General features: G+C 29.5%; 64 protein-coding genes (1 of these 64 only partly in view). 20 read left to right on the top strand and 44 right to left on the bottom strand.

Translation table 11 applies throughout. The features are described 5' to 3' along the window. From B3086_RS14550 to B3086_RS14530, 5 genes are all read left to right on the top strand, one after another. A protein-coding gene (locus tag B3086_RS14550) for a branched-chain amino acid aminotransferase (protein WP_346878407.1) crosses the window boundary here: on the top strand, window positions 1-324 show its end. It extends 699 nt beyond the left edge of the window; 324 of the gene's 1,023 nt are visible here — the last part of the coding sequence; the start codon falls outside the window, past its left edge; it ends in the stop codon at window positions 322-324. Window positions 325-482: 158 nt separating this feature from the next. Beyond that, window positions 483-722, top strand: coding sequence for a BhlA/UviB family holin-like peptide (locus B3086_RS14545; RefSeq protein ID WP_346884907.1), 240 nt, complete (start codon window positions 483-485; stop codon window positions 720-722). Between the two features lie 260 nt (window positions 723-982). Then, window positions 983-2,125, top strand: coding sequence for an ABC transporter substrate-binding protein (locus B3086_RS14540; protein ID WP_346893731.1), 1,143 nt, complete (start codon window positions 983-985; stop codon window positions 2,123-2,125). A 67-nt stretch (window positions 2,126-2,192) separates the two neighbouring features. Then, on the top strand, window positions 2,193-3,026 hold the full coding sequence (locus tag B3086_RS14535) for an ABC transporter permease (protein WP_346877665.1): 834 nt from the start codon (window positions 2,193-2,195) through the stop codon (window positions 3,024-3,026). A 10-nt stretch (window positions 3,027-3,036) separates the two neighbouring features. Further along, window positions 3,037-3,789: an ABC transporter ATP-binding protein gene (locus B3086_RS14530; protein ID WP_346880490.1), complete on the top strand. Its 753-nt coding sequence runs from the start codon at window positions 3,037-3,039 to the stop codon at window positions 3,787-3,789. Window positions 3,790-3,945: 156 nt separating this feature from the next. On the opposite strand, the gene B3086_RS14525 is transcribed toward B3086_RS14530, so the two are convergent. Further along, a complete protein-coding gene (locus B3086_RS14525) occupies window positions 3,946-4,077 on the bottom strand; it encodes a DUF4351 domain-containing protein (protein ID WP_346877735.1) in 132 nt (43 codons plus the stop codon). 150 nt (window positions 4,078-4,227) lie between these two features. Between B3086_RS14525 and B3086_RS14520 the strand changes: the two genes are divergently transcribed. Next, entirely contained in the window at window positions 4,228-4,497 is a 270-nt protein-coding gene (locus B3086_RS14520) for a hypothetical protein (protein WP_346893729.1), read from the top strand. Window positions 4,498-4,664: 167 nt separating this feature from the next. Here B3086_RS14520 and B3086_RS14515 read toward each other — a convergent pair whose 3' ends face one another. From B3086_RS14515 to B3086_RS14465, 11 genes are all read right to left on the bottom strand, one after another. Then, on the bottom strand, window positions 4,665-5,279 hold the full coding sequence (locus B3086_RS14515) for a hypothetical protein (RefSeq protein ID WP_346893727.1): 615 nt from the start codon (window positions 5,277-5,279) through the stop codon (window positions 4,665-4,667). A gap of 267 nt (window positions 5,280-5,546) precedes the next feature. Then, on the bottom strand, window positions 5,547-6,476 hold the full coding sequence (locus tag B3086_RS14510; RefSeq protein ID WP_346893725.1) for a hypothetical protein: 930 nt from the start codon (window positions 6,474-6,476) through the stop codon (window positions 5,547-5,549). A gap of 9 nt (window positions 6,477-6,485) precedes the next feature. Beyond that, window positions 6,486-7,013: a hypothetical protein gene (locus B3086_RS14505; protein WP_346893723.1), complete on the bottom strand. Its 528-nt coding sequence runs from the start codon at window positions 7,011-7,013 to the stop codon at window positions 6,486-6,488. Continuing rightward, entirely contained in the window at window positions 7,013-7,678 is a 666-nt protein-coding gene (locus B3086_RS14500; protein ID WP_346878102.1) for an ATP-binding cassette domain-containing protein, read from the bottom strand. The genes B3086_RS14505 and B3086_RS14500 overlap by 1 nt, the downstream gene beginning before the upstream one ends. 15 nt (window positions 7,679-7,693) lie before the next feature. Then, window positions 7,694-8,488 carry a hypothetical protein gene (locus B3086_RS14495; protein WP_346893721.1) on the bottom strand — a complete coding sequence of 265 codons (795 nt, stop codon included), beginning with the start codon at window positions 8,486-8,488 and terminating at the stop codon, window positions 7,694-7,696. A 4-nt stretch (window positions 8,489-8,492) separates the two neighbouring features. Continuing rightward, window positions 8,493-9,290, bottom strand: a complete 798-nt coding sequence (locus tag B3086_RS14490; protein WP_346893719.1) for a hypothetical protein — start codon at window positions 9,288-9,290, stop codon at window positions 8,493-8,495. After that, on the bottom strand, window positions 9,277-10,062 hold the full coding sequence (locus tag B3086_RS14485; RefSeq protein ID WP_346893717.1) for a hypothetical protein: 786 nt from the start codon (window positions 10,060-10,062) through the stop codon (window positions 9,277-9,279). The genes B3086_RS14490 and B3086_RS14485 overlap by 14 nt, the downstream gene beginning before the upstream one ends. Before the next feature lie 71 nt (window positions 10,063-10,133). Further along, window positions 10,134-10,574 carry a hypothetical protein gene (locus B3086_RS14480; protein ID WP_346893715.1) on the bottom strand — a complete coding sequence of 147 codons (441 nt, stop codon included), beginning with the start codon at window positions 10,572-10,574 and terminating at the stop codon, window positions 10,134-10,136. 266 nt (window positions 10,575-10,840) lie between these two features. Next, window positions 10,841-12,169 carry a replicative DNA helicase gene (gene dnaB / locus B3086_RS14475; protein WP_346893713.1) on the bottom strand — a complete coding sequence of 443 codons (1,329 nt, stop codon included), beginning with the start codon at window positions 12,167-12,169 and terminating at the stop codon, window positions 10,841-10,843. A gap of 1 nt (window position 12,170) precedes the next feature. Further along, window positions 12,171-12,986 carry a conserved phage C-terminal domain-containing protein gene (locus B3086_RS14470; RefSeq protein ID WP_346893711.1) on the bottom strand — a complete coding sequence of 272 codons (816 nt, stop codon included), beginning with the start codon at window positions 12,984-12,986 and terminating at the stop codon, window positions 12,171-12,173. A gap of 602 nt (window positions 12,987-13,588) precedes the next feature. Beyond that, complete coding sequence (locus B3086_RS14465; RefSeq protein ID WP_346847129.1) at window positions 13,589-13,801, bottom strand: hypothetical protein; 213 nt, start codon at window positions 13,799-13,801, stop codon at window positions 13,589-13,591. Window positions 13,802-14,103: 302 nt separating this feature from the next. Between B3086_RS14465 and B3086_RS14460 the strand changes: the two genes are divergently transcribed. From B3086_RS14460 to B3086_RS14450, 3 genes are all read left to right on the top strand, one after another. After that, entirely contained in the window at window positions 14,104-14,268 is a 165-nt protein-coding gene (locus B3086_RS14460; RefSeq protein ID WP_346893709.1) for a hypothetical protein, read from the top strand. 137 nt (window positions 14,269-14,405) lie between these two features. Next, window positions 14,406-14,531, top strand: a complete 126-nt coding sequence (locus B3086_RS14455; protein ID WP_346893707.1) for a hypothetical protein — start codon at window positions 14,406-14,408, stop codon at window positions 14,529-14,531. 63 nt (window positions 14,532-14,594) lie between these two features. Further along, a complete protein-coding gene (locus B3086_RS14450) occupies window positions 14,595-21,929 on the top strand; it encodes a hypothetical protein (protein WP_346893705.1) in 7,335 nt (2,444 codons plus the stop codon). A gap of 95 nt (window positions 21,930-22,024) precedes the next feature. Here the strand turns inward: B3086_RS14450 and B3086_RS14445 are convergent, their stop codons facing one another. Continuing rightward, window positions 22,025-22,423, bottom strand: a complete 399-nt coding sequence (locus B3086_RS14445) for a DUF4489 domain-containing protein (protein ID WP_346847126.1) — start codon at window positions 22,421-22,423, stop codon at window positions 22,025-22,027. 269 nt (window positions 22,424-22,692) lie between these two features. Here B3086_RS14445 and B3086_RS14440 point away from each other — a divergent pair, with 269 nt between their 5' ends. Together B3086_RS14440 and B3086_RS14435 are read left to right on the top strand one after the other, a co-directional pair. Continuing rightward, window positions 22,693-22,917 (top strand): DUF1659 domain-containing protein, encoded by a 225-nt coding sequence (locus B3086_RS14440; RefSeq protein WP_346847125.1) that lies wholly within the window; start codon window positions 22,693-22,695, stop codon window positions 22,915-22,917. 58 nt (window positions 22,918-22,975) lie between these two features. Continuing rightward, a complete protein-coding gene (locus B3086_RS14435) occupies window positions 22,976-23,194 on the top strand; it encodes a DUF2922 domain-containing protein (RefSeq protein WP_035131026.1) in 219 nt (72 codons plus the stop codon). Between the two features lie 68 nt (window positions 23,195-23,262). On the opposite strand, the gene B3086_RS14430 is transcribed toward B3086_RS14435, so the two are convergent. Together B3086_RS14430 and B3086_RS14425 are read right to left on the bottom strand one after the other, a co-directional pair. Beyond that, the gene (locus tag B3086_RS14430) at window positions 23,263-24,201 is read right to left on the bottom strand and encodes a hypothetical protein (RefSeq protein ID WP_346893703.1); all 939 of its coding nucleotides are present in this window, start codon (window positions 24,199-24,201) and stop codon (window positions 23,263-23,265) included. A 121-nt stretch (window positions 24,202-24,322) separates the two neighbouring features. After that, window positions 24,323-25,027, bottom strand: coding sequence for a TraX family protein (locus B3086_RS14425; RefSeq protein ID WP_346893701.1), 705 nt, complete (start codon window positions 25,025-25,027; stop codon window positions 24,323-24,325). A gap of 333 nt (window positions 25,028-25,360) precedes the next feature. Between B3086_RS14425 and B3086_RS14420 the strand changes: the two genes are divergently transcribed. Beyond that, window positions 25,361-25,918: a DUF4230 domain-containing protein gene (locus B3086_RS14420; protein WP_346873536.1), complete on the top strand. Its 558-nt coding sequence runs from the start codon at window positions 25,361-25,363 to the stop codon at window positions 25,916-25,918. 120 nt (window positions 25,919-26,038) lie between these two features. On the opposite strand, the gene B3086_RS14415 is transcribed toward B3086_RS14420, so the two are convergent. Together B3086_RS14415 and B3086_RS14410 are read right to left on the bottom strand one after the other, a co-directional pair. Continuing rightward, entirely contained in the window at window positions 26,039-27,271 is a 1,233-nt protein-coding gene (locus B3086_RS14415; RefSeq protein ID WP_346893699.1) for a DUF2812 domain-containing protein, read from the bottom strand. Beyond that, window positions 27,268-27,597 (bottom strand): PadR family transcriptional regulator, encoded by a 330-nt coding sequence (locus B3086_RS14410; RefSeq protein ID WP_346847121.1) that lies wholly within the window; start codon window positions 27,595-27,597, stop codon window positions 27,268-27,270. The genes B3086_RS14415 and B3086_RS14410 overlap by 4 nt, the downstream gene beginning before the upstream one ends. Before the next feature lie 102 nt (window positions 27,598-27,699). Between B3086_RS14410 and B3086_RS14405 the strand changes: the two genes are divergently transcribed. The 3 genes from B3086_RS14405 to B3086_RS14395 all read left to right on the top strand — a co-directional run bounded on the left by B3086_RS14405 (window position 27,700) and on the right by B3086_RS14395 (window position 29,405). Then, a complete protein-coding gene (locus B3086_RS14405) occupies window positions 27,700-28,023 on the top strand; it encodes a Nif3-like dinuclear metal center hexameric protein (RefSeq protein WP_346893697.1) in 324 nt (107 codons plus the stop codon). Window positions 28,024-28,256: 233 nt separating this feature from the next. After that, on the top strand, window positions 28,257-28,835 hold the full coding sequence (locus tag B3086_RS14400; RefSeq protein WP_150844570.1) for a transglycosylase SLT domain-containing protein: 579 nt from the start codon (window positions 28,257-28,259) through the stop codon (window positions 28,833-28,835). 126 nt (window positions 28,836-28,961) lie between these two features. Continuing rightward, entirely contained in the window at window positions 28,962-29,405 is a 444-nt protein-coding gene (locus B3086_RS14395) for a GNAT family N-acetyltransferase (RefSeq protein ID WP_346847119.1), read from the top strand. A 111-nt stretch (window positions 29,406-29,516) separates the two neighbouring features. Here the strand turns inward: B3086_RS14395 and B3086_RS14390 are convergent, their stop codons facing one another. The 6 genes from B3086_RS14390 to B3086_RS14365 form a co-directional block, all read right to left on the bottom strand. Then, the gene (locus B3086_RS14390) at window positions 29,517-29,981 is read right to left on the bottom strand and encodes a hypothetical protein (RefSeq protein ID WP_346847118.1); all 465 of its coding nucleotides are present in this window, start codon (window positions 29,979-29,981) and stop codon (window positions 29,517-29,519) included. Between the two features lie 13 nt (window positions 29,982-29,994). Further along, on the bottom strand, window positions 29,995-30,678 hold the full coding sequence (locus B3086_RS14385; RefSeq protein WP_346847117.1) for a DinB family protein: 684 nt from the start codon (window positions 30,676-30,678) through the stop codon (window positions 29,995-29,997). Between the two features lie 63 nt (window positions 30,679-30,741). Then, entirely contained in the window at window positions 30,742-30,942 is a 201-nt protein-coding gene (locus tag B3086_RS14380) for a hypothetical protein (RefSeq protein WP_346847116.1), read from the bottom strand. 285 nt (window positions 30,943-31,227) lie between these two features. Next, the gene (locus B3086_RS14375; protein WP_346847115.1) at window positions 31,228-32,142 is read right to left on the bottom strand and encodes a MerR family transcriptional regulator; all 915 of its coding nucleotides are present in this window, start codon (window positions 32,140-32,142) and stop codon (window positions 31,228-31,230) included. A gap of 120 nt (window positions 32,143-32,262) precedes the next feature. Next, window positions 32,263-33,132 (bottom strand): AraC family transcriptional regulator, encoded by an 870-nt coding sequence (locus B3086_RS14370; protein WP_346893694.1) that lies wholly within the window; start codon window positions 33,130-33,132, stop codon window positions 32,263-32,265. Between the two features lie 88 nt (window positions 33,133-33,220). Further along, a complete protein-coding gene (locus B3086_RS14365; protein WP_346877648.1) occupies window positions 33,221-33,973 on the bottom strand; it encodes a sugar phosphate isomerase/epimerase family protein in 753 nt (250 codons plus the stop codon). A gap of 152 nt (window positions 33,974-34,125) precedes the next feature. Here B3086_RS14365 and B3086_RS14360 point away from each other — a divergent pair, with 152 nt between their 5' ends. Continuing rightward, window positions 34,126-34,566: a nucleotide pyrophosphohydrolase gene (locus B3086_RS14360; RefSeq protein ID WP_346893692.1), complete on the top strand. Its 441-nt coding sequence runs from the start codon at window positions 34,126-34,128 to the stop codon at window positions 34,564-34,566. A gap of 434 nt (window positions 34,567-35,000) precedes the next feature. Here the strand turns inward: B3086_RS14360 and B3086_RS14355 are convergent, their stop codons facing one another. The 10 genes from B3086_RS14355 to B3086_RS14310 form a co-directional block, all read right to left on the bottom strand. Beyond that, window positions 35,001-35,429 (bottom strand): hypothetical protein, encoded by a 429-nt coding sequence (locus B3086_RS14355; protein WP_346893690.1) that lies wholly within the window; start codon window positions 35,427-35,429, stop codon window positions 35,001-35,003. A gap of 47 nt (window positions 35,430-35,476) precedes the next feature. After that, window positions 35,477-35,674 (bottom strand): hypothetical protein, encoded by a 198-nt coding sequence (locus B3086_RS14350; protein WP_346893688.1) that lies wholly within the window; start codon window positions 35,672-35,674, stop codon window positions 35,477-35,479. Window positions 35,675-35,701: 27 nt separating this feature from the next. Then, window positions 35,702-36,370, bottom strand: a complete 669-nt coding sequence (locus B3086_RS14345; protein ID WP_346847110.1) for a DUF4352 domain-containing protein — start codon at window positions 36,368-36,370, stop codon at window positions 35,702-35,704. Between the two features lie 173 nt (window positions 36,371-36,543). Beyond that, window positions 36,544-36,993 (bottom strand): DUF2712 domain-containing protein, encoded by a 450-nt coding sequence (locus tag B3086_RS14340; protein WP_346847109.1) that lies wholly within the window; start codon window positions 36,991-36,993, stop codon window positions 36,544-36,546. Between the two features lie 116 nt (window positions 36,994-37,109). Beyond that, window positions 37,110-37,577, bottom strand: coding sequence for a DUF2712 domain-containing protein (locus B3086_RS14335; RefSeq protein ID WP_346847108.1), 468 nt, complete (start codon window positions 37,575-37,577; stop codon window positions 37,110-37,112). Between the two features lie 199 nt (window positions 37,578-37,776). Further along, window positions 37,777-38,331 carry a hypothetical protein gene (locus B3086_RS14330; protein WP_346877647.1) on the bottom strand — a complete coding sequence of 185 codons (555 nt, stop codon included), beginning with the start codon at window positions 38,329-38,331 and terminating at the stop codon, window positions 37,777-37,779. After that, window positions 38,315-38,989 carry an ATP-binding cassette domain-containing protein gene (locus B3086_RS14325; protein WP_346847106.1) on the bottom strand — a complete coding sequence of 225 codons (675 nt, stop codon included), beginning with the start codon at window positions 38,987-38,989 and terminating at the stop codon, window positions 38,315-38,317. Before B3086_RS14325 ends, B3086_RS14330 begins: the two co-directional genes overlap by 17 nt. A gap of 31 nt (window positions 38,990-39,020) precedes the next feature. Then, window positions 39,021-39,893 (bottom strand): hypothetical protein, encoded by an 873-nt coding sequence (locus B3086_RS14320; protein ID WP_346847105.1) that lies wholly within the window; start codon window positions 39,891-39,893, stop codon window positions 39,021-39,023. Then, a complete protein-coding gene (locus tag B3086_RS14315; RefSeq protein WP_346880135.1) occupies window positions 39,886-40,650 on the bottom strand; it encodes a hypothetical protein in 765 nt (254 codons plus the stop codon). Before B3086_RS14315 ends, B3086_RS14320 begins: the two co-directional genes overlap by 8 nt. Beyond that, entirely contained in the window at window positions 40,637-41,461 is an 825-nt protein-coding gene (locus tag B3086_RS14310) for a hypothetical protein (protein WP_346847103.1), read from the bottom strand. The genes B3086_RS14315 and B3086_RS14310 overlap by 14 nt, the downstream gene beginning before the upstream one ends. A 462-nt stretch (window positions 41,462-41,923) precedes the next feature. Here B3086_RS14310 and B3086_RS14305 point away from each other — a divergent pair, with 462 nt between their 5' ends. Then, a complete protein-coding gene (locus B3086_RS14305; RefSeq protein WP_346893686.1) occupies window positions 41,924-42,535 on the top strand; it encodes a hypothetical protein in 612 nt (203 codons plus the stop codon). Between the two features lie 290 nt (window positions 42,536-42,825). Here the strand turns inward: B3086_RS14305 and B3086_RS14300 are convergent, their stop codons facing one another. Further along, window positions 42,826-43,422: a hypothetical protein gene (locus tag B3086_RS14300; RefSeq protein ID WP_346893684.1), complete on the bottom strand. Its 597-nt coding sequence runs from the start codon at window positions 43,420-43,422 to the stop codon at window positions 42,826-42,828. A gap of 564 nt (window positions 43,423-43,986) precedes the next feature. Between B3086_RS14300 and B3086_RS14295 the strand changes: the two genes are divergently transcribed. After that, a complete protein-coding gene (locus tag B3086_RS14295; protein WP_346877643.1) occupies window positions 43,987-44,127 on the top strand; it encodes a hypothetical protein in 141 nt (46 codons plus the stop codon). A 296-nt stretch (window positions 44,128-44,423) separates the two neighbouring features. Here the strand turns inward: B3086_RS14295 and B3086_RS14290 are convergent, their stop codons facing one another. The 6 genes from B3086_RS14290 to B3086_RS14265 all read right to left on the bottom strand — a co-directional run bounded on the left by B3086_RS14290 (window position 44,424) and on the right by B3086_RS14265 (window position 52,176). After that, a complete protein-coding gene (locus B3086_RS14290) occupies window positions 44,424-44,954 on the bottom strand; it encodes a signal peptidase II (RefSeq protein ID WP_346847099.1) in 531 nt (176 codons plus the stop codon). Between the two features lie 41 nt (window positions 44,955-44,995). Next, window positions 44,996-46,240, bottom strand: a complete 1,245-nt coding sequence (locus B3086_RS14285; protein WP_346847098.1) for an MFS transporter — start codon at window positions 46,238-46,240, stop codon at window positions 44,996-44,998. Between the two features lie 358 nt (window positions 46,241-46,598). After that, window positions 46,599-48,173 (bottom strand): alanine/glycine:cation symporter family protein, encoded by a 1,575-nt coding sequence (locus B3086_RS14280; protein ID WP_035131078.1) that lies wholly within the window; start codon window positions 48,171-48,173, stop codon window positions 46,599-46,601. A 70-nt stretch (window positions 48,174-48,243) separates the two neighbouring features. Continuing rightward, window positions 48,244-49,533: a diaminopimelate decarboxylase gene (gene lysA, locus B3086_RS14275; protein WP_346880138.1), complete on the bottom strand. Its 1,290-nt coding sequence runs from the start codon at window positions 49,531-49,533 to the stop codon at window positions 48,244-48,246. Between the two features lie 261 nt (window positions 49,534-49,794). Further along, window positions 49,795-51,648, bottom strand: a complete 1,854-nt coding sequence (locus tag B3086_RS14270) for a sigma-54 interaction domain-containing protein (RefSeq protein ID WP_346893682.1) — start codon at window positions 51,646-51,648, stop codon at window positions 49,795-49,797. 150 nt (window positions 51,649-51,798) lie between these two features. Further along, window positions 51,799-52,176, bottom strand: a complete 378-nt coding sequence (locus B3086_RS14265) for a CoA-binding protein (protein ID WP_346847094.1) — start codon at window positions 52,174-52,176, stop codon at window positions 51,799-51,801. Between the two features lie 319 nt (window positions 52,177-52,495). Here B3086_RS14265 and B3086_RS14260 point away from each other — a divergent pair, with 319 nt between their 5' ends. Continuing rightward, window positions 52,496-54,484: a fructose-1,6-bisphosphatase gene (locus B3086_RS14260; protein ID WP_346847093.1), complete on the top strand. Its 1,989-nt coding sequence runs from the start codon at window positions 52,496-52,498 to the stop codon at window positions 54,482-54,484. On the opposite strand, the gene B3086_RS14255 is transcribed toward B3086_RS14260, so the two are convergent. The 3 genes from B3086_RS14255 to B3086_RS14245 form a co-directional block, all read right to left on the bottom strand. Further along, window positions 54,443-54,664, bottom strand: coding sequence for a hypothetical protein (locus tag B3086_RS14255; RefSeq protein WP_346878081.1), 222 nt, complete (start codon window positions 54,662-54,664; stop codon window positions 54,443-54,445). The genes B3086_RS14260 and B3086_RS14255 overlap by 42 nt on opposite strands. A gap of 25 nt (window positions 54,665-54,689) precedes the next feature. Continuing rightward, window positions 54,690-55,094, bottom strand: coding sequence for a GNAT family N-acetyltransferase (locus B3086_RS14250; protein WP_346847091.1), 405 nt, complete (start codon window positions 55,092-55,094; stop codon window positions 54,690-54,692). Window positions 55,095-55,160: 66 nt separating this feature from the next. Further along, window positions 55,161-55,292, bottom strand: coding sequence for a hypothetical protein (locus B3086_RS14245; RefSeq protein WP_346847435.1), 132 nt, complete (start codon window positions 55,290-55,292; stop codon window positions 55,161-55,163). 391 nt (window positions 55,293-55,683) lie between these two features. On the opposite strand from B3086_RS14245, the gene B3086_RS14240 reads away from it, so the two are divergent. Continuing rightward, window positions 55,684-56,346, top strand: a complete 663-nt coding sequence (locus B3086_RS14240; protein WP_346847090.1) for a hypothetical protein — start codon at window positions 55,684-55,686, stop codon at window positions 56,344-56,346. Between the two features lie 142 nt (window positions 56,347-56,488). On the opposite strand, the gene B3086_RS14235 is transcribed toward B3086_RS14240, so the two are convergent. Beyond that, window positions 56,489-57,671, bottom strand: a 1,183-nt coding sequence (locus tag B3086_RS14235) for an MSCRAMM family protein (protein WP_346880140.1), incomplete at its 5' end; no start/stop codon positions are given.

Genomic DNA, 57,671 nt, shown 5'->3' with positions numbered 1-57,671 from the left:
TTTGTTACACCTAAATCTCCATCTATATTACCAAGTATAACTAAGAGATCTCTATTATACTTAGCTGAGCATAACTTAGGTATGAAGGTAGAAGAAAGAGACGTATTAATAGATAACTTAGGTGAATTTGCAGAAGCTGGAGCTTGCGGTACTGCAGCTGTAATCACTCCAATCGGAGCAATCCAACATAAAGAAAACAAACACGTTTTCCATAGTGAAACAGAAGTTGGCCCAGTAACTAGAAAACTTTATGAAACTTTACTAGGAATTCAAGCTGGCGATATAGAAGCACCAGAAGGTTGGATATTCAACGTAGAAATTTAATATAATATTTAAGGCTCATCATAAAAGATTATGGTGAGCCTTTCTTTAGCTGATTGCATTAATAAACACATCTGCATATATAGTAATAAGGGATATTTTAAGCATGCATAAAAGTTTAAATATTATCCTAACTATAACTAGGGGGGGTGTTGAAATTAATGGAAGGTGAAATATTGAAAATAGCAATGTCTCAAGGAATATGGGCAGTGCTCAGCATATTTCTAATATTCTATATATTAAAAGCTCAAGAAAAAAGAGATGAAAAGCAAGAAGAAAGAGAAAAGAACTACCAGGAGATAATAGCAAAAATAACAGATAAATTAAGCATAATGGAAGATGTAAAAAAGGATGTTGAAGATATAAAACAGCATGTTATAAAGAATAACTGTAAAGAATAACTAAATGTAAGCCAATGGCGCTTTAGTGTCATTGGCTTATTTTTTTATTACTATTGATTAATTTTATATTTGTTGCTGAATTCATATAAGTAATTATTAATGTTAATTAAATAATAGTGTTTAAATATACATACTACAGATTCACCTATTATAAAAACAAATACATAAAGATTTTATTATCTAAAAACTTAATTGGACTTAAATGCTATATATTTATATAATTCTACTTGTTTGTAAATATTTATTTTTAGGAGGATATTATGAAAAAATCACTAATTTTATTATTAGCATTATCAATCCTTGTTTTTGCTTTTGGATGTGATTCAAAGAAAGCATCAAAGGACACAAGCTCACCAGCCTCTACTGAAGAAGCTTCTAAATCCGATGAAAAGGTACCAGAGCTTACTATGAGCTGGGGAAACGAATTACATACAGGTATAATGAATGTTGCTACAAAAAAACCTGAGCTATTTAAAGAAACTGGAGTATATTTCAATCCACTTTCTAAGGATAAATTTGAATTATTAGAAAATGGTAAGAAAATAGCTATCTTAAATTTTGTTCCTAGTAAAGGTGGATCTGAAACTGCTAATCTTATGAGCCAAGGGCATGTGGATTATGGATTTGGATCAAATACTGCTTTCCTTACTGCTGTAGATAATGGAGCTAAATTAAAAATTGCAGCACCTTTCCAAAGTGATGGAATTGCCTTAGTATTTCCACCAAACACTAATTTAAAGAATTGGGATGATATAAAAAAACACATATTAGATTTAAAACAACCACTTAAACTTGGCTATCATTCACCAGTAAGTGGACCTAGAATAGTAATTGAATCAGTTTTAAAAGCCCAAGGGTTAAAGGTAACTGAAAATCCAAGTGATACTTCAGCAAATGTTCTTTTAGTTGATCTTAAAGGTTCAAACAATCTATTGCCATCTTTAACTAGCAAGCAAGTTGATGCTTGGGTAGGGCCATCACACCATCCTGAAGCTGCAGAAGAAAAAGGTTTAGGTGAAATATCATTAAATCTGAAGGACTTCCCAGAAAACGGTCAATGGAATGACTTCCCATGTTGTGTATTTGCTGCTACAGATAAAGCTATCAATGATTATCCTGAGGTAACTAAAGCTTTTACAAAGCTTGTAGCTGCAAACGCAAAATATTGTACTGAACACCATGGAGAAGTGTCAAAGATTATGGCAGAAGTTATTGGTGTATCAGAAGAAACCATTAATAAATGTGAGATAAAATACTTCACAGCTCCATCAGAAAATTGGTATAAGGGTATAGAAATATATGTGGAAAAACTTAATGCGATGGATAAATTTAATGGACAACTAAAGGGATTAGATTTTGAAAAAGTTAAGAAACTAGTTTTTGATTTTAGATTTTTAGAATAGAATTATCATTATGGAAAAGCTTCCTAATTTATGCTAGGAAGCTTTTTTATAGAGGGAGGTTAAAGGTTTGAAACATCTAAAAAAAATATTGTGGAAGTTATTAGTGCCTATTCTATTTATACTATTATGGCATATACTCTCCTTTAGGATTAATAATGCTGTAATTTTGCCAAGAATAGTATCAGTTTTAGATAACTTTGCTCATGCCACAAACGATTTTATCGGCCTTGGATCAATACCTGTAAATGTCTTAGTTAGTTTAACTCGAGTACTTCTTGGATATATTGTAGGTGTATTTATTGCCATTCCATTAGGTCTGTTAATGGGATATAAGGCAAGGGTATATAATTTATTTAATAATTTTATTAATATATTTAGACCTATACCACCACTGGCATGGGTACCCTTAGTGCTGGCGTGGTTTGGTGTAGCAAGTTTTTCAACAGTTTTTAAAATAGAGGGCGGAGAACTCCAAGCCTTTTTAAATAATTTTAAGTTCTCAATGATGTTTATTATCGGCTTAGGTACCTTCTTCCCTGTACTTACAAATACTATATTTGCTGTTAGAACTGTTCCCAAAACTCTAGTAGAATCTGCAAAGGTTCTTGGAGCTTCAGAAAGGGATATATTCTTTAAAATTCTCCTACCAGCCTCTGCCCCAACTATTATAACAGGACTTAGGACAGGCCTTGGAATTGCTTGGTCCTGCCTAGTATCTGCAGAAATGCTTCCAGGTAGCTTATCAGGTGTTGGTTATTTAATAACCCATGCTTATGAACTCGGCAGAACTGACTTGGTTATCACAGGAATGATTTGTATTGGTGCTGTAGGAGCAAGCCTTGATGGAATTTATAGAATCGTAGAAAAGAAATACTTTTCCTGGCAAAGTAAAGTAAGATAGGGGTGATAGTATGGAAAATTATATTGAAATATCAAATCTTAGCAGAACATTTATTACAGGGGGTTCACTAGAGGTACATGCTTTAAAAGATATAAACCTATCAGTCCAAGAAAATGATTTTATATCTATTGTAGGCCCCTCTGGATGTGGAAAGTCAACCCTACTTAGAATTATATCCAGTTTAGAAAAAGCAACAAAGGGGAATGTATTTTTCAAGGGCAAAGAGATTACTAAGCCATCCTTTGAAATTGGTATGGTTTTTCAGCATTATTCTCTGCTCCAATGGAAAAACGTTATAAATAATATTGCTCTAGGTGCTGAATTTAAAAAAGTGCCTAAAAAACAGAGACTTGAAGAAGCAAGAAAATATTTAAAGTTAATAAATATGGAGGAATTCGAAAATGCATATCCCTATGAGCTTTCCGGTGGAATGCAGCAAAGAGTTGCAATAGCAAGAGCCCTCGCTAATAATCCTGAAGTTCTTTTAATGGATGAACCTTTCGGAGCACTTGATGCCTATACTCGTATAATATTACAAAGAGAGCTTTTGAATATTTGGGAGAAAAATAAGAAAACAATTCTATTCGTAACCCACTCAGTAGATGAAGCTGTTTATCTATCTGATAAAATTGTAGTAATGGGCAAAAACCCTGGAAATATTAGAAGCATTATTGATGTTAATATGGATAGACCTAGAGATAGAGGAAATGTGGAATATGCTCATATAACTGCAAAAATACTGAAAATGCTTGAGGAAGAGTAAATAAGACATAAAATATCATCAAATTTTCTATGGACTTACAAAAAGCTGTCACGTTAGCATATTTATCTTATGTTAATGGGACAGCCCCTTTTTTTAGACAAAAAACTATTGCAATAATTTTTTAGTACGATAACCTCATTAGCTTTTGATTATTTACTAAAAATACTTCTCTACATCTCTAATGTCTTCTAAGTCAAATATATCGGTAGCTATTACATCTATAGTGTCCTCTGGTAATTTTCTTATTTTTTCTTTATATTCCTCTGATACAGACTTGAACTTTTTAATGAGTATCTTAACTCTAATCTTTTAACTATTTAATATATCCTATAACCAATTATACCTCCCCTTCAAAATTACCACTTATTAGTATATACTTTATATATAATCTAGAAATAATTATTAAAACTTCAAAGAATATAAAACTTAGGAGGCACTATGAAGAAATTTAAGACATTACTAACTACTGTATCTCTCATGTCACTTTTTTATTTATTTTACATGGTTTATTATTCCTCTAATAAAAATGATATTACCTTTAGGATACTATCTATATTCTGTTTAATCTCAGCTGCTACACTTGGATTTTTAGATGGTTTAGACTATATTTATAAGAAAAATTCTAAAAAAATAGGCTATACAATTTGTATACTTACTACTATCATAACCCTTGCCTTTATATTTTTTATATATAAAGTTACTATGTAAACTATAATATATCACTAATCCTATCAAAAATGGTGAGCATGTACTTTAATATAAGTGCATGCTCACCATTTATTTAAGTTATTTTACTTTAAGAAAACCCCTATTATTTTTATTCCATCAATATCTATTCTTCATATATAAATGTAACTACCCTTTAAATTTATAACCTATTCTCCACCCTTACCTAGCGCTGAAGAATCCCCGCTCTCAATGACTTCTCCTGTAGCTTTATCTTTAAAGTTCACTATGGTTTTTGCTGTATCAAAGGATTTTCCATTCATAGCTTGATACATATTTCCAGACATATAAAATCCTACTGCTACAAAAGGTTGAAGCCCACCATAGGATGCTTTATCAACCATAATATCAAATTGTGTCAAATCATCATTATACTTTATCTCTGCAAAAGAAGGATAATTTTCTTTATCAGCTAAAGTCTCCTTAATACTGTCGTCTACTGCCTGTTTCATACTTGCTAATAACTCTTTGTGAGTTTTCTTATCCATAATGTAGGTTACAGAACCATCTTCATTGACTTTAACTTCATGTACCCCTTTTGCTTTTGCTTCTTTCTCTATAGTAGTCTTATCACTTCCGTCAAAAAAGGCTGCAGGCAATGTTACTTCTACATCAAATAAATTTTTTTGGGAAGACATCTCTCCCCCGTTACTTTCTGTTTTCTTTTCTGCCTTATCTCCATGGTCTGAGTCCTTTGCACCACAGCCTACCATTGTAATTGCCATTGTAGTTACAAGTAGTAATGCTAAAATTCTCTTCTTCATAGATTTTTACCCCCATATTTAGCTAATTATAGCCTTATTTTTATGTTCTTTAACATAATTTTTATAATAACTATGTTAAAACATTATAATTTTTATATTATACTTAAAATATTAACATAAATAACATTATATATCATTAACTTTTCTCAAAAGTATAAATTCATTACATGAAAGTAAAAATAAATAATTAAAGCTCTGAGAATTTCATATTCTCAGAGCTTTCACTACTTATTTTCATTTTCATACCTCAATTTGTATTGTAATTTATCATTTTTTAGTATATTCAGAAACATCTTTATTATATACACTTTCATCTATTGGAATATTTACTTCCAAACTAGTACATTCTAATTTGTATTTGACATTTCCATTATCATCAAAGGATAGAAATTGAAGTATTATTCCAGTTTCCTTATCCATAAATAAAGAAAACTTACCCTGTGCCATATTAGATAGCGCTGGATTAATTACTCCTTCTAGCTTATATACATCTCTTTCTAAAAAAGTTGACTCTGTATAATCCCAATCTTCATAAATAAATAGATATGTAGAAATCGCATCTGCAGAAATAATATAGTGGCTTATCCCTAAATACCCAAGGTCTGCTCTCTTTAGATCTGGTTTTAAATATAATCTAATTGGTCTTACTATTGTAGGTTTTCTCTTATTTTGAATTTCCTCAAATTCTCTATAGATTTTATCATTATCATCAAAAACTTTTCTTTTATCATCATGATAAATTAAAGTTACAGGCTCTTTTCCTTCCGAATCATCTATACTTACAGAAGTTTTATTTTCTGTATCAACTGCAAAGGTGCATTTCATACGAGAGTTTCCCATGGAACCTTCTTCAATAAACTCTCCCTTACATGTCTTAAAATTGTCTACAGCATTAAGCATTTTATAATGTATATCTTCCTTATCAGGAGAATTGATACTTTTTAATATTTTTTCACCTATAGGAACTTTCTTTAACAGCTCTTCATCTTCTTGTGATAATTTTACTTCCTTGTTATCATTACTTGCTTTCTTTTCCTCTTCCCATGATATAACTTCTTCTTTCCATGGTGAAACTTCTTCTTCCTTATTAAAAATGCTAAGATTAACTCTATTTGATTTAATTTCATATACCACAAGGGATACCGCTATTATTGTTAATACTATTGCTATTATATAACCTTTAGATTTTTTATTCATATTTCCCCCCTAAACCTTTAGTGCCTTTCTATATCTAATGCCTTCATAAAATTTTTCCTTTGTTTCATTAGGGTATAGCTTTTCTCCTAAATACATATACACATTATCTTTTCCTTTTTCATATACTTCCTTTTCAAGAGTATACACCTGTGTAACTAATAGTTTTTCTCCTGGTTGAACATTTCTTAAATCACCCTCAGATAGCTTTGCAGGACCTGCATAGGTACTATAATAATCCATTACTATTGCAGATTCTTGAAAAGTAATAGCATCCTTAACCTCAGAGGTGGTGTTCACAATTTCTGAATTCACTACAAGTTCTATATACTCTGTTCCAACTTGATTTGTTGCATCAGACTTTCTAGTTTCTGTTGAAAGTATCTTTATTTCAAGACCTTCACAATCTGCATAAGTCCCATTTTTGTAATATTCCATTGTATATTTTAAAGGAACATTCTGATTAACCTTATAATAGCGATATCCAAATATTAATAAAATAGTAATTAATAAAAATATTGCTATTTTACTTTTTTTCATTACTGCTCCTCCCTTAATATTTCATGATTAACAATAGAACCATTTTCTATATAAAAAATTTCATCTGATAAAACCTCTAATTCTTCTTTATCATGACTTGCTAATAAAATTAACTTATTATTATTTTTCATGTTGATAAGTAATTCTTTAATCAATAATACTGCATCTGAATCTAATGCGTTGGTAGGTTCATCCAATATTATTAGCTCTGGATTTTCCATTAGGGCCTGTGCTATTCCTAGGCGTTGTTTCATACCTAAAGAGTATTTTTTAAACTTCTTCTTATCCTCTGGATCTAATCCTACAGCTGATATAATTTCTTTAATTTCCTTAGCTCCTACTTTATTATTAATTTCAGAAATAAGCTTAAGATTTTCATAGCCGCTTAAGTTTGGTAAAAAACCAGGATATTCAATAACAACCCCCACACTTTCAGGAAATGAAATATTCTCTCCTAATACTTGTCCATCAATTTCTACTCTCCCCTCTGTGGGCTTTATTAACCCGCACAAAGCTCTAAATAACATAGTTTTTCCTGAACCATTTTTCCCTCTAAATCCGTATATTTTTCCTTTATTAAGGTTTAAATTTATATTATTAAGAATTCTTGCATTCTTTATTTCTTTAGATAGATTTTCTACCTTTAAATAATAATTTTCATTCATAAATACACCTCATTATTATATAAAATCTTTATGTTTTAATAATTTATATCCCAAAATCATCAATATAACACTTATCAATATTGTATAAATAATTGAAAATGTTATTGATAACCCAATTTCAATATTAAAATAATTATGTCTTAAAACCATAGAATGAATTCCTATAAGAAATTTATTTTTAGATACTATAGACATTGTTAAAATTACAGTTGTTATAAAAAATGAATATCTAGAATTTACTACTATTGATAGTGTACATTGCATAAATACCAACGCTATGGATGTTAATATATATGTTGTAATCATTGACATAAGAATAGTAAAATGGGGTACTTTAATAGCTAATTCATTATCTATTAAGCTACTATTTCCTAAACTAAATCCTAAAGCTGCTCCCCCTAATAAATAGGTTAAACCCATTAGTACTAAATATACAAAAATCACATTTATAACAATCCAAGTACACTTTGATATCCAGTATAAAAAAATTTTTTTGCTTCTAAGTAAAATATAGTTGGAATCTCTTTTAATATTTTCACTAATAAAATCTCCTAAAATGAATACTAAAAAAATATTTATAATTAACCAATTTATAGGAATATCTAGTGATATTTCATTAAACCGTAAATCTTTATATATAGTGAAAAATAAATCCATTAAATTTCCATTGTAATTATTTATAGTTCCTATATATCCTATATTCAAAATAAGCATGATAGCTAAAAATAATATGAGTTTTTTCTTATAAAAATTAAATCCATGAATCAAATCTAACTTTAATATATTTTTAAATGATTTTAAATTATCCATTATACTAATATCCTTTACTTATAAAATCTTTATTCTTATAAATCTCTCTACCTATTAAATAAAGAGCTATATGAAGGAAAATTAAATATATAATATTTATTAAAAAATAACTAGGATTAACCCAACTCTCTATGCTCAAAGAAAACTTCTCCATAAACAGTGCACCATTTAAAAATTCAACATCTATAAAGGGAATGATCAATACTGCTATACCTAATACTCCACTGTTATTTATAACACTTCTTAAAATTAAAATAAAAAACCCCAGTATAGAAAGTCCCATGAATTTTAATATAAAGATTTTTAAAATCACCATATATATTGGTATAGAATTTAAAATTTCAAGTACATTTAAATTTCCATACTGTGGCGATGTGTATAAGGGATCATTTTTAGGCCATAGATTTTCAAAACCACTTGCATACACCCCTCCAATACAATATCCTAAGCATATTATTATCATAGTTATGATGATTGAAAGAGCTATTACAAAAAATACATGACTATTAAATATATTCTTACGATTCTTCATCTTTATTAGGAAGCTTTCCTTCTCACTACTTTTTATGTGAGAATTAATTCCAAAGAATAAAATAGGTGTATATAAATATATAAAGGCTACAGCTCCTGCCATTCCGCCTTGTCCATTTAAGGTTGAAATAATACTTATTACTGCTTTATCTTCTACTGAATACATCATAAAATAAAAAGCTAATGAATAAATTAAAATAAATATTGTAGTTAAAATAAAATATTTTTTTTTATTCTTAATTTCTCTTTTTAAATTATTAAATAAGCTCATTTTTCATTCCTCCATTTATAAATATGGAAAAACAAGTTATGATTAGTATAAGTGGAATAGCTATAAATATATGATTATACCCCGTAGTTCTAAATAAAAATATCATTGGAGAATATCTATAGTTTAATACCATAGTGATTATAACATCCATTGCTATATAAACTATAAAAGGAATAATTGTAATAACATATTTATTTCTAAAATATATACTACCAGCTAAGGCAATACTACTAAAGGTTCCTGCATATATAAATAACAAGAAAATTCTTAAAAATACATGTAATAATGGAAAGTTAAAGTATATATAGGGTAAAAAATCTCTTGGTTCTACAACTGATGAACTAAAAAATACTTTCGGCTCTATACTAGGAATAAAAGATGCATATAACATATAATTTATTATAAATGGAATACTTATAATTAATCCACTTACAACAAAATTTACCAAAAACCTATTAATTAAATACTTCTTCTTGTCATATCTTGTGATTATATTTTTTATAAAACCGCTTTTTACATCTTCTAAATAAGCATCTGCAAAAGCAACAGTAACAATTAATGGGAATAACATTTGAAGCATTCGTACATACTTTCCAATATTATATAACATTAAATTATTATAAGCTCCATTTGAAAAGTCTATAAAATCCTGTGAACTTAATCTTATATGATTATTACTAAAAACTTCTAAAGAAGCTATTGTTATTCCTACTAAAAGAGCTACATAAAAGGATGTTCTTTTAAATATTCTTTTTATCTCAATCTTTATCATAAACTTCTCCTATCAGAATTATGCTATACCAGTTTTAGCTGGTATAGCATAAACTTATTTTTTTAATTTCTTCAAACTGAATCTGGACTCCAAACTCCACTAGTACTCCAAATTCCTGATGATACTGCTCCTCCATGACCTTCGCCTTGTAATTTAATCTTTACTCCATATCCTCTATCCTCATAAGCATGGTTAGCAATCCTCGCTTCTGTTCCTCTTGGTGTACCATAACTAAAATAGCGACTCCACCAAGTTTTTGAAAAGTTCTTACCATTTTCATCAACCACTTTTACACGGTATTCGCCTGCACCCTTTTCTATCCAATCCATTCTCATATAAGCAGAAGTTGAATCATATTTTGATCTACGATCTGTACTGTTAATACTACCATTAATGCTAAAATAAAATTTAAATGGTTTATCACTTATGTCTCCAGCCTCTGCAGTTGTTGCAAATCCAGTAATTCCAAGTCCAGCTACTAGTAGTAGACTTAGTAAAATTTTCTTTTTCATATAATTATTCCCCCTAATATTTTATTAATATATAATAATGCACGCACATTATTTTCACATAATTGTTTAGCCTAGATTTAATATAACAAATTACATGTTACTCACTTGTTACTATTGTAACTTATGTTAAATTTTTCTTAAACCTTTAATACATGAAAGGCTCAATTTTGTACCTAAAATTCTATATTCACCTATTTTTTTACATAGGATACGAAATATATTAGGATTTTAATTGTCTATTCTTATACTTTTTTAAGAGCCTTTATCTACTGAAGCCCCAACACTCTCTGATACTTTCCAATCCATCCTAGATTTACATTTCTCACTTCACCATTTCTATTTTTACCTATGATAATTTCCATGATTTCCTTAGGAGCCTCCCCCTCTTCATCTTTATCTTTATCTTTATTTTCAGTGTCATAATAACTTTCTCTGTAAGGAAAGAGCACCATATCTGCATCTTGTTCTATGGAGCCAGATTCTCTTAGGTCTGATAGCATTGGTCTTGGATCATTTCTACTTTCTGCTGCCCTGGAGAGTTGAGCTAATGCTATGACGGTGATTTTTAAGGATTTTGCCATTGCCTTTAGCTCCCTTGATATCTTTGCAACTTCTTGTTCTCTAGATGAGCTTACACCAACAGATTCTATGAGCTGAAGATAATCTATTATTATCACATCTAAACCTTCCTTTTGCTTTAAAGTCTTTGCCTTTCCTCTTATGGTTGGAAGTGTAGTTGATGTGTCATCTATGAAAATTTTTCTCTTTGAAAGTTCTGAGGCTCCTATGATAAGCTTATTTAGGTGATCTTCTTCTAGATTTCCACTCTGTATATTTTTTAAAGAAATCAAGCATCTAGCAGAAAGCATTCTTTGCATTAGTTGGTTCTTTGGCATTTCTAAGGAGAATAAGCCCACCTTTGCCTCTTTGGAAACATGTTGGGCAAGGTTTAAAGCAAAGGCTGTCTTTCCCATGGAAGGTCTTGCAGCTATAATAACTAGTTCTCCAGATTTTAAGCCTGAGGTCACTTCATCTAGGTCCTTATACCCTGTGGAAATACCTTCAAGGGCCCTTTTATCCAGGTATCTTTTTTCAATATGACTTATGGTACTCTCCAGTGTATCCATAATGGGTTCCATATCTTCCATGGCTGCACTGCTATAGGCTTTATGAATATTATCCTCTAACTCTTCCACCACTTGGTCTACAAGGAACTCTCCATGACTCTCATCAATGGCTTTTCTGCAAGCTTTTATAACCCTTCTTCTGGTTGCTTTATCTATGATAATTTCACAGTAATTTCTTATATTACTTAGATACACAGCCGAACTAGAAAGCTTAGAAAGGTATGTTATACCGTTGCATTTTTCTAAAACCTCCCTAGATTTTAGTTCCTCGGAAAGGGTTATTAAATCTATATTAATCTCCCTAGCTCTAAGATTTAAAATTCCTCTATAAATTATTTTATGATTTTCATAATAAAAATCTTCTAAGTTTAAAATATCCTCCACTTCATAAATTTTATCCTTATCGTTAATTAGCACCCCAAGGACTACCTGCTCTGCTTCTAGACTATGTGGCATCACCATATCCATGCTACATGTCCTCCTTCAAAACTATATTCTTTAACTTTTCCTTTAACTCAGCTTTATTTTTTTCATCACTAAGGACCATATTTCCCCTCTTAAATTTCCCGTCACTTTCCTTTTCTGATTTTCTTTCTTGATTTAGATAGTTCTCAAATTTATTGCCAAAGAGAGTAGTAGGAACTAAATATTGCTGAAACTTGGTGCCTGTCCATTTATATTTCATATTATCAATAACGGTTTTAAAGTCCTCTATGGTAAAGCCTTCACTAAGCCTTGCTTTAATAAGCCTAATAGTTATCTTTGTTGAGCTTCTAAAGTTTTTTCCTGTTTTCAAATTCAGATACTCTATTATTTCAAAGGTACTTTTATCCAAAAGAAGATTTTTATTTATTTTAGTAGATGAATCTTTAGTAGAGGGATTATTTGTTGTAGATTTAAATCCACACCCTTTAGACTCTTCATCCATACCCTTAGATTTTTCCTCCTCTGCTCCTTCTCTAGTTATAAGCTCCTTATAATTTTCACCTATGCCAAAAAAGGAGTATGTTCCCTTTTCCCTCACAACCAGATGAGTAAGCATTCCTGCATCTCTCAATTTAAAAAATCTAGATTGAACTGTACATTTCTTCATTCTAAAAATAGGAAACTCTCTTAAAACTGCATCATAACGAAGCCAATAATAAATATGTCCCTCTACCTCCCTTGTGCTCATTCCATTACTTTCTTTAAAATCAATGAAATACCTAAGAATACTTGCATCAATAATATCTAGTCCAAACTTTATTAATTTATCCTGCCTAAAACCCATAATTGTATGTTTCATAATCTTCTCTCTCCTATCCTTGCTTAATTAACTCTCTATATACTAAATAAGCAATTTAGACGAAAAGTGGAAAATTATTTTATTAAAAATAAAAAAAGTGGCATGCGCCACGTTCCTAAAGGTAAAACCAATAAAACGTAAAAATCTATACTTTCCTATACATTGAAAAAGACAACCCAGAAGTTAATCCTGAACTGTCTAAAATACTTATACAATATTATTTTTTTAATTGGCTCTGTTGAAGATTACAGTGATAGAATATACAAGCTATATGGATATTGATGTACATCCCATAAAGATTCTAGTGAAATACACAGACTTTTATTTTTAATAACGTGGTCGAAACCAAATTATTAAAATCTTATTTTCATTAAGTTATATTATTAAAATCTCACCTTAAATTACACCACATTCTACCTATGAAACTATCTATCTACAAAACTATATTCATATATAAATATTAATATATAGACCTAGTTAAATAGTAAAATAGTAAAATAGTTAACTATTTGTTGTGTTCATGGGGGTTTCAAAACTTTCTCTAATAAGCACTGTATGTTAATTACTAATTATAATACCTTCTTAAACTTTGCTAAAATAACTTACTGAGTTTTACTTTTACAATACCCCATATCTTTCAAAAGTAATGTAATAAAATATATCGCAAGCAATAAATAAGCTAAATTAAAAGCAACATATAGGTTTCTATTTTCAATAATTTTACTAATAGGTTGATGTAATATAGCTATAACTAAAATGAAAATATTCCTACTTAATTGAATTCCTTTGGATTTCTTTCTCCTTATATCTTTCATACCTAATTCTCCTCAACTCACTATTATCAATTATTCTTCCCTTTAATATCGAAATTTAAACCTTCAATATTGTTTAAGACAATCTCTTGTTTTGCATATGTGCTAAATTTATTATAATGCATTTAATGTTTTACATTCCATAAAAATACATGAAAGTATGATTTTACTGCATAAGATTACAATTTCATATATTGAAATCCCAATAAATATTATCCAAATCTTTTTTTAATCATTGACTCTAGTGAATTTTCTTAATAAAAGCATATATAATAAGTGTTAAATAATTTATAAGGAGGTTTCTCATGAAAAAAGAAAATAAAATTAATGATCCCATATATGAATTTAATTCTGAAGAAGATTTGGAAGAACTTAATGGCATCTGCGAGGACATCACTGGTATTCCCATATCATCCTTTAATTTTGAAAAGATACTCCCTCTAAGGAGAATTTATCCACAGCTAATCTAACTTCTCTACCACCTTATGTTGATAGTTTTACTTATAATCGCAAGGTTAAAACTAAAGCTTCTGGAATAACTCCACGCATAAATGGTGAATTCTTTGATACTCAGAGATGTTATAAAATAAGAAATTCCACTGCTAGAATGCTAAATGAAATTAAAGCTGTTCATCCCAATGTTAATGTTTATATGAATACTATTGTGGATGCAGCAATTAGAAATTACTATGACTTTATTTTCAATAAGGATGGAATCAATACTTTATGTTAATATTTAACAACTGTAAAATAACTTTTAAGGCACTTATACTACTACTAAAGAATATACTATACTATGATTTTTATAAAAACCTATGGAAGTGATTTTATGGCATTAGACCCCAATGATTTTAACCTAAGCATATCTCCTGACCCAATAAGAGTGGTTCTTGGCATGACTAACGATGTAAACCTATCATTTTCAAATACAAGTTTAACAGAGAGAGGATATAATCTGTCAGTAGTTTTAACCTTACCTGATGGTGTTTCTTATGCTGGTGGACTTATACCGCCAACTTCAACTACAGATGGCGCAAACGGAACCATTATACTTACATGGAAAAGTATAAAAGATTTAGAATCCAATGAGATTGGATACAATCTAGGAATTACTTTAAAATCTGATGAATTTTTTAGAGATAGTGGGCTGCCTGTTCCTTTTGATATACCACTAATAAGTGTTGATCTTGAGGGTACATTAGATACTATGCCTAGAGGTAATGATGATCCAGGAAATATTCAAATAACTAAATCTGATTCTGCTAATTTTATACCACTTAGATATAATATTGTAAAAACTGCTCCAAGTAAAATTCCAAAAGGAGCGGGGCTTTTAAGCCCTATTACTCCACCGATTTGGCCATATCAATATACTTTAACTATTATGAATAATAGCCTAATCCCTTCTACCATTACCTTAATTGACAATTTCCCAAATGGAGCAAGGTATCTTGGAAATCTTTCAGTAACTGGTCCAGATAGTGTAGAACTTTCTACTCCTACTATAATTACTCCTTCAGTAGGTCCCTTGTGTCAAGATTTTGTAACTATTGATTGGGGAACTGTGACTTTGTCACCTAATAGCGTAAATACAATTATATTTAATGCTGCTATTTGGGATAACTATACAGCAAATTGTATTGAAAATAGTGGAGATAGAATCTCACATATGACACCTCTTCAAAATGTATCAACGTTGAATGGAGCTTCTGGACCAGTTCAAGGTATAGTTGTGACTAATTCTATGGATGCCACTATTAATAAAGGTGTGTCATCCTCTTCTACAGATGTTGGACAGATAAACAACTATACATTAACTTATAGAATAAACCAATATGATGATGTAGATGATGTTGTTATAACCGATGTTATAGGTAACGGCCAAACCTATAATATAGGCTCTGCATCTTTATTACCTGTTAACCCTAACCCACCAATAAATCCCAACGGCACCACTACCTTAACTTGGAATCTTGGTCTACTTACTACAGGTACAACTGGTACCATTACCTTTAGTACTACAACAAGCAATAATTATTACCTAGGAGGCCCTGTAAGTGCTGGTGATTCACTAAATAATAATGTTACAATTACAGGTACAAATGATACTACTATAACACCTACCCCTGATAACTCTAGTACGCGTATAAGTATAGGTTTACCTAGTATTTCAAAAGAAATAGTTAATTACTTCTATAAAGATGGTAGTTTAAAAACAAGCAACGTAGTTGCTCCTGGAGATGGTGTGGAATTTGTAATCACCTATAGCTCTTTAGGTCTTACAGCTCCACAACTAGGTATTGAAATAGATGAATATGCTCCACTAAATATGGGACCCCTAACTGATACTCTACCTGTAACTTACGGTGGAACTCTTGGTACCTCTTTTACACCAATCACTGTATCTCCAAACGGTCTAAGATGGGCTTTGGGTACAGTACCTGGAAATAGTTTTTGGACTGCTAATTTTATTATTCCTGTTGCAGATGTAGATTTTGTAGGTATAAATAATAACCTTGCTAAGCTTGGAGGTATGGACACACAAGGTTTTGGTTACAGTAGTCGAGATCAAGTTGAAGTCACTTTCGGTCAGCCAAATATAACCTTTGCAAAAACAGTGACAGGACCTGATGTAAATGCTATAAAAGCTGGTGAAACCTATACCTATTCAATTACAATTTCTAATCCTCAAAACCAAGAGGGTAATGTGACTGATGCCTTTGAAATGGATTTAACAGATGTAATCCCTACTGGCCTTAGCTATACAGGAACTTATAGTGTCATTGGTACAGGTACCTATTCAACGCCAACCTTTGTAGGTCAAAATATATCTATGACTATTCTTAAACTTGCTCCTGATGAAAGTTTAACATTTACCTATGATGTACTAATTACACCCCTTGTTGTTAGTGGTCAAAGTTATATCAATAATGCAGAACTTCAAAGGCCTTATTCACAGCCAGATAGGTCATATAAATTTCCTGGAGATCCTTTTACCGCCTCAACTACTTTAATAGCTTTAGGAATCACCATGACCAAACTTATATCGCCAATATCCTCCAAGATAGGTGACTTAGTAACTTATCTACTTCAAGTTACAGTTCCTCTTGGAACTACTGCGTATAATATACAGGTAACAGATAAATTTCCTGTGGCTACTCAAACCTACGAAGGAAATGCAACTAAGGATGGTGTATCTATTCTCCCAGTTGTTGTAGGAGATACAGTAACCTTTCCAGTGATTCCCTTTGTCGATGCCTCCACTGAATCAGTCACAATAGTTTATGCTTTTAATATAAGAGTTGTAAGTGGTACTCACGTCCCACCTTTTATTGAAAATCAAATTAATAATGCCACTGTAAATTGGGATCTTGATAATGTAGGTACTTCAGCTGTTCCATTTAATACTTCTGCTACCCTTCAGGTAAGAACACCTAATCTTATAGGTAGCAAACAACAAAGAAATGTTTCAACTGGAAGTAATTTTACATCTGGAAATTTAACCTATAGCATAGGGGACATAATCCAGTACAGAATTACCTTAACTAACACTGGAGCTGAATCAGCCTTTAATACTGTTTTGACTGATATCGTAAATCCACTATTATCATTTAATTCAGGGTCAATTTCTACAACTAATGGCTCAGCTTCTAATATAGGAAATACTATCACTTGGAAGATACCAATTATTCCATCAGGTGCTAGTGCTACACTCACATTCACTGTAACTACATTAACTGGAATAGGATCTGATGGTAGAATTCCAAACAGTTCTTCATTTATATATAATTCAAACAATAATGGATTTGAAGTAACCTATGGACCTATAAATACAAACACTGTACAACTTGTAGCCCCTTCTATAACTATATTGAAAACCTCATCCCTTACTGAAGGGGAAATAGGAGATGATATTACCTATACTATTACCTATACGGTACCTAATGGAACTATAGCCTATAGTCCTATATTGACTGATATCCTTCCCCTCGGGCAAACTTATATTGGTCCAGCCACAAGACAAGATACTGGAGGTCCAGTATTACCAGTAATACCAACTGTAGTAGGTCTTACTATTACTTTCCCAACGGATCCTGATATAGATGCAACTTCTGGAACAAGAACACTAACTTATACTTTTGTAGCAAGAATAACAAATGCTACCCACAGTATGCCTTTTCAGGAAATTCAAACAAATAGATCCAATATTAATTGGCGTCGAACTCCAATTGGCCAAAGTGTAAATAGATCATCTAATATAAGCATTACTGTAAAAACTCCTAACATCACTATATTAAAGGAGCAAAAAAATGTAAGCACTGGTGGAAGCTATACAACTTCCAATATCTCAGCCTACCCAACAGATATTATTTATTATAGACTTACAATAACATCTAATGGTGCTTCTCCTGCTTATAATGTTAATCTAGATGATGTATTAAGTAATAAAATAACTTTTATTGGAACTATATCTGGACCTACAATAGGTACAGTTACCCCACCTGGACCATCTTTGAATTGGAATATTCCTGAATTAACTAATGGCTCTATTGCAATCTATGAATTTCAAGTAGATGTAAATAGCGGAATTGGTGCTGGTGATAGTATATTTAATACTGCAACCTCCACCTACGACTCTAATGATGTAAATCCAATAACTTATAATGAAAATTCTAATACAGTTACTCTAGATACACCTTTAGTATCTTTCTTTAAAACAGCTAATACTAGTGTAGCTACTATAGGAAGTACAATAAACTATACTCTAACGGTAACAATTCCAAGTGAAGTTGCCGTATACAATCTATCATTTAGAGATATTATCCCTATTGAACAAAATTATGTTCCAGGAACATTTAGTGGAACACCATTACCATTGGGTACACTAATTGCCTCCCCAAATGAGCTACTTTATACAGATTCTGAGGCTTCAAGGTTAGGACCTATGACATTAATATATACTTTTGATACTGTGGTAATAAGCGGTGTAACAGTTCCACCTTATACTCAAATCCAATCAAATACAGCGGATCTTCACTGGGAGATTACACCATTAGGCGCAGTTGCATCAGTATCTGATATTTACGATGTAGAAATACGAACACCTCATATCAATGCATTAAAGGAACAGAGACTGATACCAGATGGTAGCTTTACAACATCTCCACTTTTAAATATATCTACTTCTGATGTTGTTGAATATAGGATAACTCTTACAAATGATGGAACATCCCCTGCGTATAATGTAGTTACTACAGATATTCTAGACTCTTCTCTAACTTATCTTAGTTTAACAAGTGTAACTGCAGGAGTGATAATACCTACTCCAGGACCAGGTGGTACAATTAATTGGATAATTAATCCCGGTCCAATTTCTCCAGAAGAATCTGAAATCCTTGTATTCCAGGTTGATGTAAACTCAGGGCCTGCACCTGGTACTTCTGTGACTAACCATTCTTCAACACTATATGATACTCTTGATACGAATCCTACAACTTTAGGACCTGCATTATCTAATAAAGTAGCATTTAATTATAATAATCCTGAAATTATAAAAACTGTAGATAAAAATGCTTTATTCGTTGGAGATGTTGTAAATTACACTGTAGAAGTTACAATTCCTTTGGGAAATGTAGCATATAATGTTCAGCTTATAGATATACTTCCTCCAGAGCAGTCTTATAACCCTGGAACTTTAGTAGTTGATAATGTTATTACTTTACCATTATCAACAAATCCATTAGTAACACCTATAATACCAGTTGTTGATGCTACTTTAGCTCCAATAACAATAGTATACACATTTGATGCAACCATAAATAGTATAACTGTGACTCCACAGCAGCTTCAGATTAATACCGCCACAGTAACCTGGGACTTAGACCCTGGTGGATTAAATCCTGGAACTCCACAGAACAGTGAGACTACAGTTTATGTTACCAATAGCAATCTTATTCTAGAAAAAACTCAAAGTAATGATATAGGAGGTCCATTTGTTTCAAATCCTATTCAAACCTCTGTAGGAGATTTGATTTACTATAAATTATCTATTACAAATCCTGGGCTAACAGAAATTTTTCATGTAAATGTTAATGATACTTTTTCTCCATTACTACAAATTGTTAATATCACTCATTCTGTTGGTGCTAAACTTATAGATGATAATAATTTTATATGGATGATAAACTCTATTGCACCTTTAACCACCGTACATGCTATAGTATGGGCTTTAGTTTTACCTGGAGGAGGTTCCAGTAGTACAATCCCTAATGCCTTTACAGCAACCTTTGATGCAGTAAGTTCAACACCACATATTGAGTATGGTCCAATAACTTCAAATACTGTGTTAGCTGAACTACCTTCACTACAGTTTAATAAATTAGCTTCTAGCGTAGATGTTCAACTTGGAGATGTTATAACTTACACCTTAAGGGTGACTATCCCAAATGGAACTATAGCTTATAATTTAATAGTGTCTGATACTCTACCCCCTGGACAAAACTACACGAACAACGCATCTATAGGTGGAACTCCTGTAGAAGTTACTCAAGTAGGTCAGACTGTAACTTTTCCAACCCAATCAATTATTGATGCCACAGCTGGTGAAGTTACTCTTGACTTTACCTTTGATGCAAGGGTGGTAACAGGCAATAATTTACCTCCATATACAGAAATACAAACCAATAACGCTACTGGAAATTATTCAATAAATCCACAAGGTGACCCTGGCAATCCTTTATCAGATAGTTTGGATATTAATGTAAATAGGCCATATATAGATGTAATAAAAAGTCATAGTAATTGTACAGAAGATACTTGTTTTATTATTGAACCATTATCAGTTAATGTGGGAGATATAATAAGGTATAAACTTGCTGTAACTAACTCTGGAGCCTCTCCTGCTTATAATGTAGTTATAACAGATGTACTTGATCCTTTTAATGGTTTTACTAATATCGAATTTATTACAGATGGTATTGCGTCTTATGATAACCTAACTCGCACAGTTACATGGGTTATCGGTTCTATACCTGCCGGAGAAACCTTTACTATGATTTTCGATATCGAAGTACTTGAAGGAGTAGGTGCTGGTGGTAATACTACGAACTTTGCAACCTATACCTATAATAGTAATACAACAACTCCAATAGAGTTTGGTCCTATAGATACAAATGAAGTTCAACTAAATTACCCTAAATTGCAGCTTACAAAGAATGCCAATATAACTAATACAGTAATAGGAAAAGTTATAACTTATACTATTACCCTTACAATTCCTAATGGTACCTTAGCTTATAATGTTCAACTTTCAGATATAATTCCAGTTGGGCAACAATATAATAATAATGCTACATTAAACGACTCTCCTATAATTATAGAATCTAGAATGGGTCATTTAATTAACTTCCCAGTTATTCCATTTGTAGATGCTACTAATGGTGAAGTTGTTTACGTCTATACCTTCGAAACCATAGTTGTTTCTGCCAATGTTAACCCTCTAACATTAATTGATAGCCAAATTAATGAAAGTTATGTAAATTGGTTTATAGATCCACAAACTGCTGCTGAACCTGTTAATTCTTCAGCTACTGTAAATGTTACAAATAGTTTCATGGAAATTACTAAACTTCAGAGAAATGTATCTCAACAAGGTAGTTTTACGGATACCCCTATAAATGGTTATGTAGGTCAAACCTTGGAGTATAGTTTAACTGTTACAAATACCGGTCCTAACCCTATATATGATTTAATTGTTTCCGATTCACTGTCAAATAATCTTGGCTTTGTGTCAGAAGTATCTGTTCCAATAGGAATCTTAACTCATAGTGGTGAACCAGTTGGCGGTTTTATTCTTTGGTCTTTTAATCCATTGAATCCAGGTGAATCTTTTACCGCTGTATTTTCTGTAAAAGTTGCAACACAACCTACAGAACCAGTTATCAACTTAGCAAGTGGACATTTTACAGTAACCTCTAGTGGTAGTGATTATTTTGAAACCTTAAATTCAAACCAGGTAGAATTTGATCCATTTTCACCGTTTATAAAAATTACAGGCTATTCATGTGGGACTATATATACAACATGTAATGAGGACATTATTTGTAAAAAAGTTAATAAAAATAATTATTAATCTTACAAATATTTAAGCTAAAGTACTAAATATTACTTCTTTTTTAAATAAAAAAGGTTAGTTCAAATTAAATTTAAGAACTAACCTTTTATCTTTTATGCAAATACAGTGGCTTCTACTGTATAGATACATGATTTATTTTCAACCATTTCATAATCATATACGGAAAATGTATATATACTTTTATTGCTTCCCGTAATTACATAATACTGCTGAGATCCTATTGGTATCTTTTGAAACTCATTTCTACAGGTTCTAAATACTTGAAAGCCAACATTTATAGATGGAATACCCTCTGGCTTATCTACATTTAATATAAAATCTAATTTTATTTTTGTATTACATAAGCATGATGGATCAATAGTGATTGCAGCAACTGTAGTTGGTGTACATATAATTCCTTCTTCTACCGGTAATTTAATAAATTTCGATATCTGATTTCCTTTTTTTAAAATCGTCCCATAGGCGTAACACTCTCGCATATTTGAACTCATAATTAATTCCCCTTCTATTTAGATTACATTAACAATTTGTTAATACAACATAAACCTACTACATTATATTATATGTTCATTATTCATATTTGATATAGAATTACTAAACATATGAATACCATTGTGGATGCAGCAATTAGAAATTACTATGACCTCATTTTCAATAGAGATGGAATTAATACTTTATAATTATTCATCATTTATACTTTCCATTTATTTTTCAATGTGCATATATAATCATTGAAACCACTGATAAGGAGGTGAATTTAATGGCAGTAGATAAAGTTTTAAACACCACTTCTTTTCATATTGAAGTTGAAAACGGAACTGATAAGACTGGAGCTACAATTTATAAGAAAAAAACTTTTTCTGGAGTAAAACCTAGTGTTGACCCTGAAAATGTTTTTGATGTAGCTGAGGCTATTAAGGATGTTTTAAGTGCTTCTACTAGAGATAGTTACTTAAATGAAACTTCAAAATTAGTTAATGCTTAATAGTATTAACCGCGAGTATTAACTGTGACTTACCCTAGAGAAAGGAGGAAATTAAACTATGGAATATTCATTATTAATGACTTTTATTAATGCTAGTGGAGATAAAGTTAATTTATCAATTTCAGGGGTTAAGCAAGATATCACTGAACCTCAGGTATCAACTCTTATGGATACCATAATTGCTAAGGATGTTTTTCTTAGTAAGGGAGGCTCACTAGCTTCTAAATACGGAGCACAGCTTACCCAAAGACAAACTACTAAGTTCAGTCTTGCCTAAAATAACAAAAATAACGGGGTCAGACCTGAGGAAATTTTTTCCTCGGGGTCTGACCCCATTACAAATATTTACACCTCTTCAATAAGTGATTTCATATTCTCTTTTATTGAAGATAATTCACTTTCTACAGTAGTAAGCTTTGATCTAAGGGATTTTATTATGTCCTCTACATTATATACAACGTTGCATACACTTTTTAAAGAATCACTGATTTTTGATTGTACAATCCAGTCAGATATTAATCCATCAAAAAAGTAATCTGCAAAAGTTTCAAAAGAACCAATATTTATATCTATATCCATTGCTAAATCCACATCTGCTAATTCATTTTGAAATTTCATCAGTGCAATTTTTGTATTTTGTGCATACTCTTTAGCTTTATCAATTTCAGAGTGTTTAGCTGCTGTAGCTAAAAGGCATCCGCCTAATATATCCCAGGTCCCCCATCCATCAGCACTTTTAAGAGAATCCACTACAAATTGAAGTTCATTTCTAGCAGCATCACCAGCAGCTATTGCTTCCTGTAACTCTTTCTTCTGAGCTTCAATAGAAGGAATCTTCTCCATAATTTCAAGTAACTTTTTAGAGTTCTCATTATTTAAACCTAATATGAACGCTTCTTTTTTCTTTAATACTGCTTCATATTCAGCCTCTGCATCAAGTAAATTGTTAAATAACACTTTATAGGATTCAAGATCCTTTTCTAGCATAAGAACTGAGTGGCAACATTCATCATGCTTTAACTTTGCTGCAAGGAACTCTTGTCTCTCTTTATCAAGCTGCTGTTCCTTACTTCCAAGTATAGAATAAAATATGTTAGTAATACTTAAAGATTCAAGCTTTTTTACATCTTTATCTTCATTTTTAAGAGCTTTTTCAAGTTCTATCTTTCTATTTACTTCTTTTTCAAGAGATTCTTCCGTATGGCTTATCATACCCTCAAACTTCTCTTTTCTCCACACTTTTTCCTTAGCAGCTATAAGTTCTTCATTAATATACTCAAACATACTAAATTTCCTTTCTTTTTAAGGTAAGTTATACCCCAAATTTTGTAACGAGGTCAGACCCCCTGGATAATATTTTACTTTATACCATTATATCTCACCATATTAAATTCCTCAAATACTTTTATATCCTTCCGATAAGTACTACTGCTATAAGATGTATTGGATAAAAACAATAAAACATCCATTTAGTAAACTTATTATTAATACCTAATTTTCCGTTATACATTAGTATAGGAATTATAGCAAACACCATCATCCATTGATAATCCCAAACTAATATAGATTCTAAAAATAACTCTCCATTTCCAAGTGCCGTAAATACGGGAATAATACTACAGATTATATATACTAAACCCATAACCCCCTTCTTCTCTCTTAAGAAGTAAAATATCAATGTCATTGTAACGCCATAAAATGAAGCCTCAGTAAACAACTCTACTACTAATGTAATTACAGAAAACATTACCCATATAATATAATTTTCATTATTTCTACGTGTCTCCTTAGCTTTATCAATACATGTTAGAAGTGTTACTGAAAGTCCAAGAGATAAAAATATATTATTATGAATACCTAATATATAATCTACAACTAGCATTACTCCGCTAAAAGCAAATAGTCTCAGCATGTACTTATTTTTACTCCTAGTATGGAAAAATCCTTCAACTATTAAGAAAAAGAATATAGGTGCGGCAATCTTTCCAAAATATCCAAACCACATTGGAATATTTACCCCTCCACCAGTTCCTATATAAGTTAGAATATGATCCATAAGCATAAATATCATAGCTATAATCTTTAAAGTAAAGGAATCTAACTTTTTCATAAAACTTAACCTCCAAAATAAATTATCTACTTCTATGATTATATATACTAAATGTACTTTTTCATATTTACTTACATTACATGAAGATTACAAAAGCGTAAGATAAAACTTTCATAGACTTTTAACGTGAATTAATTCTTCTCTTCCTTTATTCCAAATTTTATAACGGGCTCTGACCCCTGGATAATATTTTACTTTATACCATTATATCTCATTACATTCATAATATATACTCCCATAGCATAAACATTAAAAAGATAATTTTGCGGGGTGATTATTTTGAAAAAATCCAAGATTAAAAAGTTCTTTTCCTTTTTTAAGAAGATTAAGATTATGATTTTTATAATAGCTATAATTGTTGCTTGTTTATTTATAAATTCTTTAACTACTAAAAATAATTTAGAGAAAAAGAGTGATTTTGTATCTGAAAAACTTATATCCATATCCGAGCTAGCTACTTCCCGTTATGATTACTCTAATGTGATTTCTGTGAAGAATAGCTTAAGTTTTAAGGATATTACTATTCCTTTTACTGAAAAATCCTTTGTAATTAAATATAATGGCTATATTACTGCTGGATTAGATTTTAGTGCTGCTACTTTTTCTATAGATAAGAATATACTTACCATAACTATTCCACCTTGTTCTATCCTTACTCATAATGTAAATGAAGATGAGGTTTTTATATTTGATGAAAAGAACTCCATATTTAATAAATTAACTATGGATGATATGTTAAGTGAAATTGTAGCAGAAAAATCTAAGACTGAAGAAAGGGTAATCAAAGATGGCTTCCTTGATAAGGTTACTGTGGACACTATAGACCTTCTTAAAAATATTTTCTTGAATTGTGGTTTTGATGAAGTAAAAGTTAAGATTGCAGCATCTTAATTCATATAATATAAAAATGCTATGTTTTTTCAACATAGCATTATGACCTTATAAAAATATTGGCTTAGACCTAATATGTTCATTGAGAGGGAATGCAATGAAATAATTCACCTTATAATACTAGTATTCCCTCACTTTGGCCCTAATATAGAATGAAATTATTTTTGAATAAGGGAAACAAAATAAGAATAATATAGACACAAGAAATAATACTATGAAAATCATATATGGTAAAACTTCTATTGTCCTTGAAATATCACTAATTAAAAGAATAAATACTTTTATAATGCTATAAGAAATAATAACTATAATAGGTAGGTAAAATGCTGAATAAGTTAAAGCCATTTTCTTAGCATTAGAAGCTTGTTCCTCTCTATTTGTATATATATTAGGTCTTTCGCCTGTGTATTCTTTACTCCATAGACTCCATTTAACTGGTAATGTTCCAACAGTATATGCAAGTTCCCATTGATCCAGTTTAAATATTTCATAATATGCAGCTGTAGGGTTATTTTGAAAATCTAATATATATCTAATTTTTCTAGGAGCTCCCTTAGTAAAATAAAATTTCATATTCCCTTTTTTAACTTTATAAAGATTAAAGCCTTTTGCTTCCATATCTTCTAACCATTTTTCTAATTTATCTGGTTCTAAAAAACTAGGGCATCTTTTCTCTATTAACTTCCTATGTTCTTGTAGGGAACCTTCCTTTTCAGATACATATTCCCCATCAAATTTAACATAATCAGAGCCTAATTCCTCTTTTATCTGCGATTCATTCTTCCTTAATCTATATAGTGGATATATGAACAGAGCTATAATACCTAGCGCTTTTACAACATTTAAAATATCTAACAAAGTAAAATAAGAAGTTTCTATATGTTGTATTTTCTCAGGAGACACTTCTTTTATGAAGGTGATATCTCCAATACCTAAAAAATAAAAAATTATCATTGGAATCAAAAATATTAGGAAAATGCCAATATTTGCAGCAAGATAAATTGGAATTAATGATAAAAGAATTTGAGCTATTTTAAATCTACTTAGTAAAGGCTCTCGAGATGGCTCAGCTTTTATATCTTCTAGATTCTTTTCATTTGCTAAGAAAAACCATCTACCTTTTCTACAAGCTTTGTACCATCCATTTTTTATTAAAGAAGGTTGTAACTCTGTAATCCTCCTTTTCTCAAATGAAATTCTATAGTTAATATTGCTTTCTTCTCCCTTTTCAAAGATAAATAGTCTTATAAGAAGGTTAACATCTTTCAAAATATAACCCTCTAAAGCTTTTTTACTTAACCAGTTTTCTATATTTTTAATATTTAAGCTCCAAAATGGTTTAAAAATTCTCATGAAAAATCCCCCTCATATTTTATTGCATTATCATGTAATTCTTTAATCCTCTCTATCTCTGCTTTTATTAATCTCTTCCCCAGTTCTGTAATTTCATATATTGTTTTCCTATTTTCATCAGAGTAAATTGATATAATTTGACTTTTTTCCATTTTACCTAATGTTCCATAAACTGTACCAGAACCTAACTTTATTCTTCCATTAGTAATTTTATCTACATGTTGTATTATTCCATAACCATGTCTTGGTTCTGTAAGTGAAAGAAGAATGTAGAAAGCTGTTTCTGTCATAGGCATGAATGCTTTTAAAATTTTATCCTCACTCATTAAAATACCTTCTTTCTAGTATTACTATTTTTCTATATGTCTATATGTCACGGTGTGATATATCATATTAAAACTATATCACACTGCGACATATAAGTAAACATGCAATATAAAAAATGCTATTTATATGGAAATAATAATATAAAAGATGGGAGAGTAGCCATTGTAGCAGGTGGAGGTAATAATATAGCTACTGTTTCTGAAATGATTGAAAATAAGGTGGATGTTCTTATTACAGGTATTTCAGTGAATAACAAAAATTATTTAGAAGTTCATGAGCTTGAACAAAAAAATCATATTAATGTTTTGGGTGGAACCCATTATTCTACTGAAAAATTTGCATGTCAAAAGATGTGTACTTACTTTGAAAGGTTTGGGCTTGTTTCTACTTTTATTGAAGGAGAACCAGTATACGAGGATATGTAAGTTTGCTACATCTGTTTAATAATTGTGCATAAATATTTATGTATATTTCACACTTTCCTTAAATGTAAATTAAATAATATAAATATATTAAACACTTAAGAAATTTGTAATGAATTCCTTAAGTGTTTTAATCTATAATTAAATTAAATAAGCTAGTTATAGATAAGTTTTAAAATATAAAAAAGGCTATAACTATTTCGCCTATGGTAAATAAGCTTTGAGGAGGAACTTTTTTGAAGAAAAAAAGATTTAGTTTTAAAAAACTTTTATTTATTTTAATTATTATTGGTTGGGGTATGTTATTTATTTATTCTTTTAACAGTAAAAATCCTCATGAACAAGAAACCTTTCAGATTGAGTATAAAGATTCTATAAATAAATATTGTAAAGAGTTTGATGTTGATAAATATTTGGTGTATGCAATGATAAAACAGGAAAGCAATTTTAATAACCAGGCTATTTCTTCAGCTAAAGCAAGAGGTTTAATGCAGCTAACAGAAGATACCTTTAACTGGCTAAAACCTCAGTTAGGAGAAAGTTCTACCACCTATGATGATTTGTTTGATGCAGATACTAATATTCGATATGGTGTGTTTTTCATTTCTATCCTTCAGAAAAACTTTTCTGAGCAAAATACTGTAGTTGCAGCCTATAATGCGGGAATGAATATTACCACTGAATGGTTACAGGATAGTAATTATTCAAGTGATGGAGCAACACTAAATAACATCCCTTATAAGGAAACTGCAAATTATGTTGATATAGTGGACTATAATTATAAAAAGTATTTAGAAATATATAAAGATAAGTAACCTATAGAATATGAAATATAAAATACTCATTGATATTTTGTATTATATGTTATAATTTACTTATATTACCTCTAGCATTATACTATGAGCAACAATTATTTATAAAATATTGTGGAGGAATTCTAAATGAATTTAAACATGTTTAGATGCGGTATCAATGAAATTTCATATATTAAAGATGCCATTATTAATGTTAAAAGCGAAGAAGATCCATGTTGTTTTAACAAGAAAGCTATAGAAAAATTTTTATCCAATGACGATAATTTATTTTATGTTGCAGCAATGGATGAAAAAGTTGTTTCATATGCAATTGCTTATGTTCAAAGTCGTCTGGATACCACCCAAAGTATGATTTGCTTATATGAAATAGGTACATTAAAGTCCTGTAGAAAAAATGGTATTGGCAAAAGATTAATTAATAAAATTATTGAAGATGGAAAATTAAATAATTCAATGAAAATATGGATTCCAACAAATATAAGCAACTCACCAGCATGTAAATTATATAGTAGTATTGGAGCAGAGGAACCAGAAATAAAGGATGATATTATTTATAATTTCAGATATTAATCATAATGCATAGATAAGTAAATTAAGGTGTAATAATCAAAATTAAGTGATTACTTGCAAAATACCCCATTATCCAAAATAGAATAATGGGGTATTTTTATTTTTACATAATTATTTATAATTATTTATTTCTAACTCTGCTTCCACAGGTAATTTTTCCTTTAAAATATTAATAACTTTCTGGTAATCACTGGTTTTAAAATGAAAGGTTTGCTCCATAAAACCACCAAATAGTTTAACTTTTACATCCTTTGAATTAGTTAGTTGAACTTTCTCAATCTCATTCCACAATATAATCTCTTTATATCTATACATTGATATAAAGCCTTGGGAGCTAATTCCTCCCTTAATCCAGCTGCTTATAAACGTAAAAATACATAACATTCCTATTACATAATGAATCCAAGTATTAGCATAAAAATACATAATGCCTATGAGAATAATAATACCAAACAATACAACAACAATCTCTATAAGCCTTTTTCTTATTGGTATTATTAAGGCTTTTATATATTTTAGCTGCTTTAGTATTATTAAAATTAAAAGCACTGAAATAATAATGTCATTAATCTTCATTTATATCCTCCTGTTATAAAGCCTTTGATTTAGACTTCTTTTTTGCACTTAAAGATTCATTTATGTGTATCACTTGATGTCTCGTCATTGGCATTAATATAATTCCCGCTACATTCTTTCTACCCCAAAAATCAATAAGCCAATTTGATGCCTTTACATCCAATACTGCTCTCTCGTCTAATATACGTTGCAATCTGTGTTTATCAAAGTTTCTTTTCATATCCTCAGTGGAAAGATTCTCTACTATGTATCTTGTCCTTCTTCCTACTTCAATTCTATAATTTTTTAATTCTTCCATATTTATATTTTTACTAAATTCCATAATATCATCTTCTGACATTGCATTACCAGTATCTGTGATATTGGAATTGATTTTTTCTTGCCAATTTTCCCTATTAAATATCTGTTTATCGCCTGCAACTAATAAATTCATTGTTATATCCTCTATCCTAGTACAATGCCAAATGCCATAGGCGATAGTACGTCCCTTTTGATTTTGTGAAGTTCTAAATGTATTTTCATCTAACCCTTCCCGTAATTCATCTTCAAAAGTTTTTTTATCTACTCCTGACATAATGGATAAATGGACCATTGAATGCAAACTTAAAGCCAAGCTTTTACTTTCTTGAATTTTATCTGGTTTCAATATTATCTTTCTTAATTCCTTAATATCATTGTTCCATGATTTTAAATCCACTTAATATACTCCCCTTTATTTGTTCCTTATGGTTTATAATTAATTATTAACTCTAAAATTAATTTAGTGTTTTTCCTTTTTCATAGCTACATAATCTACTAGCTTCCCTAATAAAAACCCAATAATCAGACCAGAATACATTCCAATTATGCCACGCCAAGGATAAGAAAACAAAGTTGTAGCTAAGTTAGATCCTATTGACATTCCAAAAAGAGCAAAAATACCTGGAGTGTATATCTTGTTATTTCTTTTATTTTTTATCAAGCACTTCACCTCTATAAATGTTATTGATTAGATTAATTATTAACTCTAAAACTAATTATACACCAATAAAAGTAAAATTAAAACAATTTTACCATGGGCAACCTTGGTAATTATCTTGATGATTTACACTAGCATCTCTACATTGACTTATAATCTAAATATTTTATATCCTCAAATTCCTAAAAAACACTGCATATTCATTTCTGAATATGCAGTGTTTTGAATAGATTAAATTTTAAACTAAGATGACATAGCTAGTTATATAAATGCTAACGATTCTAAAAGTTATTTTTTAGTTATTGGCTCCAGCAGATTTAAATAAAAATCATTTCCTTCACCACTAGGTATGTGTTCCTCAAGACATAAACGGCTTTCATCAACAGCATATGCATTATTATCTTTCAATAATCGCATTAATGTTTGCCATGAATCGTATACTTCATTAGTGCTATTTAGTGATGCATATAGGCCACCTGGCAACCTTTTTTCTTCAAAACATTTTGGAATTACAACCTGTTCTGGTACAGTAATAGAAGCTGCCCATCCATACTCTGTACAACCTGGACTATATGCGGTGGTATTAAAACCAAAAATTCTAGCAGTACCCATTAAATGTTCTGACTCTGCCCAATCCAAAACTTTTTTTAGTGCTTCATCCTCTGGAGAAGTGCTTATCACATTACATACTGCTAACCTCATATCAGGTAAACTAACAATTCGTAACGCTCCTGAAGTAATTGCGTTATTTGTCATAATAATATCCTCCCATTGCTCTATCATATTATTTGTAGAAATGATTTGAAGTGCCAATGTTTCTTCCATATTCACAAGGTATTCTGACTCATTGGATGGAAGCTCCATGGAGTTTATAATTGAAAGACATTTACTTAACAAGTTTTTTCGCTTAGTAATCACAATATTTTCTTCACTTAGCTTATTAATTTGATTTCTAATAATCTTTGAAGCAACTTTAGGGTCTGCGCTGTCAATGATGACTTTTACAAATTTTAAAGGAATATCCAGTTCCCTAAGCAATATTACAAGACGTATTCTCTGTAGTGCTTCATTATTGTAAATACGCCAGCCTGATTGTGGATCTCGGGTACTATAGAAAAGTCCCTTGTCTTCCCAGTGACGAAGTGTACGACTGGTTAATCCAAATTGTTCCGATACCTGATGAATTGGTTCAAAATGGCTCATTTAACCACCTCCTTTTTCAATCTATGAGGTCCTCATAAGAAAATAATATCATTTGACGCTACGTCAATTACAAGGGTATTTTAGAAGTTTTTCTAATAAGTTGCAATTATTTAATATTTTTTACTTTTTAATAATAGCAATCCAAACTTCTTGATGATTTTCTTGCATATAGCATTCAATTACAGGAAGATCAGCTAATTCATATCCTGAATTAGGAAGCCATTCACTATAAAATTGCTTATAAACCTTTTGAGTCGCATCTGGCAGTTCTCCATTAGCTTCAAAAATTGCCCATGTTGCAGCAGGGTAAGTAAACTCTTTCATTCCTTCAAGTACTGGAACATGTTTGCAGTTTGGTACATCAACATGATTTGTCACCGCTATGATGTATTCCATTTCTTCCGACTCTCCCCATTGTCCTCCTTGAGCAATTCCTAAAAAACCTGCAGGTCTATAGTCGGGAAAGTTGTCAAGGAACATTTTCATAGTTCCATCCTTCCATGAGTTTTCCCAAATCTGAGGAATTACTTCAAAGGCCTTGGCTGTTTTTACTTTATGTGATACTCCCATTACTCTAAATTCAGGCCACTGTTCAATTTGATAATTCATATGATTTTCTCCTTTTATTGAAATTTGAAAGGAGAGCTTAGGACAGGATTTCAACTGTACAGTTTCATTTCTAACACTTGAAGGTAGTACTCCATGAAACTTTTTAAATGCCCTGGTAAATGAATCTTGAGATTCATATCCATACTTTAAAGAAATATCAATTATTCTTTCTGTGCTATTTAATAAATCAAAGGCTGCAATTGTTAATCGTCTGTTTCTTATATATTCCGATAAGGGCTTTTCCGCTATATATGAGAACATTCTTTGAAAATTGTAGACAGAACATCCAGCAATTTTTGAAATAGTTTCATAGGATATTTCACCATGAAGGTTTTCTTCTATATAATTTATAGACTCATTTAAATTTTTTATCCAATCCATTCTTCTCACTCCCAATTTAATAGTATCTTTATAAATATATTTACACTCGATATTTCATGCCCTATTTTGTAGCCTCATTATTATAAATTTACTTAGTTGTATTTCCCTTCTTTGAAGCTTCAATTATATTTTGAATTATTTTTTTAGATTCTAAAATATTCTCATCTGTATCAACAACTTCAAATATGATTTTTCCATCATAGTCCTTTAAGTAATTTTGAAAAATTAACCTAAAGTCAAGTTCACCTTGTCCAATAGGAAAATGTTCATGCTCTACATCAAAATGCTTATCTGCTATATGTATGCATTTAGGAAATTTCACTTTAAGTATTTCTTCCAAATGATTATAGTCATCTATATGAGCAATATCAAGGAGTAATTCAACATCTGGGTTTTTATCAAATACTACTTTTAAGTCACTTGGTGTATAGTTAATCTTGTCCATTACACTATTATTCTCAATATAAAGTTTTATATTGTTCTTTTTTAATAATTGGTTAGTCTTATAAATGTTGTCAGCAAGTAGATTTATAGTTTGAGAATTTATGATAAGACTTTTACATACGGGATGTATAATAACCTCTGTATGATTTAAATATTTTAATATCCTAATCAATTCATTATTATATTTATCATAATCATCAATATCATATACAGCATGAATTATTACTGGGAATTTTGAATTTAATACATATTCTTCTTTAGGAAATAATACCTTATCAAGTACTAATTCCCCTTTACTAAACCAAATTTGCATAAAATCAAATTTGTTTGATTTTGAAAAATCAATTTCATCTTTATAATTATTAAACCATCTTATACTTCTTCCATATTCTATCATAGTTATATATCCCCTTTTTTAATTTTCCGCACATAGCTCTAAAACTAAATATAAATTAATTGTACACCAATAAAAGTAAATACAAAACAACTTTCGTGATATAATATGTCTAATAAGTAAATAATTATAAGTTTACTGTTGGAGGTAGAAAAATGGCAGATTTAAAATTATCAGAAATTATGATCATGCAAAAGGAACTACAGGAAAAATATAAAGAAAAATGGACTCCTCTTTGTGCAGAGAATGGTCGTAACAGCTTGTTATGGATGATAGAAGAGATGGGAGAAGTAATAGCGATAATTAAAAAACGTGGGGAAAATGATATTATGAATGATGAAACAGTTAGAGCTGCTTTTGTTGAAGAAATGGTTGATGTTATGATGTTCTACAACGATGCATTGATGTGCTTCGGGATTACACCTGAGGAATTTTCAGAAGCTTTCATAAAAAAGCATTGTAAAAATATGAATAGAGATTTTGATCTTGAACATAAAAAAATATCTGCTTTAATATTACCTGAATTAATCATAGTAAAATTAAGTAGATTTAAAAGTATCAGATTTTTCGGCTCAAAAATAAGCTTACAACCTTAAACTATTACGAACTAAAGTCCAGTGATTTCGAATCACTGCACTTTTAAATTAAATATATTACATGCCTATAATATATTATCAACACTATTTTAAAACAGAGTCAAAAATAAAAGTAGAAAAAAATATACTTATTGCAAATAATGCAAATAAGGCAAACATATTTAGAATCAAAAATACTGTATCTAAAATAGTAGCTAATTTTTTTCTTTTTCTAACATGCTACTCTTTTGTATCAAAGGAAATGCCACTAAGCTACCAACTATATAAAATATGTTAATTACTAAAAGATTTATAGCTGCTGGAACTTCAAAAAAAATTTTGTAATAAATTCTATATAAATCACCTCCTGATATAGTTGACTATACAATATTTGATAAATAATTCAACATTGGATTTCTTTTCTTATCATTCTATTCTAAAGCTTAATAATAAAATTAAAAATTTACTTCTACAAGTCTTTTCTTATCTTCGTCTTCTTTTCTGGTTGTGGCATCTTGCCTTTCAATTACAAGCCGCCCTTTATTAGTTTTTAATGATTGATCTGGAATTATGAATATAAGATCATAAGTATATTCTACTGATGGCTCAAACTCTGTTCTAAAATAATCTTTTCTCTCAAAACCATCTAATTTACTTGAAGAGACGCATTCACTATAATCACATTCATTAGTACTATTATTTTTATATACTACTAATCCCATACTATTTAAGTAGAGCTCATTAACTTCTTTTGTATTATTCACAATAGTTAAATTAACTACTACATAAGAATTCTCTCCAGTTATGTTTCCACTTTCATCAAATGTATATCGTTCACTCCAATTTGTAGGTGCAGGAAAGCTTCCTTTTTCTTTTGATTCCATTGCTGAATTCACCTTATATGTATAAGGTCCAAAGGTAAACTCTTCTCCTACTTGAAAAATCCTTTTTTCACTTTCTTCTTTTGCTTCTCTTTTTCAAGATTTCCTTCATCTTCTGCTACTTCTTCATTCTTCCAAACATTTTCTCCTGGAATAGGCATACCTTTAACTATAAGTATATAGATACTGCAAATAAACATTCCTGCTATAATTATTATGCAAATTACTTTACCCATTTTTCCTTTCACTTTTTACCTCCTTATATGAATATTCATTTAATGAAATTTTACTTCTACACATCTCATCTTATCTTCATATTCTTTTTCTGTTGAGGCATCTTGTCTTCTAATTACAAGCTGACCTTCATTGGTTTTTAATGATTCATCTGGAATTATAAATACAAGATCATAGGTATATTCTACTGATGGCTCAAGCTGTGTACTAAAATAATCTTTTCTTCCATAACCTTCTAGTTTACTTGAAGATAAACATTCACTATAATCACATTCATTAGTATTATTATTTTTATATACCGCTAATCCCATGCTGTTTAAGTAGAGTACCTTAACTTCTTTTGTATTATTCACAATAGTTAAATTGACTACTACATAAGAATTATCTCCAGTTATGTTGCCATTTTCATCAAATGTATATCTTTTTGAATAATCTGTAGGTGCAGGAAAGTTTCCTTTTTCTTTTGATTCCATTGCCGAATTAACTTTATATGTATAGGGTCCAAATGTAATCTCTTCTCCTATTTCATATAGCCTTAATTCACTTTCTTCTTTTTCAAGATTTCCTACATCTTCCTCTGCTACTTCTTCATTATTCCAAACATTTTTTCCTGGAATAGGCATACCTTTAACTATAAGTATATAGACACTGCAAATAAACATGGTTGCTATAATAATTTTTAAAATTAATCTCCCCATTTTTTCTTTCATTTTTTAATCTCCCAACACAATACTAATATAAAATTATATTTTTTTATAATATTGAACATGTCAAAATGTATACTAAAAACCTTCAACTTGAACACTTTTAAGATTTTCGTTAAAAAAGATTGTAAAATACAAATATATATCCTACAATCTTCTTTCTTAAATTTATCCTTAAATTATATGCTATCTGGACTCCATTTTCCAGATAAATATACCCTTAATTGATTTCCTGTCATACGAAGTTGTGCAGCATTATAACCTTTTTCATTTACATTATTAAGTAACTTTTTAGCTTGTCCCTTACCTACTAATACATTTCCATTGTAATTGCAGCATTCTTGCTGAGTTGGTCTAACAGAAGCATTACCAGCATCGTCGAAGACAGCATAGCCCCCCCATACATCAACGTAAACACTACAAGGTGAACCTAAATTAAATATATATGCTGATGAGTCATCTGACTTATATCTATATTTTGTTTCCACTATATTGTATCCAGAATAAAACTCTTTAAAATCAGTATCTACATAGTTATTTGCTTCAGCAATAGGTACTTTTACTGTCATTATTGTCATGAGTACCATTCCTAACATAATTCCTTTAAAAATATTATTTTTAATTTTCAATTGTCTTCCCCCTCTAAGAATAGGATGTCCTTTAATCCTATCTTGATAAATTTTTATAAATATAACTCAAACAATTAATCAAATCATAAGTATACTATTTTATTTTCGATATTTTATTATATACTATCTGGACTCCATAACCCTGATAAATTTACCCTTAATTGAGTTCCTGTCATTCTAAGTGATCCAGCATTATAATTTCTTTCATTTACATAGTTAGGTAACTTTTTAGCTTGTCCTTTTCCTACTAATACATTATTCTGACTAACATTACAAGAAGCTTCTTGTCCGTCATATTTATAAAAAACCATTCCTCTGCCATCTCTAGCAATTTCAAACTTACCTCTAGCACCCCATACATCAACATAAACACCACAAGGTGACCCTGAATTATTTATATATGACGAAGAGTCATCTTCCTTAGGTCTGTACTCCGTATTCACAGTATTATATCCTGAGTAAAAACCTCCAAATCCAGTGTCTGTATAGTTATTTGCTTCTGCGATAGTTAATTTAGCTGACATAATGGTCATAAGCGTCATTCCTAACATAATTCCTTTAAAAATATTTTTTTTAATTTTCAATTGTCTTCCCCCTTATTTAATAGGGTACGTTAACCCTATCTTAAACTTTTAAAATATAATTTGATTAATCATTTTAAGTTCTATGCATTTTATTATATCTTGAAAATTTTACCTTATATACGTAAAGTATTTACAAAGATAACTCCCCTAGTTTTTTTGTTATTAACTTTAACAATAACTACTTAGAGCTTATATATTATTAAATCTCAAGTTTAACATACTTTTTTATTGGATATATATCTAATGTTAAACGAAATTTTACTTCCTCAATTCTTTTCCAACTACTTTTATCATATTGAAAATCAAACATTTCATAGGGTAAATCTAATGTGATTTCTTCATTTGGGGCTAAAGTTAAGCTTGGACTTGCCTCTTCTCCATTAATTGTAATAAACATTTCATAATTTAAACCATTATGCCAATCAATAGATTCCGCTTCAAAAAAATCACATTCTATGCTTTGCTCTTTACTACTTGTATTCTTGAAGTTAACTGTTGCTACAATAGCTTTTCTTTCATCATTCTCAAAAAAAGTAGATTCTTCTAGATTCATATTTTTTATTTCATTGTCAGATATAAACTTAGCTTTTTCTACCTTTACTGTAATTCCTCTATATTCAAAGGTATCCCCTAGGTTATAAGCTTCTACAGGTGCCTGAGGATACTTATTGTTTATGTAATTATATCTTAGTCCAATTACTATAACTAAAATAAAAATAATAGCCAGTGATATTACTTTACTTTTCTTCTTCATAACTATCACCTTCCTTTTGGCGTTTATTATATGGTTTTAACCTTCCATTTTCCATAAAGAAAATTTCATCAGATAAAAATTCTAGTTCCTCACTATCATGACATGAAATAATTATTAATGCTCCTGCATCACGATATTTTTGTAATGTTTTTCTTAAAGATATTACACTACTTTCATCAAGGGCATTAGTTGGTTCATCTAGAATAATTATCTCAGGCTCTTCCATTATTGCAGCTGCTATTCCTAGTTTTTGTTTCATACCTAATGAATACTTTTTAAACTTCTTTTTTTCCTTTGGATCAAGTCCAACCATAGTTAATACTTCATTAATTTTATTATCATCTATCTTACCTTGTATTTCTGATAATATTTTAAGATTTTTAAATCCGGAATAATTAGAAATAAAACCTGGACTTTCAATTAAGGCTCCCAAACTGTTTGGAAAAGAAATATCCTTTCCAAGAACTTGTCCATCAATTATAACTTCACCTTCAGTTGGTAAAATAAGACCACAAATAGCTCGCATTAACATAGTTTTCCCTGAACCATTTTTTCCTTTTAATCCATATATTTTACCATTGGTCATTTTTATATTTATATTATCAAGAATTAAATTTCCTGAAATTCTTTTTGTTAAGTTTCTTACTTCTATCTCCATATTCATGCTCCTTATTTTCTCATTTAAATAATTACTTTTCTAAAATATCATACCTTTTAATTTTATTTGCTCCTATAAATATGGTTGCTATTGATAATACTACACATATAACTATTCCATATACTATACTTACTCCACTGTCTCCAATGTTTAAATTACTACGTAATATCATTAAATAATTACCTATAAAAAATGAATTACAATAAAAAGGTGTTAGAGTTAAAACAGTAATGATAAACATGTTACTTATAATTGAATTAGTAAAGAGTGAAATTAATAATTGTATTAATGAAAAAGTAATGGATGTAATAAGTGGAAGTATTATTCCGACTACGAGTATTCCTTTAAAATTAAACTTTGAAATGTCTAGATTTGATAATATCAGATTTAGCTCCTTTGATAGTTCCAGTGATAATCCTCCGTGGAAAAGTGAAAAAACTGTTATGACAATGATAAAAATCGTATAATAGATTAGAACATTATATATGACCCATAGACACTTAGAAAGCCACCATGAAACTCTGCTTTTAGTTCTAATTAATACCTGAATTCCTGATTCACTTAAATCCTTCAATGGAAAATATCCAATGATAATGCTTAAATATATATTTACTAAAAACCATTGAGGCAGCTTATCTTGTAGTTCAACTGCATTTCCATCAAAAACATTCATTCCTCTAAACATAAATAATATAAAATCTGAAAAAGAGATTTCTTTACTAATCTTATTAAATTGTATAATTTTTTCAGCTCTTATTTGAAATACAAAACATAAAAATATAAATATACATAGGGCTATTGCATATCTTTTCCATCCCTCTATAGTACCTTTATAAAAATCATGTTTAATCTGTAAAAAGAAACTTCCTTTTTTCTTTTCATCACCAAATTTTATATTATTCATAATAAAATTCCTTTCTTTTTCCCAGAATAACTCCTAATATTATTGCTATTAATATAAGAACTATGCCATATGAAAACCCAATAATTAATTTATAGATGCTATTAATTGCTGTGTAATCAATATTTATCACTTTACATACAATTGGTACTGAAATTTCTAAAAATCCCAAGGTTACAACAAACAACCAGCTTATAATCTTCTTATTTGTTATCCAATATATTAATAATGAAATAGTTAATATTAGAACAATTCTGATAAAGGAACATAATAAAAACATTGTAATTACATAGTTTAAACTTATAGAGCTACATACAGTTTTATTTATTTTAAAGTAAATACTATTCACATTATTCCAGTTTATAAAGTGTGTAGTCATTAATCCCCCAAAGAAATAAGTGCAAAGGGAAATCCATATTGAAGAAAATATAGATAATAAGCTTATTTTATATACCTGTTTTATCCATAATAAAGTCCTACTTTTTTGTTTTATAATACTATTTATCCTTAGGTCATCTTTAATAATGTTAAAAAGCATAAAATTTGCTAAAATCATAATTTCAATTCCAAAAAACCAATATGCTGATACGTATATAAATGCATCTGCCACACTTTGAACATTATGAGTAAACACTCCACTTCTAATATGAAATAAAATTATAATAGCTAAAATAATCATATATCCTATGATTATTAGATAGTTACATTTTATATTTCTTAAAAACTCTTTTGTCCAATTTTTTAAATTAGTATATATCATCTTTCACTCCCTTGAAGAAAAACATACCAAATGTAATGATTGATAATCCAATAATTTCTCCTAAAACTACATATCCATTACATACTTCAAATCCTGGCTGCAAAAAATAGAAGGGAATATATTTAGCTAAATTAAAAGAACCTAGTACTGTGTAAACAAATATATATACTATAAATGGTGTAATTAACGCCATGAACCTATATTCAATGAAGAAACTCACTGATAACCCAATAGTAGCTATCAATCCACTAAAAATAAAATCTATCATTAAAAATCCAATTAAATATATATAAGGATGTGTAAAAAATAATTTACTCCATAAATGTGTTGGTCCTATTGCAAAGCTTTGAGTTACTTGAGGTACAAATGAGGGTAAAAACATAGCTGCAATAATCAAATTAACAAGTAGTGGTATAGTTATAGCTAATCCACCTGAAATGAAGGTAGCTATATATTTTGCTAAAAAATAATCCTTCTTTTTCGTTCTAATAAGAACATTTTTTATATATCCACTTTTTCTGTCAGTAAAAAAGGTATCTGCAAATGGTATTGCCGCTAACAATGGCAATAAGGCAAAAAATATATAGCTCTGTGGAAGTATATTAATATTACCAATCCACGCCTGAAATACGGTGGTTGGGGACGCCATTGGATAATTATCCACCACAACCCTTTCATTAAAATTGGCTATTGGGATAACATATGTAAAAATTTGTGACACTGTAATTAATAGCCCTAAAAAAAGTACAAGAGCCATAGTTTTACTTTTAATCGCTCTACTCAATTCAATCTTTATAAGTTTATTTTTCAAAATCTCACCTTCAATTCTAATAAATCACTTTAGTATATTTTTTACTATATTATTATATTTTTCATTAAATAACAAATTTAATATATTTATAGCGTTAACTTCTGTCAATTTATACATATTTATTTGTTTGCTTACAGAAAGCAAATATTAAAATGGTTACCTTTAAAGTATATCAAAATAAACTTTTAATTAAATAAAAGATACTTGAAAAGTCTAAATCTTAACTTAAGTTTCTTATTTTAAAATTATTTAGACTTTTAGAAGTAAATTTAAGTGAAACTTACTTTAATAGCTAATTTATAAAAGAAACTTAAATTGTAAAATATATAAATTATTTTCAAAATATAATATTGCCAAATGAACGTAAATGAACTATTGATATAGCTTATTATATAGAAAGAGGAACATTCAATTGAATTCTCTGATAAAATTTTAGAACAATCACCTGAGAATAAAAAAATCATGCAAGAGTATTTAAAAGAAAACTATAGTTCTATAGATTTAGAAGATGAAAATGAATTTAAAGATTTAGCCATTATGGATTCAGATAAATTTGATGAAACTTCTGCTCAATGTTCAAAGGAATTGCAAGAGGATATAGAAAAGAAGGAAGATATATATAGAAAGTATCTTGGAGAAAAATTCACTAGTTTTAACCTTGTAAATTTTAACGTATTAAATCGAATAGAAGCTTATAAGCATAAGGATAATCATATTGATTGGGATAACACTAGAGATAAAATGATATATGAAAACTTTAAAATTCTTCAAAAGGAATTGCCTAAGGGAAAGTATTATGGACAATGGGGACTTAACCATACATTTCAAAGTAAAGAAAAAGATAAAATGTGGTTTGCTGCCTATCTAAATTCTGATGACTCAATATTTAAAGATAAGCTTTTGACAGTAATATATAACTATGATAATTGTGAGAAAATTAATATATCAGGGAATGGTAGATATTCCCCACATAAGTTCACAGTTGTTTATCCACAAGTTAAGGAAACTAATGATTTATTAGAAGGCAATTTGAATATTTATAAATTAACAGGTGAGGATTCACCTTTTTCTTAAACACCAATGTATTATACTTATAATGGAGAAGAACTAGAAGCAAACATGTTAGATTTTTTTCAATATATCGTTTGTATAAGAGAATCTAAAGCAGCAGAGCCACTTAATGATGAGTATAATTAACTAAAATAAGATATAACTAGTAAAATATATAATCATATAAAGCTATAACATTCAAATAAATTCAGTTTATACCATTTACTTTTATAAGTAAATTAAGAAGACTTCTATAAAGAAAATAATATAAACACTAAGGAACTCCATAGAATAACTTCTGTGGAGTTCCTTAATTATTCCAATTTTAAATACAGATTGTTATCTATTATTTCATAGTCACATTTATCTGGAAAATTTCCCTTAATCTTTTCAAGTTTATCCCTATTTCTTTTAACAATAAATCCACTTATTACCGCAGTATTATCATCTTCCCATGAAATGTCCATTCTTATAACGCGATCATCATTAAACTCGCCTTCTATTTTAGGTGCCTTAATTGTTTTTTTAAAGAAAGAGCCTACTTTTTTATAAAATCTTACATTAGCACTTGGGTACCATGAAGTTTGAATATTTACTATTAATATATTTTCATTATTTGGTGAGGTATATTCTTCTGAAGTACGAAATCTATCATCTAAACCATTACCAATATGTAATGTAAATACATAAATGAACAAAAATATAACTGTTATCAACATGTAAGAAAATTTTTTCATCATAAATACTAAAACTATTGCTAAAATAGAATAGATAGCAATGTATGTATAAATGATTTTGTCATCATTCAATAGTGTAATTCCAAATTGTAAATCAAGAAACAATTTTATTCCTGGTATTAAAATTAATAGAGCAATTATAAAATATTTTATTATTTTAAACCTTTCTTTCATCAAATATCCTCCCCGAATAAGGCAAAAAATATATAGCTGCAGATGAAATACATCTAAAACCTGCACTTTTTAAAAAATAAGATATCAAAATTTAAGGCAAATATCAGCGGAATTTAATCATGCAAAGTTGAAGCAAACGGAACTTAGTTTTGCAAGCTGATTTCCGTAGGCTTATTAAGCTTGCTTATAATCCCTAAAAAATGGTTATCTTATATAAATTATAGCTTGTTTTAGGTCTTTTGACCACAAATTTAGGCTTTAAAACTGACTTTACTCTTGTGGTTGCAATAGCTTGCGCTAAAACGGAAGTTAGTTTTTCATTCAACGTCTCTCTTATTTTGAAGTCAATATTTACTGAAAATCCATTTGATCCAACGTTTGTCTAAAAAGCTTCGCTAATTGGGACTTCGCAAAAAAGCTAATCTAAATAAATATTGAATAAGCACTTATATTATTAATGCTCAACCGTTTCGGAATATTGCTCAAGGGTGGAGATTTAATCAAATTATTGTAATAATATCACTCCATTGGTATAATTGTATATGTAAAGATGGAGGTAATGTTATGAAAAAGAGATTAATAAGTGTTTTTTTATGTGCAATTATAGCTTTAAGCCTTGTAGGTTGCGGATTCATTGATGGATTTAAAGAAGGATTTAATGAAGGACTTAATGAATCAGAACAAGAGAAGAGTGAAAGTAATTAAGTAATTTAGTTATATAAGCTAACAATAATATATATTAATTATGGGGACTTACATAGGGAATTGAATTGCAGTGGAAATATTCGGAAAGAAAAATAAGAATGGTGATAGAAGTGTCAATTTATCAATAGAACGGGTACACCCTACATCCATATAAAAATAAGCCACATGTTGAATATTAATTCCACATGCGGCTTTTCTTGTTTCCATTATTTATTTAGAAGTTGGCAAATAATTTTAGAACAATGTTACTTAACTGCAACCGTTAATTCTTATTCTTTCGATGATTAAATTTATATTTATAACTTTCGTAAAATATGTTTAGTAAAATCTTTTACTATATCATCATCAATTTGGTTTAAAACTTTGTTTTTAAAGAGCAATGCTAAGATTAGCAACCCCATAAAAATATTTATATATACATCTTTTAAGTCAAATGTAAAAAACCCATTTACTAATATATAGTCTAAACTACCATTCCAAAAAATCTTGTCAATTAATGAACACATGGCACCAGAAAATATGAAAGCATACATAATATTAATAGTTTTGTTAGGTCCAAATTGCTTATTTAGATATTTATAAAACAGATATATTAATATACTCATAGTTGCTACTATTGAAATATGAATCCATTTACCGATACCTAATTGCAACATAGAATTAAACCATGAATAGTCCCTATTGAACATAGGCTTAAAGTATAATAAAGGAGGCAATATAGGAAGTTTTTTGTCAAGAAAATTATTATTAATTACCATTTTAATAGCCTGCTCTATTGCTACTAAAATAAGCACTGCTATACCTGTCTTTTTGTTTTGAATCTTCATATTTATTCTACACCACCTAATATAATTAATCTTAACATAATTTACAAAACTTTGAAACAATTATTCCCCTTTAAGACTCTTCTGCTCCCAAAGCTTATTATGAAAAGAATCACTGCAAGTACTATAAAAGCTACCCTTAATGAAGTTACTTGTCCTATGACACCTAATAATGGAAATATCATAATCATAAATATACTGAAGCATATACTTTGAACAGATATTAAGGTTGCTCTTTGAGCTGATGGGATAAGCTTATTTATATAGTCAGAGCTAACAGGATATAGGATATTTATACTTACAGAAAACATAATAAATCCTATGATAGCAATTAAATTCTTACTGCTAATAAGAACTATAAGCCACGCTCCTCCTAACATCGGAACTATATAAAGCATAGCTTTTTTTAATTTTCTTTCTACTTTATAGGCGAACTTTGCTCCTATGGCACAGCCTATACTTGATATTACATAGATTATTGCTATGAAACTTCTAGAGTATCCCATTTCACTAAAATACTGTTGAGTATAAAAATGAGTAGTTGTGCCGGTCATAAATATTAATTCAAAAAACATCATTATTAGTATGATTTTTTTATTAGATTTCATTACTTCATAACAGCTTTTAAAATGGCCTACTATAGTCACTCTTTCCTTTGCTTCTTCATGAAATTCTGGTTCTTTAAATCCAAAGGAAATTCCTAGTGCACATATACTTACAATGGCTGCTAATCCATAGCTATATGTAAAGGAGTAATCTGATAATATTCCTCCAACTAGTACAGCTATTCCTTGAGCTACTTCAATTATAAAATTTAAATTTCCATTTATCTTTAGGTATTTTTCCTCTTCTCCTGTAACCTTTAAGGAGTCATAAACCAAAGCTTCCTCTGAACCTGAGTTTAAATTATAAGATATGGCGGATATTACAAAGGCAATGGCGAACCCTAAAAAACTATTGCAAAACAGCATTAAGATTGCCCCAATTGCGGACATTATCCTTCCAAGTATTATAGTATTCTTTCTTCCAACAATATCAGCAATAGCTCCTGTTGGAACTTCACATATTAAACTGGTTATATGGTGAACTGATTCTAAAAGTCCTATTTCTATAAGAGACATGCCTTTATGAGCTAAATATAATACCCAAATGGCAGAACTTATATCTATGGAAGATAAAAACTTATACATATAATCAATTTTTATATTTTTCTTTATCCTATCTAAGTAATCTATGCTCTTCCCTTTATTAATTTTATTTATATTTAAACTTTCTTTTACGTTATTCATTGTAACTCCCCCTAATGATTTCTATAAGTAAAGCTTCATAGAAGCTAAGAACTCTGTTAATTAGCATAATAAAAGACTCTATTATTAAGAATTTAATCTTATAATAAAGTCTTGGAGTTACTTTTGAAGTTGAAGGACTATCATTCCTGCAAAATCATCTTAAAAAAAGATACAGTAACCCCTTGGTTTTCAATATTGCAGTTTTAGTCATAGAACTGCTGCTCATTGGGGTATATCCTTTTTTTATATTAAGATATCTCACAGTTGTTTCCTCCATTTTTTCTTATATAATTTATTATATCATATGGGTAATATTTTAGTATACATTATTATCCTATTTTTTATATAATTTAAATATTTACATAGATACTTCTTTCTCTTCTTTATAATCATCAATTCCATAGTTTCCCCAGCAAGGAGTTTCAATTCCTATATCTAGAGAGTTAAACTTTGCGCCTTTAGTGCTATTATAATTATCTAAAGCTTTAAATACAATTTTACATCCTAATAGTAATATAGGTACATTGGCATATACAACAAGTATGTTTACTAAGTCAGATATATACCATAGGTTCCCTAGTTCTAGTCCTGATAAAACTGTTAAACAACCAAAAGGTACAAATATAAAGGCACCTAAACTTCTTATGGTATTAATACATTTCTTACTTTTTGATATAAAGTTTCCTGATATCTCTGCAAATAGAATCATTCCAAGCAATGTTGTAAATGCAAATAATCCATAGCATAAAGATATTATTATAGTAGCAATTGAGTCAAAGGCTGTACCTGGAATTAAATATTGTACAGAGGTTAAATAAACTGTTAGCTTAGAACCTTTTATACTCTCCCAAGCCACTCCGGATTCAGCTGCCCAAAGGCTTGCCATAACTACAACTATTCCTGTCATTGTGGCAATTACCATAGTATCTAAAAATACGCCTAGAGCTTGTACTAATCCTTGTTCTACTGGATGATCAGTATCTGCAGTAGCTGCGGCCATAGTTATAGTACCTTGTCCAGCTTCATTTGACATAAGACCTCTTTTTATTCCTTGAGCAAGTGCTACACCAAAGGCCCCACCAAAGATGGCTTGTGGTTTAAAGGCACCCGCAAATACTGCTGTGAAAAATACAGGTACTTTATCTAAGTTAAATATAATTATTACTAATGTTATTCCTACATAAACTATAGCCATTATAGGCACTAATTTATCTGTAACCTTGGTAACACCATTTATTCCTTTAAATACAGTAACTACAACTGAAGCTATTAATAATATAGTAATTGCATAGTATAGTAATGATTGTCTTTCATAAACTGTTCCTGTAATTGTTTCTACTACTGAACTTAAACTAGTTACAATATTAAAGGTTTGAGCTGGTATACAGAACATTGCATATACAATAAATAAAACAGCTAGTACTATTCCTATTGCTCTTTTATTTCCTAAAATCTTCATCCCATAAAAAGGTAGTCCTCCAACAAACTCATCGTCCTTTTTCTCTTTAAAAATTTGAGCTAAAACTGCTTCTACAAAGGCTGTAGCCATTCCAAAGAAGGCAGAAACCCACATCCAAAATATAGCTCCTGGTCCTCCTACACTAATTGCTCCTGTAACTCCTACTATATTCCCAGGTCCTATTCTCATGGCTGAACTTAGTAGAAATGATGCTAAAGGACTAATACCAGCTTCATGAGATTTCTTCTCTGCAAGTATTTTAATCCCTTTTTTAAACTTAGTACATTGAACAAAGCCCATTTTAAATGTGAAATAAATACCTGATCCTACTAAAAGTAAGATGGCTAAAGAAAACTTTCCTATTATAGGAATGTTAGAATACCATTGAAAATTAGTTGGAAAATCCCATAAAAAGTCTGCCACTGGTACTATAAATTCAAATATTTTATTTATGGAGTTAAAAAATCCTTCCATTGTTATATCCCCCCGAAATTTTATAATGTGTAGTTATTATCTCATATCACCCATATTTAAACTAGAATTATTAAATTACATCCATGGAAATTAAATCCTCGTAGCTTTCACGTCTTACAATAATTCTTTCTTGTCCATCTTTTATCATCACTACAGCAGGCTTCGGAATTTTATTATAATTGCTAGCCATGGAGTAATTATATGCACCTGTACTCATAACTGAAAGAATATCTCCTCTTTCTATAGAATGAGGCACCATTAAATCCCATATTAGTATATCTCCTGATTCGCAGCATTTTCCAGCTATTGTAACTGTTTTATTTCTTTCATTATCCATTTTATTTGCTAAATATGCTTGATACTTTGCTGTATATAATGCTGTTCTTGGATTGTCTGGTAATCCTCCATCTATGGAGACATAGGTTCTTACTCCTGGAATATCCTTAATAGTTCCCACGGTGTAAAGAGTTATACCAGCTTCTCCAACCATCCATCTTCCTGGCTCAATAAAAATCTTAGGCATTTTAAGTCCATTTTCATAGGTTTTTTTCTTAATTGCTTCCATTATTGCATCAATAAAATAGCTTAGAGATTTTGGCTTATCGCTTTCTAAATATTTTATGCCAAAGCCTCCTCCAACATTTAACTCTTCTATTTCTATATCTAAATCATTTTTTAGCTTTTTCATCAATCTAATTGCATTTTCTATAGCTTTCAGATGGGAGGAGTTATCAAATAATTGTGAGCCTACATGGAAATGAATCCCTCTGAAATTTATATTTCTTGATGTTGTTGCTATAGTTATAGCTTCCTTTATAATTTCATCATCTAATGGAATACCAAATTTAGAATCCTTTTGACCAGTACTTATATACTTATGAGTATTGCAATCTATATTTGGAGTTATTCTAAATAAGATATCTACAACTTTATTTGCTTCATTGGCAAGGTCATCAAGCACTTGTAATTCATCTAAACTATCAACCACTATTCTTCCTACACTATACTCTATGGCCATTTTTAATTCTGCTGTTGTCTTGTTATTGCCATGAAACATTATGTCCTTTGGGTCAATGCCAGCTCTAATTGCTACAAAAAGTTCCCCTCCTGATACTACATCTATTCCCATGCCTTCTTCTTTCATTATTTTACACATTTCTAAAGTCAAAAAAGCTTTACTTGCATAAAATGCCTTAGTATTAGGATACTTTTCTATGAAACTTTCCTTTAACTCTTTACACTTGTTTCTTATGCAATCCTCAGATATTACATATAAAGGTGTATCGTACTTTTGTGCTAATTCCTGAACATTACATCCATAAAAATATAAGTTTCCTTCTTTAATGCTATTTTGTAACATATCTATTGCCTCCTACTAAATTTCTTACTTTAATAGTAAAGCAATATCTATGCCACATTTTTAAAAGATATTTACTAAATTAATCCCTTTAAAATAGCCATTTTTTATTAGTGTTTAAATATAGTTTATATGTTTTTCCATATTTTCGAACTATTCTAAATATTGTTTTCTAAAACTTTGATTTTGCTCAATATGTAAGAATTTAAAACAGTTCATTTTTACGAACGTCATTCCGTATTAACGGAATATTTATATTTAATTTTATCTATAATCATTTATATTGATATTATATTTTTTTAATTTATCATAAAAGCTGGTTTTTCCAACTTCTAATATGTTTAAACAAGCTTTAATATTTCCTTTATAAGCTCTTAAACAGTTAATTATTATTTTCTTTTCTGCTTCTTCTAAACCAACTTTTAAACTTTCATTTATTTCTTTTGTTTCATTCTTTGTATTGTATACTAATATATCTTTAGAATAAATTACGTTAGAATCATTTAAACTTATTGTTCTCTCGAGAACATTTTCTAATTCCCTTATATTTCCTAACCAAGATAAGCACATTAATTTGTTCATTGCTTCTCTAGTCATAGTAATGGGTTCTTTTTTTAATTTCTTAGATAAATTTTTAATTAACTTGTCCACCAATATGGGTATATCTTCAATTCTATTTCTAAGAGGCTCAATGTATATAGGTATAATATTGATTCTATAATATAAATCTTCTCTAAATTCCTTTTCCTTTATTAATTGTTCAAGATTTTTATTTGTAGCACATATAATTCTGGTGTCTACCTTAATTTCTTCTATTCCTCCAATTCTATAAAAGGTTTTATTTTGTAAAAAATTAAGTAGTTTACCTTGAATCTTTAATGGCATTTCTCCTATTTCATCTAAAAATACAGTACCATTATTAGCCAATTCAAATAATCCTGGTTTACCTGACTTTCTTGAATTAGTAAATGATCCACCTTCATATCCAAAAAGCTCACTTTCCAAAAGACTTTCTGGTAAAGATGCACAATTTATGTGAAGAAACTTATTATTTTTCCTATTGCTGATATTATGAATTTCTTCTGCTAAAGTACTTTTGCCCGTTCCACTTTCCCCTAGTATTAATACCGTTGAATCTGTTTTTGATGATTTATAAGCTATTTTCTTAATATCATTTATATGGGTGCTTACCCCTTGAAACTTTTTGAAACATCTTGCTATATTTTCATCTTCTAATAATTTTTCTGTTTTTTTAAGATTCTTTAATAAAACGTTTCTTTCTTCTATTACCTCTTTCAATTCTGTTATATCTTCAACTCTTAATATAGCCCCAATTTTATTTTCTTCTGAATATAACGGTATAATTGATGATAATGTAGCTATACCATTAATATTCATAAATTCATTTGTAACTATATTATCTTCTTTAGTAGCACACCTATAGAATTTATCCATTTCATTATTTCTTTCATGAACATTAAAAATGAAATCTCCAATAGGATTTATAGCCTGTGCATTCTTACCTTTTTCTCTAAAAACTCTCTCTTCTAATATGTATCTTAAACTTTCATTTCTAGCTGTATAGCCCTTACTTTGATAAAATACCAGTTCATTATTTCTAATTATCACCATATGTCCAACAGCATATCTATAATTCATACTATATATTGTGTCATTTATATTTATTTCTAATATTTTTTTACTATAATCTATACTTAGCTTATACTTTAATTCCCTATATACTCCATCAAGATATACTTCCCCACTTTGATCACTTACTTCTATAATTTTGTAATTCTCATTAACATGATTATTAGAACTTTTATATGTACCAAAGGCTAAAATTGAATCTCCCTTTTTAAGGTTTTTATCATAGATACCGATCTTCTCAAAGGACTTATAATCTAGTTCCCCATCATCCTCACCAACTTTATTATCTACAATAAAAACCAGATCATCTTTTTTAAGTTTATCTGACTTATGGCTAATTTTTGTAGATTCAAATATTCCAAATATCTCCTTAGCCTTTTTATTGTAAGTTGTTATTATTCCCTCTGTATCAATAACAATAACTCCTTGTGAAATATTATCTAGTATTTCATTTAAAGCTTCACCCATAAGAACTTCCCCCATGTCTTACCCTATAAATAAACTCCAACCCAAATTTAAAAATGAGATTGGAGTTTATTTATTGTTTATTTATTAGTTAGATCTTTCTAATCCATAGATTACACATTTGTTTTTAACATTTTCTATATGAAACAAGGACTATGATTTCAATAATTCTACATGCATACAGTCTTCTAGTTCTATGTTAAAACCTAATTTTTTAGCTTCTTCTATAACTTCTTCATTAAAAGAACCTGGTTGGAACCATACATTTTTGATTCCTTTTGCTTTTATTTTAGGAAGAGCTTCTAAAGTAATTTTAGGATTAACTATTACATTTATTCCATCTATTAATTCTGGTAACTCTTCTATAGATTTATATAACTTTATTCCATCTATAGAATCATATTTAGGGTTTATTCCATAAACAGTGTATCCTCTATCCTCTAGTTCTCTAAAAATCTTGTATCCAAATCTTGTAGTATCAGTGGTAGCCCCAAGTAAAGCCCAGCGTTTTAAGTTAAGCATTTTATTCATGTTTATCACTCCTAATCTTATTTTATATATAGTTTGTTTATTTTTCATAGTTACTATTCTTTAATCCTATCATGTAGAATATATCTTTTCAATTCTAATATAGATATGTGATAACCTATTTGTCTATGATATTAGTAAATTATATAAATTTCATGTATAATATCATATATATAATAATTATAATATAGCATATTACATATAACTATATAGATAGTAATTTTTCAAATAACTATATAGATAGCAATTTTTAATAACTATCTATAGATAACTATTTTACCTTTAACTATCTGAATAGTTATTTGCTAAGAAGGAGATAATCATGAGCGGAACTTGTGAAATAAGTGCTGATATAATTGAAAAGGATTTAAAATACCTAGAACTTCTTTCTCATAATTTTCCTACAATATCAGATGCTTGTACTGAAATTATAAACTTGGAGGCAATATTAAATTTACCTAAAGGTACGGAGCACTTTTTAACGGATCTTCATGGTGAACATGAAGCTTTCCAACATGTACTTAAAAATGCTTCAGGTGTGATAAAAAGAAAAGTTAATGATATCTTTGGCAATACCCTTAGAGAATCTGAAAAAAAAGCTTTATGCACTCTTATATATTACCCTGAACAGTATATAGATATTGCCCTTGCTAAAGAAGATGACCCCGATGATTGGTATAAGATTACTCTTAATCAATTGATTCAGGTATGTAGAAATGTATCATCTAAATATACTCGTTCTAAGGTTAGAAAAGCTCTTCCTGCAGACTTTTCCTATATTATAGAGGAGCTACTTCACGAATCTGAAGCGAGACCAAATAAACAAGATTATTTTAATGGAATATTAGATACCATTATTTCCATTGGTAGAGCTAGCGATTTTATAACTGCAATTTGTAATGTTATTCAAAGGTTGACTATAGATTCTCTTCACATAGTAGGTGATATCTATGATAGAGGTCCTGGAGCTCACATAATTATGGATATTCTATGTAATTATCATTCCTATGATATTCAATGGGGAAACCATGATATACTTTGGATGGGTGCAGCAGCTGGAAATCATAGTTGCATATGTAATGTTATTAGAATTTGTACTAGATACGCTAATCTAGAAACCTTAGAGGATGGCTATGGTATAAACATTTTACCTCTAGCTCGTTTTGCTATGGATGTATACTCTAATGATCCATGTAAATCCTTTAAACCAAAGGTTACTAATGATTACTTTAAAGAAAAAGACTTAAAACTTATGGCTCAAATGCATAAGGCAATTTCTATTATACAGTTTAAATTAGAAGGTGAAATTATTAAAAGACACCCTGAATTTAATATGGATGATAGAAGACTTCTTGATAAAATTAATTATGAAAAAGGAACAATTGTTATAGGTGGTAAAGAATATGCATTAAATGATACTAACTTCCCTACTATAGATATTAATAATCCTTATAAACTGACAGATGAAGAAAAAGAATTAATGTCTAAGCTTCATAGTTCTTTCTTAAATAGTGAAAAACTTGAGAAACATGTTAGATGTCTTTACTCTAAGGGTAGCCTTTATTTAAAGAGCAATTCTAATCTTTTATATCATGCCTCCATTCCTTTAAATGAAGATGGCACTTTTAAGAATGTTAAGCTTGGAAACAAGGAATTCTGCGGTAAAGAATATTTAGATAGGGTAGATAGAATTACTAGAGAAGCATATTTTAATGAATGTGATAGCAAAAATGCTCATTATGCTTTAGATTACATGTGGTATTTATGGTGTGGCCCTGATTCACCTCTCTTTGGTAAAGATAAAATGGCTACTTTTGAAAGATATTTTATAAATGATAAGATTACTCATAAGGAAAATAAATGCCCTTACTTCAATCTTAGAGATAATGAAGAGGTTTGTAATAATATATTATTAGAATTTGGTCTTTCTCCTAAACATTCTCATATAATTAATGGACACGTACCTGTTAAAACTATTAAAGGTGAAAATCCTATAAAGGCTAATGGGAAACTTTTAGTTATAGATGGGGGATTTTCTAAGGCTTACCAACCTGAGACAGGCATTGCAGGCTATACTTTAATTTATAATTCCTATGGCCTTCAATTAGTTCAGCATGAGCCTTTTGAATCAACTCAAACAGCCATTGATGAGGGGAAAGATATCATATCTACCAACTTCATTTTAGAATTTAACTCTAGAAGGCTAAAGGTTAGAGATACTGATATAGGTACGGAGCTTATAAGTCAAATTCATTACCTTCAAATGCTTTTAAATGCCTATAGAAAAGGTATAATTAAGGAAAGAAAATAAATTAAACCAAGGGAGCTTTTTGAAATAAGCTCCCTTAAATATTTTTATAACCTTATCTTCCCAGAATCCATAACAAATTCTTTCATCATCTAAAACTACCCCTTCCTCAATGGAGTCTTTAATCAACTCAAAAGAGTTATTGAGATAATATGAAATTTCTATATCAACTGTATCTATCATATAATAAAATCTTTTATCACAGGGATTAAGCATTGAACCTGTAAAACCAATTGTTCTGATTATATGTAAAATCAAATTTTTTATAGAAATTATCCAGTCCATTATTTGCAATCAAACCAATAATAGCACCATCTATACAGTTTTTGTCAATATAGTCCATTATTTTTTCCATAATTAGTGTACCAATCTTCTGTTTTTGATAGGACGGTATAACTATTATATCTTGTATATAAAAAACCGTTCCACCATCTCCAACAATTCTTCCAAATCCAATTATCTTGTCTTGGTCTTCTATACAAACACAGTAGATCGAGTTATTCAATCCTTTTTCTATTTTGTCATGTTGTAATACCCTCCAACCAACAGAATTTCTTAAATAAATATATTCTTCAATTGAAGGTTTCCTTTCGCTTACAATAACATTTTCCATATTTAAACCCTACCCCTACATTAAATTTCAAAAATTACTGCTACATATTATACTAATATCACATACCTAACAACATCCCTTTAATTGTTCCTTTCTTTCTGCTATTAGCTTTTCTATTTCTTCCAAGTCTTCTAGTGTAGCTTTATTTTTTATAAATCCTCTAGCTGTACTTCTGCTCTTTAAGTTATTATCTTTCATTCTAACACCTCTTTATTATAATCTAATTAGATTTATTCTCCAACTATGTGTTATACAAAAGAGAAAGATGCTAGTAAGGATTTATTCCCTACTAGCTTTTAATTTTATTCTATTTTATCTTTTAGATATATACTATCTTTTTTAAAGCATCCTGAATTACTTGTGAGAAGTTTACTTTCTTTTCTTAATTTATTAAGCCATGATGATGTAATCAAAGTTTTTTATTTCTCTATTATCATATTCTTTTAATATAATTATATATGTATTTCAAAAAACTTTATTTCAAAAATAATTGATATTTGGTAAATTTTATTATATTATATAATTGCTTTAAATAAGAATTATCTAAATAAAACAATTTACAGATTTTAAAAACAAAGGGGAATTACATATGAAAAAATTTATAAAACCTAGTATTCTTTGTATCGTTATGTTATTAAGTCTTTCATCAATTTTTTTAGGATGCAGTAAAAAGACTATTCCTATTGAACAAACTGCAAAAGCTTTTTATGACTTAGTTATTTTACAAGATAGCGCCGAATTTGAAAAACTTGGTGTGACAAATGATGAAATTACATCTATGGCAGAAATTCAAAAAAAATCAATGAATGAAGTTACTAAAGCTGGTTTTGTACAAGCTGGTCTACCTATTACTGATGAGCAGTTAGATCAAATATATAATGTTCAAATAGAAGCTTTAAGAAAATTAAAACCTACTATAGAAGTTGTTTCTAGTGATAAAGAAATATCTCAAGTTAAAATATCAACTACATATGTTAATATGGTTGAAGCAAGTACTAAAGCTGGTGATGACACTATTTCTGAAGTACAAAGCAAACAAATTTCTGATATGACTAAAGTATCAGAAATTTTCATCAAAAAAATAATTGAAAATATTAATGCATTAACTCCTTCAACTGATGTTAAATCAACTACTTTTGAATTTGAAAAAGTAAAAATGAACTTTGGTAAGAAAACTGAAGAAGTTTGGGTACCAAAGGATTCCATTTCATTTGGTAATGATTTAGCTAATATGTGTATAGGAAATAATTAATAAATTTAAATAGGCAATTTTTGTTTAAAGTAAAAAGGCTGTTGTATTTTACAATAGCCTTCTTTACATATACATAGAATTTAAAATATATGTCTTACTTTTCATGTTAAATATCTATTTTTATATTTTAATTTTATTACTTTTATTTTTTCCTTTTTGATACTAGACTAACGCCACCTATAATTGCTAATGCTCCAATTATAAGTTTATAATCAAATACCCCACCAGTCTTTGGCAAAACATTTATTATTTTATCAACAATCTTTTCTGCTTCATTTTTAACAGTGAATTTTTGTATTTCCGTAGAATTAACCTTAACTTGTAATTCTTCCTTACTTAAAATATATCCCTTAGGAGCTTTAGTTTCTTTAATAGTATAACTACCATAATCCACATCATTAAAAGCTGCAATACCATCCTTATCAGAAACTACAGTCGTTACTTCTTTGCCCACTCTGTCATATAAGGTAAATTCTGCACCTTGAAGCACTTTTCCATTCATATCAGTTTTAGTAATTACAATACTGCCCTTAATTCTGTTGTTTACCACCTCATAGCTGTATATCTCACCATCTTTGTCTACAAATACCTTTATTGTGCCTTCTGAAGCTAAATATCCTTCAGGAACTTTTGTTTCTTTTATTGTATATTCTCCATAAAGAATATCTTTAAACAACACAGTACCATCTTCTCCTGATACAAAAGTTTTAATTTCTTTACCCTCTGAATCGTATAATGTAAATTCTGCTCCTTTTAAAGGCTTCTTATCTTGATCTAATTTTTTAACTTGAATCGAAGCTCTAATTCTTGTGTTAGACACACTTTCAGGATTTGCTTTTACAGTTTTATCATTTTCAGTTATATTAGCAGTTAGTACTTCCTCTAGAATAACATATCCCTCTGGAGCTTTTGTTTCCTTTATAGTGTACTTGCCATACTCTACATTTTCAAATTGTACTTTTCCATTTTCATCACTTATAGCTGTTGCTATAGGATTTTCAAACTTTGTATCAACTTCTTTATAAATCTTGAATTCTGCTCCTTGTAATGGGTTTTTATCTTCGTCTAGCTTAGTAAACTCTATACTTCCTCTAATTTTTGTATTAGATATACTTTCAGGGTTCGCTTTTACTACCTTTCCATCTTCAGTTATGATAGCAGTTAGTATTTCGCTTGAAAGAAGATATCCTTCCGGAGCTTTTGATTCTTTTATAGTGTACTCTCCATACTCTACATTTTCAAATTGTACTTTTCCACTTTCATCACTTATAGCTGTTGCTATAGGATTTTCAAACTTTGTATCTATTTCTTTATAAAGCTTAAAC

Origin of the sequence: Clostridium sp. UBA871, assembly GCF_002295255.1 — a bacterium.
Lineage (GTDB): Bacteria > Bacillota > Clostridia > Clostridiales > Clostridiaceae > Clostridium_J > Clostridium_J sulfidigenes.
This window is presented reverse-complemented; position numbering and strand designations above follow the sequence as displayed.

Bases quoted from the DNA above. Each gene is read 5' to 3' on its own strand.
- B3086_RS14545 (WP_346884907.1), top strand. From the start codon at position 483: ATGGAAGGTGAAATATTGAAAATAGCAATGTCTCAAGGAATATGGGCA.
- B3086_RS14540 (WP_346893731.1), top strand. From the start codon at position 983: ATGAAAAAATCACTAATTTTATTATTAGCATTATCAATCCTTGTTTTT.
- B3086_RS14530 (WP_346880490.1), top strand. From the start codon at position 3,037: ATGGAAAATTATATTGAAATATCAAATCTTAGCAGAACATTTATTACA.
- B3086_RS14520 (WP_346893729.1), top strand. From the start codon at position 4,228: ATGAAGAAATTTAAGACATTACTAACTACTGTATCTCTCATGTCACTT.
- B3086_RS14515 (WP_346893727.1), bottom strand. From the start codon at position 5,279: ATGAAGAAGAGAATTTTAGCATTACTACTTGTAACTACAATGGCAATT.
- B3086_RS14510 (WP_346893725.1), bottom strand. From the start codon at position 6,476: ATGAATAAAAAATCTAAAGGTTATATAATAGCAATAGTATTAACAATA.
- B3086_RS14505 (WP_346893723.1), bottom strand. From the start codon at position 7,013: ATGAAAAAAAGTAAAATAGCAATATTTTTATTAATTACTATTTTATTA.
- B3086_RS14500 (WP_346878102.1), bottom strand. From the start codon at position 7,678: ATGAATGAAAATTATTATTTAAAGGTAGAAAATCTATCTAAAGAAATA.
- B3086_RS14495 (WP_346893721.1), bottom strand. From the start codon at position 8,488: ATGGATAATTTAAAATCATTTAAAAATATATTAAAGTTAGATTTGATT.
- B3086_RS14490 (WP_346893719.1), bottom strand. From the start codon at position 9,290: ATGAGCTTATTTAATAATTTAAAAAGAGAAATTAAGAATAAAAAAAAA.
- B3086_RS14485 (WP_346893717.1), bottom strand. From the start codon at position 10,062: ATGATAAAGATTGAGATAAAAAGAATATTTAAAAGAACATCCTTTTAT.
- B3086_RS14480 (WP_346893715.1), bottom strand. From the start codon at position 10,574: ATGAAAAAGAAAATTTTACTAAGTCTACTACTAGTAGCTGGACTTGGA.
- dnaB (WP_346893713.1), bottom strand. From the start codon at position 12,169: ATGGATATGGTGATGCCACATAGTCTAGAAGCAGAGCAGGTAGTCCTT.
- B3086_RS14470 (WP_346893711.1), bottom strand. From the start codon at position 12,986: ATGAAACATACAATTATGGGTTTTAGGCAGGATAAATTAATAAAGTTT.
- B3086_RS14465 (WP_346847129.1), bottom strand. From the start codon at position 13,801: ATGAAAGATATAAGGAGAAAGAAATCCAAAGGAATTCAATTAAGTAGG.
- B3086_RS14460 (WP_346893709.1), top strand. From the start codon at position 14,104: ATGAAAAAAGAAAATAAAATTAATGATCCCATATATGAATTTAATTCT.
- B3086_RS14455 (WP_346893707.1), top strand. From the start codon at position 14,406: ATGCTAAATGAAATTAAAGCTGTTCATCCCAATGTTAATGTTTATATG.
- B3086_RS14450 (WP_346893705.1), top strand. From the start codon at position 14,595: ATGATTTTTATAAAAACCTATGGAAGTGATTTTATGGCATTAGACCCC.
- B3086_RS14445 (WP_346847126.1), bottom strand. From the start codon at position 22,423: ATGAGTTCAAATATGCGAGAGTGTTACGCCTATGGGACGATTTTAAAA.
- B3086_RS14440 (WP_346847125.1), top strand. From the start codon at position 22,693: ATGGCAGTAGATAAAGTTTTAAACACCACTTCTTTTCATATTGAAGTT.
- B3086_RS14435 (WP_035131026.1), top strand. From the start codon at position 22,976: ATGGAATATTCATTATTAATGACTTTTATTAATGCTAGTGGAGATAAA.
- B3086_RS14430 (WP_346893703.1), bottom strand. From the start codon at position 24,201: ATGTTTGAGTATATTAATGAAGAACTTATAGCTGCTAAGGAAAAAGTG.
- B3086_RS14425 (WP_346893701.1), bottom strand. From the start codon at position 25,027: ATGAAAAAGTTAGATTCCTTTACTTTAAAGATTATAGCTATGATATTT.
- B3086_RS14420 (WP_346873536.1), top strand. From the start codon at position 25,361: ATGATTTTTATAATAGCTATAATTGTTGCTTGTTTATTTATAAATTCT.
- B3086_RS14415 (WP_346893699.1), bottom strand. From the start codon at position 27,271: ATGAGAATTTTTAAACCATTTTGGAGCTTAAATATTAAAAATATAGAA.
- B3086_RS14410 (WP_346847121.1), bottom strand. From the start codon at position 27,597: ATGAGTGAGGATAAAATTTTAAAAGCATTCATGCCTATGACAGAAACA.
- B3086_RS14405 (WP_346893697.1), top strand. From the start codon at position 27,700: ATGCAATATAAAAAATGCTATTTATATGGAAATAATAATATAAAAGAT.
- B3086_RS14395 (WP_346847119.1), top strand. From the start codon at position 28,962: ATGAATTTAAACATGTTTAGATGCGGTATCAATGAAATTTCATATATT.
- B3086_RS14390 (WP_346847118.1), bottom strand. From the start codon at position 29,981: ATGAAGATTAATGACATTATTATTTCAGTGCTTTTAATTTTAATAATA.
- B3086_RS14375 (WP_346847115.1), bottom strand. From the start codon at position 32,142: ATGAGCCATTTTGAACCAATTCATCAGGTATCGGAACAATTTGGATTA.
- B3086_RS14370 (WP_346893694.1), bottom strand. From the start codon at position 33,132: ATGGATTGGATAAAAAATTTAAATGAGTCTATAAATTATATAGAAGAA.
- B3086_RS14365 (WP_346877648.1), bottom strand. From the start codon at position 33,973: ATGATAGAATATGGAAGAAGTATAAGATGGTTTAATAATTATAAAGAT.
- B3086_RS14360 (WP_346893692.1), top strand. From the start codon at position 34,126: ATGGCAGATTTAAAATTATCAGAAATTATGATCATGCAAAAGGAACTA.
- B3086_RS14355 (WP_346893690.1), bottom strand. From the start codon at position 35,429: ATGGAATCAAAAGAAAAAGGAAGCTTTCCTGCACCTACAAATTGGAGT.
- B3086_RS14345 (WP_346847110.1), bottom strand. From the start codon at position 36,370: ATGAAAGAAAAAATGGGGAGATTAATTTTAAAAATTATTATAGCAACC.
- B3086_RS14330 (WP_346877647.1), bottom strand. From the start codon at position 38,331: ATGAAGAAGAAAAGTAAAGTAATATCACTGGCTATTATTTTTATTTTA.
- B3086_RS14325 (WP_346847106.1), bottom strand. From the start codon at position 38,989: ATGGAGATAGAAGTAAGAAACTTAACAAAAAGAATTTCAGGAAATTTA.
- B3086_RS14320 (WP_346847105.1), bottom strand. From the start codon at position 39,893: ATGAATAATATAAAATTTGGTGATGAAAAGAAAAAAGGAAGTTTCTTT.
- B3086_RS14315 (WP_346880135.1), bottom strand. From the start codon at position 40,650: ATGATATATACTAATTTAAAAAATTGGACAAAAGAGTTTTTAAGAAAT.
- B3086_RS14305 (WP_346893686.1), top strand. From the start codon at position 41,924: ATGCAAGAGTATTTAAAAGAAAACTATAGTTCTATAGATTTAGAAGAT.
- B3086_RS14300 (WP_346893684.1), bottom strand. From the start codon at position 43,422: ATGAAAGAAAGGTTTAAAATAATAAAATATTTTATAATTGCTCTATTA.
- B3086_RS14295 (WP_346877643.1), top strand. From the start codon at position 43,987: ATGAAAAAGAGATTAATAAGTGTTTTTTTATGTGCAATTATAGCTTTA.
- B3086_RS14290 (WP_346847099.1), bottom strand. From the start codon at position 44,954: ATGAAGATTCAAAACAAAAAGACAGGTATAGCAGTGCTTATTTTAGTA.
- B3086_RS14285 (WP_346847098.1), bottom strand. From the start codon at position 46,240: ATGAATAACGTAAAAGAAAGTTTAAATATAAATAAAATTAATAAAGGG.
- B3086_RS14280 (WP_035131078.1), bottom strand. From the start codon at position 48,173: ATGGAAGGATTTTTTAACTCCATAAATAAAATATTTGAATTTATAGTA.
- lysA (WP_346880138.1), bottom strand. From the start codon at position 49,533: ATGTTACAAAATAGCATTAAAGAAGGAAACTTATATTTTTATGGATGT.
- B3086_RS14270 (WP_346893682.1), bottom strand. From the start codon at position 51,648: ATGGGTGAAGCTTTAAATGAAATACTAGATAATATTTCACAAGGAGTT.
- B3086_RS14265 (WP_346847094.1), bottom strand. From the start codon at position 52,176: ATGAATAAAATGCTTAACTTAAAACGCTGGGCTTTACTTGGGGCTACC.
- B3086_RS14260 (WP_346847093.1), top strand. From the start codon at position 52,496: ATGAGCGGAACTTGTGAAATAAGTGCTGATATAATTGAAAAGGATTTA.
- B3086_RS14255 (WP_346878081.1), bottom strand. From the start codon at position 54,664: ATGATAGATACAGTTGATATAGAAATTTCATATTATCTCAATAACTCT.
- B3086_RS14250 (WP_346847091.1), bottom strand. From the start codon at position 55,094: ATGGAAAATGTTATTGTAAGCGAAAGGAAACCTTCAATTGAAGAATAT.
- B3086_RS14245 (WP_346847435.1), bottom strand. From the start codon at position 55,292: ATGAAAGATAATAACTTAAAGAGCAGAAGTACAGCTAGAGGATTTATA.
- B3086_RS14240 (WP_346847090.1), top strand. From the start codon at position 55,684: ATGAAAAAATTTATAAAACCTAGTATTCTTTGTATCGTTATGTTATTA.